Annotated in this window: 49 protein-coding genes and 1 tRNA gene (1 of these 50 cut by a window edge); 25 read left to right on the top strand and 25 right to left on the bottom strand. The window is 72.0% G+C overall.

The genetic code is table 11. The features are described 5' to 3' along the window. Positions 1-273 precede the first annotated feature (273 nt). Positions 274-1,404 (bottom strand): alpha/beta hydrolase, encoded by a 1,131-nt coding sequence (locus ACIRPP_RS22785; protein ID WP_403645783.1) that lies wholly within the window; start codon positions 1,402-1,404, stop codon positions 274-276. Between the two features lie 237 nt (positions 1,405-1,641). Here ACIRPP_RS22785 and ACIRPP_RS22780 point away from each other — a divergent pair, with 237 nt between their 5' ends. The 6 genes from ACIRPP_RS22780 to ACIRPP_RS22755 all read left to right on the top strand — a co-directional run bounded on the left by ACIRPP_RS22780 (position 1,642) and on the right by ACIRPP_RS22755 (position 6,863). Further along, on the top strand, positions 1,642-3,528 hold the full coding sequence (locus ACIRPP_RS22780; RefSeq protein ID WP_403645780.1) for a phosphatidylglycerol lysyltransferase domain-containing protein: 1,887 nt from the start codon (positions 1,642-1,644) through the stop codon (positions 3,526-3,528). A gap of 154 nt (positions 3,529-3,682) precedes the next feature. Further along, on the top strand, positions 3,683-4,591 hold the full coding sequence (gene folP, locus ACIRPP_RS22775; protein WP_403645777.1) for a dihydropteroate synthase: 909 nt from the start codon (positions 3,683-3,685) through the stop codon (positions 4,589-4,591). After that, a complete protein-coding gene (locus ACIRPP_RS22770; protein ID WP_403645774.1) occupies positions 4,588-5,091 on the top strand; it encodes a nuclear transport factor 2 family protein in 504 nt (167 codons plus the stop codon). The genes folP and ACIRPP_RS22770 overlap by 4 nt, the downstream gene beginning before the upstream one ends. Positions 5,092-5,349: 258 nt before the next feature. After that, positions 5,350-5,709 carry a dihydroneopterin aldolase gene (gene folB / locus ACIRPP_RS22765; RefSeq protein WP_403645771.1) on the top strand — a complete coding sequence of 120 codons (360 nt, stop codon included), beginning with the start codon at positions 5,350-5,352 and terminating at the stop codon, positions 5,707-5,709. After that, positions 5,706-6,317: a 2-amino-4-hydroxy-6-hydroxymethyldihydropteridine diphosphokinase gene (gene folK, locus ACIRPP_RS22760; RefSeq protein ID WP_403645768.1), complete on the top strand. Its 612-nt coding sequence runs from the start codon at positions 5,706-5,708 to the stop codon at positions 6,315-6,317. Before folB ends, folK begins: the two co-directional genes overlap by 4 nt. A gap of 54 nt (positions 6,318-6,371) precedes the next feature. Next, positions 6,372-6,863: a DUF3180 domain-containing protein gene (locus ACIRPP_RS22755; protein ID WP_164332549.1), complete on the top strand. Its 492-nt coding sequence runs from the start codon at positions 6,372-6,374 to the stop codon at positions 6,861-6,863. 87 nt (positions 6,864-6,950) lie between these two features. Here ACIRPP_RS22755 and folE read toward each other — a convergent pair whose 3' ends face one another. The 6 genes from folE to dacB form a co-directional block, all read right to left on the bottom strand. Continuing rightward, positions 6,951-7,556, bottom strand: a complete 606-nt coding sequence (gene folE, locus ACIRPP_RS22750; protein ID WP_164332550.1) for a GTP cyclohydrolase I FolE — start codon at positions 7,554-7,556, stop codon at positions 6,951-6,953. 150 nt (positions 7,557-7,706) lie between these two features. After that, positions 7,707-9,746: an ATP-dependent zinc metalloprotease FtsH gene (ftsH, locus tag ACIRPP_RS22745; RefSeq protein WP_403645764.1), complete on the bottom strand. Its 2,040-nt coding sequence runs from the start codon at positions 9,744-9,746 to the stop codon at positions 7,707-7,709. 188 nt (positions 9,747-9,934) lie between these two features. Next, positions 9,935-10,495, bottom strand: coding sequence for a hypoxanthine phosphoribosyltransferase (gene hpt / locus ACIRPP_RS22740; protein WP_403645917.1), 561 nt, complete (start codon positions 10,493-10,495; stop codon positions 9,935-9,937). A 60-nt stretch (positions 10,496-10,555) separates the two neighbouring features. Continuing rightward, on the bottom strand, positions 10,556-11,581 hold the full coding sequence (gene tilS, locus ACIRPP_RS22735; protein ID WP_403645761.1) for a tRNA lysidine(34) synthetase TilS: 1,026 nt from the start codon (positions 11,579-11,581) through the stop codon (positions 10,556-10,558). A gap of 184 nt (positions 11,582-11,765) precedes the next feature. Further along, positions 11,766-12,899: a zinc-dependent metalloprotease gene (locus tag ACIRPP_RS22730; RefSeq protein ID WP_403645758.1), complete on the bottom strand. Its 1,134-nt coding sequence runs from the start codon at positions 12,897-12,899 to the stop codon at positions 11,766-11,768. A gap of 89 nt (positions 12,900-12,988) precedes the next feature. Continuing rightward, on the bottom strand, positions 12,989-14,536 hold the full coding sequence (dacB, locus tag ACIRPP_RS22725) for a D-alanyl-D-alanine carboxypeptidase/D-alanyl-D-alanine-endopeptidase (protein WP_403645755.1): 1,548 nt from the start codon (positions 14,534-14,536) through the stop codon (positions 12,989-12,991). 157 nt (positions 14,537-14,693) lie between these two features. On the opposite strand from dacB, the gene ACIRPP_RS22720 reads away from it, so the two are divergent. Together ACIRPP_RS22720 and ACIRPP_RS22715 are read left to right on the top strand one after the other, a co-directional pair. Next, entirely contained in the window at positions 14,694-15,185 is a 492-nt protein-coding gene (locus ACIRPP_RS22720; protein ID WP_145871991.1) for an inorganic diphosphatase, read from the top strand. Between the two features lie 125 nt (positions 15,186-15,310). Continuing rightward, positions 15,311-17,017, top strand: a complete 1,707-nt coding sequence (locus tag ACIRPP_RS22715) for a threonine/serine exporter ThrE family protein (RefSeq protein WP_403645752.1) — start codon at positions 15,311-15,313, stop codon at positions 17,015-17,017. 24 nt (positions 17,018-17,041) lie between these two features. On the opposite strand, the gene ACIRPP_RS22710 is transcribed toward ACIRPP_RS22715, so the two are convergent. Both ACIRPP_RS22710 and ACIRPP_RS22705 read right to left on the bottom strand, forming a co-directional pair. Then, on the bottom strand, positions 17,042-18,031 hold the full coding sequence (locus ACIRPP_RS22710) for a VTT domain-containing protein (protein WP_403645749.1): 990 nt from the start codon (positions 18,029-18,031) through the stop codon (positions 17,042-17,044). A 156-nt stretch (positions 18,032-18,187) separates the two neighbouring features. Further along, a complete protein-coding gene (locus tag ACIRPP_RS22705; protein WP_403645746.1) occupies positions 18,188-18,949 on the bottom strand; it encodes a MerR family transcriptional regulator in 762 nt (253 codons plus the stop codon). A 132-nt stretch (positions 18,950-19,081) separates the two neighbouring features. On the opposite strand from ACIRPP_RS22705, the gene ACIRPP_RS22700 reads away from it, so the two are divergent. Beyond that, positions 19,082-20,368 (top strand): ion channel protein, encoded by a 1,287-nt coding sequence (locus ACIRPP_RS22700; protein ID WP_403645743.1) that lies wholly within the window; start codon positions 19,082-19,084, stop codon positions 20,366-20,368. 122 nt (positions 20,369-20,490) lie between these two features. After that, positions 20,491-21,903 (top strand): glutamate decarboxylase, encoded by a 1,413-nt coding sequence (locus ACIRPP_RS22695; RefSeq protein WP_403645740.1) that lies wholly within the window; start codon positions 20,491-20,493, stop codon positions 21,901-21,903. Positions 21,904-22,149: 246 nt separating this feature from the next. On the opposite strand, the gene ACIRPP_RS22690 is transcribed toward ACIRPP_RS22695, so the two are convergent. The 6 genes from ACIRPP_RS22690 to ACIRPP_RS22665 form a co-directional block, all read right to left on the bottom strand. Beyond that, positions 22,150-22,908 (bottom strand): ABC transporter permease, encoded by a 759-nt coding sequence (locus tag ACIRPP_RS22690; RefSeq protein WP_403645737.1) that lies wholly within the window; start codon positions 22,906-22,908, stop codon positions 22,150-22,152. Continuing rightward, a complete protein-coding gene (locus ACIRPP_RS22685) occupies positions 22,905-23,879 on the bottom strand; it encodes an ATP-binding cassette domain-containing protein (protein ID WP_403645914.1) in 975 nt (324 codons plus the stop codon). The genes ACIRPP_RS22690 and ACIRPP_RS22685 overlap by 4 nt, the downstream gene beginning before the upstream one ends. Positions 23,880-24,017: 138 nt before the next feature. Then, positions 24,018-24,659, bottom strand: a complete 642-nt coding sequence (locus tag ACIRPP_RS22680; RefSeq protein WP_403645734.1) for a PadR family transcriptional regulator — start codon at positions 24,657-24,659, stop codon at positions 24,018-24,020. A gap of 24 nt (positions 24,660-24,683) precedes the next feature. Beyond that, entirely contained in the window at positions 24,684-25,232 is a 549-nt protein-coding gene (locus ACIRPP_RS22675; protein WP_192230732.1) for a DinB family protein, read from the bottom strand. Between the two features lie 148 nt (positions 25,233-25,380). Then, a complete protein-coding gene (locus ACIRPP_RS22670; protein WP_403645731.1) occupies positions 25,381-26,841 on the bottom strand; it encodes an aldehyde dehydrogenase family protein in 1,461 nt (486 codons plus the stop codon). Between the two features lie 79 nt (positions 26,842-26,920). Further along, positions 26,921-27,745: a helix-turn-helix transcriptional regulator gene (locus tag ACIRPP_RS22665; protein ID WP_164338664.1), complete on the bottom strand. Its 825-nt coding sequence runs from the start codon at positions 27,743-27,745 to the stop codon at positions 26,921-26,923. 343 nt (positions 27,746-28,088) lie between these two features. On the opposite strand from ACIRPP_RS22665, the gene ACIRPP_RS22660 reads away from it, so the two are divergent. Continuing rightward, the gene (locus tag ACIRPP_RS22660; RefSeq protein ID WP_403645728.1) at positions 28,089-28,610 is read left to right on the top strand and encodes an ATP-binding protein; all 522 of its coding nucleotides are present in this window, start codon (positions 28,089-28,091) and stop codon (positions 28,608-28,610) included. 250 nt (positions 28,611-28,860) lie between these two features. On the opposite strand, the gene ACIRPP_RS22655 is transcribed toward ACIRPP_RS22660, so the two are convergent. Continuing rightward, entirely contained in the window at positions 28,861-29,145 is a 285-nt protein-coding gene (locus ACIRPP_RS22655) for a DUF397 domain-containing protein (protein ID WP_164338660.1), read from the bottom strand. Between the two features lie 527 nt (positions 29,146-29,672). Between ACIRPP_RS22655 and ACIRPP_RS22650 the strand changes: the two genes are divergently transcribed. Continuing rightward, positions 29,673-30,170 carry a hypothetical protein gene (locus tag ACIRPP_RS22650; RefSeq protein ID WP_403645911.1) on the top strand — a complete coding sequence of 166 codons (498 nt, stop codon included), beginning with the start codon at positions 29,673-29,675 and terminating at the stop codon, positions 30,168-30,170. Positions 30,171-30,296: 126 nt separating this feature from the next. Then, positions 30,297-30,818 carry a DUF4232 domain-containing protein gene (locus ACIRPP_RS22645; protein ID WP_403645725.1) on the top strand — a complete coding sequence of 174 codons (522 nt, stop codon included), beginning with the start codon at positions 30,297-30,299 and terminating at the stop codon, positions 30,816-30,818. A 76-nt stretch (positions 30,819-30,894) separates the two neighbouring features. On the opposite strand, the gene ACIRPP_RS22640 is transcribed toward ACIRPP_RS22645, so the two are convergent. Continuing rightward, positions 30,895-32,106, bottom strand: coding sequence for a DUF2786 domain-containing protein (locus ACIRPP_RS22640; protein ID WP_403645722.1), 1,212 nt, complete (start codon positions 32,104-32,106; stop codon positions 30,895-30,897). A gap of 84 nt (positions 32,107-32,190) precedes the next feature. On the opposite strand from ACIRPP_RS22640, the gene ACIRPP_RS22635 reads away from it, so the two are divergent. Further along, positions 32,191-33,015, top strand: a complete 825-nt coding sequence (locus ACIRPP_RS22635) for a Clp protease N-terminal domain-containing protein (protein ID WP_403645719.1) — start codon at positions 32,191-32,193, stop codon at positions 33,013-33,015. Positions 33,016-33,103: 88 nt separating this feature from the next. After that, entirely contained in the window at positions 33,104-34,795 is a 1,692-nt protein-coding gene (locus tag ACIRPP_RS22630) for a bifunctional 3'-5' exonuclease/DNA polymerase (RefSeq protein ID WP_403645716.1), read from the top strand. On the opposite strand, the gene ACIRPP_RS22625 is transcribed toward ACIRPP_RS22630, so the two are convergent. From ACIRPP_RS22625 to ACIRPP_RS22615, 3 genes are all read right to left on the bottom strand, one after another. Further along, positions 34,777-38,238 carry a BTAD domain-containing putative transcriptional regulator gene (locus ACIRPP_RS22625; protein ID WP_403645713.1) on the bottom strand — a complete coding sequence of 1,154 codons (3,462 nt, stop codon included), beginning with the start codon at positions 38,236-38,238 and terminating at the stop codon, positions 34,777-34,779. The genes ACIRPP_RS22630 and ACIRPP_RS22625 overlap by 19 nt on opposite strands. Before the next feature lie 366 nt (positions 38,239-38,604). Continuing rightward, entirely contained in the window at positions 38,605-39,498 is an 894-nt protein-coding gene (locus ACIRPP_RS22620; protein ID WP_403645908.1) for a glycosyltransferase family 2 protein, read from the bottom strand. A 239-nt stretch (positions 39,499-39,737) separates the two neighbouring features. After that, the gene (locus ACIRPP_RS22615; protein ID WP_384667411.1) at positions 39,738-39,965 is read right to left on the bottom strand and encodes a hypothetical protein; all 228 of its coding nucleotides are present in this window, start codon (positions 39,963-39,965) and stop codon (positions 39,738-39,740) included. 96 nt (positions 39,966-40,061) lie between these two features. On the opposite strand from ACIRPP_RS22615, the gene ACIRPP_RS22610 reads away from it, so the two are divergent. The 5 genes from ACIRPP_RS22610 to ACIRPP_RS22590 all read left to right on the top strand — a co-directional run bounded on the left by ACIRPP_RS22610 (position 40,062) and on the right by ACIRPP_RS22590 (position 44,575). Then, positions 40,062-40,646, top strand: coding sequence for a GNAT family N-acetyltransferase (locus ACIRPP_RS22610; protein WP_403645710.1), 585 nt, complete (start codon positions 40,062-40,064; stop codon positions 40,644-40,646). A gap of 211 nt (positions 40,647-40,857) precedes the next feature. Beyond that, the gene (locus ACIRPP_RS22605) at positions 40,858-41,334 is read left to right on the top strand and encodes a hypothetical protein (protein WP_403645708.1); all 477 of its coding nucleotides are present in this window, start codon (positions 40,858-40,860) and stop codon (positions 41,332-41,334) included. A 5-nt stretch (positions 41,335-41,339) separates the two neighbouring features. Beyond that, a complete protein-coding gene (locus ACIRPP_RS22600) occupies positions 41,340-43,460 on the top strand; it encodes a hypothetical protein (RefSeq protein ID WP_403645705.1) in 2,121 nt (706 codons plus the stop codon). Then, positions 43,457-43,966: a hypothetical protein gene (locus ACIRPP_RS22595; RefSeq protein ID WP_164337634.1), complete on the top strand. Its 510-nt coding sequence runs from the start codon at positions 43,457-43,459 to the stop codon at positions 43,964-43,966. The genes ACIRPP_RS22600 and ACIRPP_RS22595 overlap by 4 nt, the downstream gene beginning before the upstream one ends. Positions 43,967-44,080: 114 nt before the next feature. After that, positions 44,081-44,575, top strand: coding sequence for a hypothetical protein (locus ACIRPP_RS22590; RefSeq protein ID WP_403645702.1), 495 nt, complete (start codon positions 44,081-44,083; stop codon positions 44,573-44,575). Positions 44,576-45,234: 659 nt separating this feature from the next. Here ACIRPP_RS22590 and ACIRPP_RS22585 read toward each other — a convergent pair. Beyond that, positions 45,235-45,948, bottom strand: a complete 714-nt coding sequence (locus ACIRPP_RS22585; RefSeq protein ID WP_403645699.1) for a UPF0158 family protein — start codon at positions 45,946-45,948, stop codon at positions 45,235-45,237. 458 nt (positions 45,949-46,406) lie between these two features. Between ACIRPP_RS22585 and ACIRPP_RS22580 the strand changes: the two genes are divergently transcribed. From ACIRPP_RS22580 to ACIRPP_RS22560, 5 genes are all read left to right on the top strand, one after another. Next, positions 46,407-47,546, top strand: coding sequence for a hypothetical protein (locus ACIRPP_RS22580; protein WP_403645696.1), 1,140 nt, complete (start codon positions 46,407-46,409; stop codon positions 47,544-47,546). Positions 47,547-47,678: 132 nt separating this feature from the next. Continuing rightward, a complete protein-coding gene (locus tag ACIRPP_RS22575; RefSeq protein WP_403645693.1) occupies positions 47,679-48,230 on the top strand; it encodes a hypothetical protein in 552 nt (183 codons plus the stop codon). After that, the gene (locus tag ACIRPP_RS22570; RefSeq protein WP_403645690.1) at positions 48,227-48,601 is read left to right on the top strand and encodes a DUF6907 domain-containing protein; all 375 of its coding nucleotides are present in this window, start codon (positions 48,227-48,229) and stop codon (positions 48,599-48,601) included. The genes ACIRPP_RS22575 and ACIRPP_RS22570 overlap by 4 nt, the downstream gene beginning before the upstream one ends. Positions 48,602-48,992: 391 nt before the next feature. Continuing rightward, entirely contained in the window at positions 48,993-49,355 is a 363-nt protein-coding gene (locus ACIRPP_RS22565; protein ID WP_403645687.1) for a hypothetical protein, read from the top strand. Beyond that, complete coding sequence (locus ACIRPP_RS22560) at positions 49,352-50,011, top strand: nucleotidyl transferase AbiEii/AbiGii toxin family protein (protein WP_403645684.1); 660 nt, start codon at positions 49,352-49,354, stop codon at positions 50,009-50,011. The genes ACIRPP_RS22565 and ACIRPP_RS22560 overlap by 4 nt, the downstream gene beginning before the upstream one ends. A gap of 617 nt (positions 50,012-50,628) precedes the next feature. Here the strand turns inward: ACIRPP_RS22560 and ACIRPP_RS22555 are convergent. The 4 genes from ACIRPP_RS22555 to tmk all read right to left on the bottom strand — a co-directional run. Next, positions 50,629-50,705: transfer RNA gene (locus tag ACIRPP_RS22555), tRNA-Thr, on the bottom strand. A 117-nt stretch (positions 50,706-50,822) separates the two neighbouring features. Beyond that, positions 50,823-52,469: an alpha/beta hydrolase gene (locus ACIRPP_RS22550; protein WP_403645681.1), complete on the bottom strand. Its 1,647-nt coding sequence runs from the start codon at positions 52,467-52,469 to the stop codon at positions 50,823-50,825. Between the two features lie 138 nt (positions 52,470-52,607). Further along, a complete protein-coding gene (locus ACIRPP_RS22545; protein WP_403645678.1) occupies positions 52,608-53,813 on the bottom strand; it encodes a DNA polymerase III subunit delta' in 1,206 nt (401 codons plus the stop codon). A gap of 240 nt (positions 53,814-54,053) precedes the next feature. Then, a protein-coding gene (tmk, locus tag ACIRPP_RS22540; protein ID WP_403645675.1) for a dTMP kinase crosses the window boundary here: on the bottom strand, positions 54,054-57,069 show its 3' portion. Its footprint extends 254 nt past the window's final position; only the last 3,016 of its 3,270 coding nucleotides appear in the window; its start codon lies beyond the right edge, outside the window; its stop codon occupies positions 54,054-54,056.

Raw genomic sequence — 57,069 nt, 5'->3', positions numbered from 1 at the left:
AAGGGTTTCACAGGGCATCAGGGAACTCGGGCCGCCCGTGAATGGCGCCAACCCCCGGAATTCGCCCCCGGTCGTTTCCGCGCGGGCCCTCCGCAGGCGCCGCGTCCCGGTCGTGCCGGGCCCGGCCCGGCACGCCGCGGGCCGTCGCGCGGACTTCCGCGGCCGTCGCGCGGACTTCCCGGGGCCCGTCGCGCTGACTTCCGCGCCCCATTCCCGAGGGGCCCGGACCCCGATTCCGCGCGGCGCAACCGCGCCGTCCGGGGCAGTCCCCGCTCATCCCCTCGTCAAGCGCCTGCTCATCCACTCAAGCGTCGCGGGAATCTCCCGCCGCCAGGTGTTGAAGTTGTGTCCGCCGCTTTCCAGGATGATCGAGGAGATCCGCGTCCGTCCGTTGCCCTTCACCCGCTCGATGAACCGCAGCGTGTCCCGGTAGTTGGACTCGCCCTTCCGGCTGCTGGTGACGAGCAGCGAGGTGTCGGGAGCGGGCCGGTGCCGGAGGTACCACCACAGGTCCGCCCGGTTCTCGCGCGCCTTGTCCCCGTGGAACAGATCGCCCGTCGTGGCGTCGAGGGGCGCCTTGTAGTACGCCGACAGTCCGGCCCCGGCGCCGAACACGTCGGGGTGGTGGAGGGCCAGCTTGAGCGCGCAGTAGCCGCCCGTCGAGTTGCCGACCACGCCCCAGGCGCCCCGGCCCCCGGCCACCCGGTAGTGCGCGCCGACGGCCTCCGGCAGGTCCCGGGCGAAGAACGTCTCGGTCTGCGGCCCGTCCGGGACGTCCACGCACTCGGTGTCCCGCGGCGGCGCCACCGTGGGCCGCAGCATCACCAGGACCGTCGGCTCCATCCGGCCCGCGGCGGCCAGGTCCCGGGCCGTGCGCGGGTAGTGCAGCTTGTCCACCAGCGCCCGCGCGGTGCCCGGGTAGCCGGTGAGCACCACGGCCGCGGGGAACCGGTGGGTGCGGTACTCGGGCCGGTGGTACTCCGGGGGCAGGTACACGTACGCGGGAGAGGCGATGCGGCTGGTCCGGCCCACCAGTTCGACCTGCTCGACCGTGCCGCCGCCCGCCGTCCGCGCCCCGGGCGTACCGGTCATCCGCTCCCGCCCGACGACCCTCAGCGGGGCGCCGCCCGCCCCGGTGCCCGCGGCGTGGTCGACCACCACGCCCCGGTCCTTCTCCCGTCCGAGCAGGTCGTCCCAGCTCGCGTAGAAGCCGAAGGACTGGTTCGCCGCGAGGCCCACCGCGGCGAACAGGGCCAGCTGGGTGGCCAGCAGCAGGCCCACCCTGCCGCACACCGCCCGCACCCCGCGCCCGGCCAGCCGCGGCCACAGCCACACCGTGCCGGCGAACAGCAGGACGGCGGCCGACACCGCCGCCCACAGCACCTTGTCGCTCGTCAGACCCATCAGCGGTACCTGCCTGCACTCTCCGCCCGGAGCCGCACGGCAGCCACCCCCCACTGTGTCAGGAGGGGCGCGCCGGCCGGTCCTTGGCCGTTGAAACGGTTTTGGCGGGCGGAGTGAACCTCTCCCCCCGAGACACCGTCCTAGAGGTCGCAATGTCGCCGGATGCCCGAATCGGCACCGGATCCAAGGTCTCTCGCAGAACTACGGGATGCGATGTCTGTCAGGACAGATGAGGAAATGTCGGGTGCGGTTCCGCGGCCCGCGGACCGTGCGGAGCACACGGGCCGGGAGCGGCCCGCGCGTGGCACGCGCCTCGTGGGCACCGCGCGCCGGCTGCTGCGCGGACCACGTCCCGAGTCCGTCCCCCTGCTGGTGGGGCGGGCGTGCGCCCTGGTCGGCCTCCTGGACATCGCGGCGGGCGTCTTCCCCCGCTTCCGGCACAGCCGCATGCACGCCCTCGCGGAGGTGCTGCCCGGCGCGCTCGGCCCGTTCGCGGCCGCGCTCGCGCTCAGCGCCGGGGTGCTGTTGCTGCTGCTCGCCCACGGGCTCAAGCGCGGCAAGCGGCGCGCCTGGCGGGCGGCCGTCGCCCTGCTCCCGGCCGGTGCCGTCGCGCAGTTCGCCTACCGGCACTCCGTCGCGGGGGTGGTGCTCTCGCTGCTGCTGCTCGCGGTCCTGCTGCGCCACCGCGGCCAGTTCGCGGCGCTGCCAGACCCCCGCAGCAGATGGCGGGCGCTGGCCAACTTCGTCCTGATGGGCGCCGGTTCCCTGCTGCTCGGCCTGGTCGTCGTCAACGCCCATCCGCGCCTGCTGGTCGGCGACCCCAGCCTCGCCGACCGCCTCACCCACGTCCTGTACGGCTTGTTCGGCTTCGAGGGACCGCTCGACTACCGGGGCGACACCTCCTGGACGGTCGCGTTCTCCTTGGGCGCCCTCGGCCTGCTCACCGCCGTCACCACGCTCTACCTGGCCTTCCGGCCCGAACACCCGGCCGCCCGGCTCACCGAGGACGACGAACGGCGGCTGCGCGCCCTGCTCGCCCGGCACGGCGGGCGGGACTCCCTCGGCCACTTCGCGCTGCGCCGCGACAAGGCCGTCGTGTTCTCCCCCAGCGGCAAGGCGGCCGTGACCTACCGCGTGGTCTGCGGCGTGATGCTCGCCAGCGGCGACCCGATCGGCGACGTCGAGGCCTGGCCCGGTGCCATCGAACGCTTCATGGACGAGGCCAGGGCCCACTCCTGGACACCTGCCGTCATGGGCTGCTCGGAGACCGGCGGTCACGTGTGGACCCGGGAGACCGGGCTCGACGCCCTCGAACTCGGTGACGAGGCGGTGGTGGACGTCAAGGATTTCTCTCTGGCCGGCCGCGCGATGCGCAATGTGCGCCAGATGGTCAAACGCATCGAGCGCGCCGGTTACGAGACCCGGGTGCGCCGTGTCCGTGACCTCGGGGAGGCCGAACTGGACCGCATCCGCCGCGCGGCCGACGACTGGCGCGGCACCGACACCGAGCGCGGCTTCTCCATGGCGCTCGGCCGGGTCGGCGACCCGGCCGACGGCGACTGCCTCGTCGCGACCGCGCACAAGGCGGACGCCGAGCCAGGTCGGCACGGCGACCTCAAGGCGGTCCTGCACTTCGTGCCGTGGGGCGCGGACGGCGTCTCCCTCGACCTGATGCGCCGGGACCGCTCGGCCGATCCCGGCATGAACGAGATGCTGATCGTGGCCGCCCTCCAGGCCGCCGGGGAACTCGGCATCTCGCGCGTGTCCCTCAACTTCGCGATGTTCCGTGCGGCGCTGGCCCGGGGCGAGAAGATCGGCGCCGGACCGGTCCTGCGCGCCTGGCGGGGGCTGCTGATCTTCCTGTCGCGCTGGTTCCAGATCGAGTCGCTCTACAAGTTCAACGCCAAGTTCCGCCCGCGCTGGGAACCCCGCTTCGTGGTGTACCGGGCCTCCGCCGACCTGCCCCGCATCGGCATCGCCGCCCTCCAGGCGGAAGGATTCGTCAACCTGGCGCTGCCCCTGCCGCCCTTCCTGCGCCGCCGCCGGCCCGCCCCGCTGCCCTGCGTCCACCGGACGCCCGAGCACACCCCTGCCGGGCCGGACACCGCCGTCCGTGCCGCCTGACCGGCCACCGCACTCCCCGCCCGGGCGCGCACCGCTGCCGTACCGCGCGCCCGGAGGCGTCCCGGGCGGAGGCCGCCCCCGCCGCACGGCCTCCGCCCGGGCCACGCCCTCCCCGCGCACTCCCGGCCCCCGGCCCGGGGCCTACGCTGAACATATGAGCAATCGCAGCGGACGCCCTCACGTCGCGGGACTTCCACACTGGGACCGCTGTGCGGTCATGGGAGTCGTCAACGTGACGCCCGACTCCTTCTCCGACGGCGGCCGCTGGTTCGACACGAGCACCGCCGTCAAGCACGGCCTCGACCTGGTCGCCCAGGGTGCCGACCTCATCGACGTCGGCGGCGAGTCCACCCGCCCCGGCGCCTCCCGCGTCGACGAGGCCGAGGAACTCAGGCGGGTCATCCCCGTGGTCCAAGGCCTCGCCGCGGAGGGCGTCACCATCTCCGTCGACACCATGCGGGCCTCCGTCGCGGAACAGTCCCTCGCCGCCGGAGCCGCCCTCGTCAACGACGTCAGCGGCGGACTCGCCGACCCCGCCATGATCCCCGTGGTGGCCGCCTCCGGCGCGCCCTTCGTGGTCATGCACTGGCGCGGCCTGCTGGAGGGCACCAACGTCCGGGGCACCTACGACGACGTGGTCACCGAGGTCGTCGACGAACTGCACGCGCGCGTGCAGGCCGTCCTGGAGGGCGGCATCGCCGCCGACCGCGTGATCGTCGACCCGGGCCTCGGTTTCTCCAAGGGCGCCGACCACGACCTCGCCCTCCTGGCCCGCCTCGACCGCGTCCTCGCCCTCGGGCACCCGCTGCTCGTCGCCGCGTCCCGCAAGCGGTTCCTCGGCCACGTCCTGGCCGGCCCGGACGGCACGCCCCCGCCCGCCCGGGAACGGGACGCGGCCACCGCCGCCGTCTCGGCCCTCTCCGCGCAGGCCGGCGCCTGGGCGGTCCGGGTCCACGAGGTGCGGGCCACCGCCGACGCCGTCCGCGTCGTGCAGGCCGTCGCCCGGGCGCACGCCCCCGACGCCGCCCCCTCCGGCGCGCACGGCGCAGAAGGCACCCGGTGAGCGCACCCCACACCGACGTCGAGCAGGTGGAGGCCGCCAACACCGCCTTCTACGAGGCGCTGGAACGCGGCGACTTCGAGGAGGTCGCGTCACTCTGGCTGACCCCCTCCGACCTCGGCGTCGACGAGAGCTACCACGACCCGGCCGACAGCGGCGTCGTGTCCTGCGTGCACCCCGGCTGGCCCGTCCTCACCGGACGCGGCGAGGTCCTGCGGTCCTACGCCCTGATCATGGCGAACACCGACTACATCCAGTTCTTCCTCACCGACGTGCACGTCTCCGTCACCGGCGACACCGCGCTGGTGACCTGTACCGAGAACATCCTCAGCGGCGGCCCCGCCCCGGCCGCCGGCGAGGAGCTCGGCCCGCTCGTCGGCCAGCTCGTCGTCGCCTCCAACGTCTTCCGGCGCACCCCGGCCGGCTGGAAGCTGTGGTCGCACCACGCCTCCCCGGTGCTCGCCGAGAGCGAGGACGAGGACGACGAGGACTCCCCCGCCTGACCGGGCCGCGGACGGGCAGGAGCCCCTCGCGGGCCCGGGACGTGGCGGGAATCACGACGGCGCGGCCGATGCGGCCACCGGCCCGTGAGCCCCCGCTCTCCCCAGGGAAAACGCCCGGTGAAACCTCCCGGCACCGGGCCGGCACCGCCCCGCGGCGGACCGGACGCGCCGGTGTCCGCGGGTAGATTCGACCGGGGCCGGTGTGCCGTCCGCATGCGGCACCGACCGGCCGGACCGACGACAGCAGGAGTGATTCGCGTGGATCGTGTCGCGCTGCGCGGCCTGAGGGCCCGTGGGCACCACGGTGTGTTCCCCGAGGAACGCGAGGAGGGCCAGACCTTCGTCGTGGACCTCGTCCTCGGGCTGGACACCCGGCCGGCCGCGGCCGACGACGACCTGACGAAGACCGTGCACTACGGCGTCGTGGCGGAGGAGGTCGTGGCCGTCGTCGAGGGCAAGCCCGTCGACCTCGTCGAGACCCTCGCCGAGCGCATCGCACAGGTCTGCCTCAAGCACGAGGTGGTACAGGAGGTCGAGGTCTGCGTCCACAAGCCGGAGGCACCGATCACCGTGCCGTTCGACGACGTGACCGTCACCATCAACCGGAGCCGCGTATGACCAGGCCGTCCAGCACGGGCCACACCGACCCGACCGTTCAGCCCGTCCCGGCCTCCGTGGTCCAGCAGGTCGACGCCGCCGACACCACCCTGCAGAACCCGAAGCAGGCCGTGCTGTCGCTCGGGGCGAACCTCGGCAACCGTCTGGAGACCCTCCAGGGCGCCGTCGACGCCCTGGAGGACACGCCGGGCATCCGCGTCAAGGCCGTCTCCCCGGTGTACGAGACGCAGCCCTGGGGCGTGGAGCCGGGCAGCCAGCCCGCCTACTTCAACGCCGTCGTGGTCCTGCGGACCACGCTGCCGCCGTCCTCCCTGCTGGAACGGGCGCACGCGGTCGAAGAGGCCTTCCACCGGGTCCGCGACGAGCGCTGGGGCCCGCGCACCCTGGACGTCGACATCGTCGCCTACGCCGACCGGCTCTCCGACGACCCGGGGCTCACGCTCCCCCACCCGCGCGCCCACGAGCGCGCGTTCGTCCTCGCCCCCTGGCACGACGTCGACCCCGACGCGGAGCTGCCCGGGCGGGGCCCGGTCGCCGGCCTCCTCGACGCGGTCACCCGCGAGGGCGTGACACCGCGCACGGACCTGGAACTCCGGCTGCCCGAGTAGCCGTTAAGGTCGACAGGCCCCGTGGTGGGGCACCGGGCACTGCGAAGGGACACCGTGACAGAGCTGCGCATCAGGGTGCTGGCCGGCGTGTTCGTCGTGGCGGGCATCCTGTCCTGGGCGGGCGCCCGCCTGTGGAACTCCTTCGGGACCCTGCCGAGCGTGCCCGTGGCCGCCCCCATCGTCCTGGCCCTGATCGCCGTGGTCCTCGCGGCCACGGCGCTTTCCATCCGGGCCCGCCTCAAGGCGCAGCGCGAGCGCCGGCCCGAGGCCAAGGGCGTCGACCCGCTGATGGCGGCCCGCGCGGTGGTGTTCGGCCACGCGAGCGCCCTGGTCGCGGCCCTGGTCGCGGGGATGTACGGCGGGACGGGCGTCTTCCTGCTGGAGTACCTCGACATCCCCGCCCGCCGGGACCAGGCCATCTACGCCGGCGCCTCGGTCGTGGCGGCCATCGGCGTGATAGCGGCGGCCGTCTTCCTGGAGCGCGTCTGCAAGCTGCCGGAGGACGACGAGAACGACGGGGGCCCGGGGGCCGCCCCGGCCGCCTGACGCGCCGCCCGGCCCGCCCGGAGCGCCCGGCCCGCCGCGCTCGGCCCGCCCGGGGCGCCCGCCGCCGCTACGGGGCCGTGGGCGCCGTCAGTGCGCCATGATCAGGCTCATGGCCTCGTTGCGGGTCGCGGGGTCGCGCAGCTGCCCCCGCACGGCCGACGTGATGGTCTTCGCGCCGGGCTTGCGCACACCCCGCATCGACATGCACATGTGCTCGCACTCCACGACGACGATCACGCCGCGCGGCTCCAGGATCTCCATCAGGGAGTCGGCGACCTGGGTGGTGAGCCGTTCCTGCACCTGCGGGCGCCGGGCGTAGACGTCCACCAGCCGGGCCAGCTTGGACAGCCCCGTGATCTTGCCGTCGACCGAGGGGATGTACCCGACGTGGGCGACCCCGACGAACGGCACCAGGTGGTGTTCGCAGTGGCTCAGGACCTCGATGTCCTTCACCAGCACCATCTCGTCGTGACCGAGGTCGAACGTCGTCGTCAGGACGTCCTCGGGCTTCTGCCACAGCCCCGCGAAGATCTCCCGGTAGGCCCGGGCCACGCGGGCCGGGGTCTCCCGCAGGCCCTCCCGGTCCGGGTCCTCGCCGACCGCGATCAGCAGTTCGCGCACGGCGTTCTGGGCCCTCTTCTCATCGAACTCGCCGATGGGGGCTATGCCGTCCAGCGTCACGGGGTCGGTCATGGAGTGCCTCGTTCCTCTGCCTTCACGCGCGCCGGGCACGCGTCTCAACTGCGGGTACGCAAAACGCCGCGCCCCCCAGGCTAGAACCTGGGGGGCGCGGCATCCATTCCGGGACCGGTGGGGGCACAACCGAAAGACCCTGGGAGCCGGTCAGCTCTCGGGGCGCTCCTCCGGGGTCCGCTCCTGCGCCGGGGCGGGCTCCGCCACGGTGCTCTTGGCGGTGGAGATGGCCGGCGTCGCGCCGTTCGCCCCGTTCGTCAGGGCCAGCTCCTTGGGGGAGAGGACCGGCGGCCGGGTCGACGGCGTACGGCGGGACGAGCCGGTCCAGGCGGGCCGGGGCGGGCGCTTGACGATGGGGGCGAAGATCTCGGCGATCTCCTCCTTGCCCAGCGTCTCCCGCTCCAGGAGGGCGAGCACCAGGTTGTCCAGGACGTCCCGGTTCTCGACCAGGATCTCCCACGCCTCGTTGTGCGCGGTCTCGATGAGCTTCTTGACCTCTTCGTCGACCAGCGCGGCGACCTCTTCCGAGTAGTCGCGCTGGTGAGTCATCTCACGTCCGAGGAAGGGCTCGGAGTTGTCCCCGCCGAACTTGATCGCGCCGAGCCGCTCGGTCATGCCGTACTGCGTGACCATCGCACGGGCGAGACCGGTGGCCTTCTCGATGTCGTTGGCGGCACCCGTGGTCGGGTCGTGGAAGACGAGCTCCTCCGCCGCGCGGCCGCCCAGCATGTAGGCCAGCTGGTCCAGCATCTCGTTGCGCGTGGTGGAGTACTTGTCCTCGTCCGGCAGCACCATCGTGTAGCCCAGGGCGCGGCCTCTGGAGAGGATGGTGATCTTGTGGACCGGATCGGAGTTCGGTGAGGCCGCCGCGACCAGGGCGTGTCCGCCCTCGTGGTACGCGGTGATCTTCTTCTCCTTGTCCGACATGATCCGGGTCCGCTTCTGCGGGCCCGCGACCACCCGGTCGATCGCCTCGTCCAGCATGTGGTTGTCGATCAGCTTCTGATCGCTGCGCGCGGTCAGCAGCGCCGCCTCGTTCAGCACGTTGGCCAGGTCCGCGCCGGTCATGCCGGGGGTGCGGCGGGCGACGGCCGACAGGTCGACGTCCGGGGCGACCGGCTTGCCCTTCTGGTGGACCTTGAGGATCTCCAGACGGCCCTGCATGTCCGGGCGGTCGACCGCGATCTGACGGTCGAAGCGGCCGGGACGCAGCAGCGCGGGGTCGAGGATGTCCGGGCGGTTCGTGGCGGCGATGAGGATCACGCCGCCCTTGACGTCGAAGCCGTCCATCTCGACGAGCAGCTGGTTCAGGGTCTGCTCGCGCTCGTCGTGTCCACCGCCGAGACCGGCACCGCGGTGGCGGCCGACGGCGTCGATCTCGTCGACGAAGACGATCGCGGGCGCGTTGGCCTTGGCCTGCTCGAACAGGTCACGGACCCGGGAGGCACCCACACCGACGAACATCTCGACGAAGTCGGAACCGGAGATCGAGTAGAAGGGGACGCCCGCCTCCCCCGCGACGGCCCGCGCGAGCAGGGTCTTGCCCGTACCGGGCGGACCGTAGAGCAGCACGCCCTTGGGAATCTTGGCGCCGACGGCCTGGAACTTCGCCGGCTCCTGCAGGAACTCCTTGATCTCGTGGAGTTCCTCGACGGCCTCCTCGGAGCCCGCGACGTCGGCGAACGTCGTCTTCGGGGTGTCCTTGGTGATGAGCTTCGCCTTGGACTTGCCGAAGTTCATGACACGGGAGCCGCCACCCTGCATCTGATTCATCAGGAACAGGAAAACGACCACGATCAGGACGAAGGGCAGCAGCGACAGCAGAATGCTGACGAAGGGGTTCTGCTTCGACGGCGAGACCGTGTAGCCCTTCGGGATCTGCTTGTTCTGGAACTTGTCCTGCAGGGTGTTGGCGATGGTGACGCCCTGGTCACCGATGTAGCTCGCCTGGATCTTCGAGCTGTCCTTGATCTTGACGCCGTCCTTGAGCTCGACCTTGATGGTCTGCTCGTCGCCCGTCGTCAGCTTGGCCTGCTCGACCTTGTTCTCGTTGATCGCCTGGACGACCTGGCCCGTGTCCACCGTCTTGTAGCCGCCGGACGAACCGACGACCTGCATCAACACGACCACGGCAAGGACGGCCAGCACGATCCACATGACCGGCCCACGGAAGTATCGCTTCACGTCCATCCATACGGAGCGGTGCCGCCCCGTCCCTCCTGCCATAGTGAGTTTGATAAAGACTGTTCTTCGGACGGTACCCCAGCATTGTCCCCCGAAGCTGCGCGGGACGGCTGGCAATCGCGTCTACGCATGCTCCAACGGCGCGGACTCCGCCGGGGTTCCCGATCCGCGTACGGCGGCCCGTGCCGCGTGGCTCAGCCGCCGTAGACGTGGGGCGCGAGCGTACCGACGAACGGGAGGTTGCGGTACTTCTCGGCGTAGTCGAGGCCGTATCCGACGACGAATTCGTTGGGGATGTCGAATCCGACCCATTGCACGTCGATGGCGACCTTGGCGGCCTCGGGCTTGCGCAGCAGCGTGCACACCTTGAGGGAGGCGGGCTCGCGCGAGCCGAGGTTGGAGATCAGCCAGGACAGGGTCAGGCCGGAGTCGATGATGTCCTCGACGATCAGGACGTGCCGGCCCTTGATGTCGGTGTCGAGGTCCTTCAGGATCCGCACCACGCCGGAGGACTGGGTGCCCGCCCCGTACGAGGACACGGCCATCCAGTCCATGGTGACGGGGGTGGACAGCGCCCGCGCGAGGTCGGCCATGACCATCACCGCGCCCTTGAGGACACCGACGATCAGCAGGTCCTTCCCCGCGTACTCCGCGTCGATCTTCGCCGCCAGTTCGGTCAGCTTGGCGTCGATCTCTTCTTTGCTGAGGAGCACCTTCTCGAGGTCGGCACCCATGTCTTTCGCGTCCACCCGCATCACTTTCGGTCGTCCCACCGGCCGTCCCGCTCCGTCGGCGGCGCTGCCGGGGGAAGGGATTCAGCCTTGCCGAATCACCAGTCTGCCACCCTGCCGGGTGGCGACGACCCGGCCGGGGAGGTTGATGGCTCCCTGGCCCCGCCAGCCGGTGACGAGCCGGTCGACCTCCTCGATGTGCCGCGCGAACAGCGATCCGGCCGGCGCACCCGCCTCGATCGCGGCCCGGCGCAGCACGCGGCGGCGTACGGCGGGCGGCAGGGCGTGCAGCCCGGCACACTCCAGGCGGCCGTCGGAGTCCCGCACGCCGTCCTCGGCGCGGGAGGCCCAGGCGTCGAGGGCGTCGGCGTCGTCGCGGGAGAGCTGGGCCGTCCGGGCGAGGGCCTCGACCACACCCTTGCCGAGGGCCTTCTCCAGCGCGGGCAGGCCCTCGTGGCGCAGCCGGGAGCGGGTGAAGGCGGGGTCGGCGTTGTGCGGGTCGTCCCAGACGGGCAGGGACTGGACCATGCAGGCCCGGCGGGCGGTCTGCCGGTCGAGCTGGAGGAAGGGGCGGCGGTACCGGCCGTCGGCCCCCGAGACCGCGGCCATGCCGGACAGGGAGCGGATCCCGGACCCGCGGGCGAGGCCCAGCAGGACGGTCTCCGCCTGGTCGTCGCGCGTGTGCCCGAGCAGGACGGCGGCGGCGCCGTGCCGTTCCGCGGCGGCGTCCAGCGCGGCGTAGCGCGCGTCGCGGGCGGCCGCCTCGGGACCGCCGCCGCGGCCGACCCGCACGGCGGCCGACTCGGCCGGGTCGAGGCCGAGTTCGCGCATCCGGAGCACGACCTCGGCGGCCCGCCGGTCCGATCCCGGCTGGAGTCCGTGGTCGACGGTGATCCCGCCCGCGCGGACGCCGAGGCGGGGGGCTTCGAAGGTGAGGGCGGAGGCGAGCGCCATGGAGTCGGCGCCGCCGGAGCAGGCCACGAGGACGAGCGGGGAGGAGGAACGCTCGTGCCCGGACCGGCCGGGGGTGCGGCCGTGTTCGGCCAGGACGTCGTTCAGGACGCGGCGGACCGCCAGGCGTATCGCCGCGACCGCAGGATGGGGACCCATGTCCGGTTCCCTTCAGGAAGGTTCGGGGGGTGAACCCGAGATCGGTCACTCAGAGTGTGTAGATGGTGACAGAACCGGGGCGTTCCCCGAGCATTGCACGCCTACCCATGACACACGGTCCCTCGGACGGGTGATTGGCCCGGCGCCCCTCTGCCGTCACCCGGGCGTCACCTGCGAACGGAACTCACGCCTCCGGCTTGCGGTGCACCCGCGCGATCCAGTCCGCCGGGGCGGCGATCTCCGCTTTGGTGGGCAGGGTGTTGGGCGACGTCCACACGTGGTTGAAACCGTCCATGCCGACCTCCTCGACGACGGCGCGCACGAACCGCTCCCCGTCGCGGTACTGGCGCAGCTTGGCGTCCAGGCCGAGCAGCTTGCGCAGGGCCAGGTCCAGCCGCGAGGCGCCCTTGGCGCGGCGCTGCTGGAACTTCTCCCGGATCTCCGCGACGCTCGGCACCACTTCGGGCCCCACACCGTCCATCACGAAGTCGGCGTGGCCCTCCAGCAGGGACATCACCGCGGTGAGCCGGCCGAGGATCTCGCGCTGGGCCGGCGTCTGCACGATCTCCACCAGGGAGCGCCCGCCGTCGTCCTCCTCGCCCTCCGGACGGCCGCCGACGAGGGTCTGGGCCGCCTCCCGGAGACGTTCCAGCACGGTCATGGGGTCGACGTCGGTCTCCCCCAGGAACGACTGGATCTCGCCCTCCAGGTGGTCGCGCAGCCACGGCACGGCGGTGAACTGCGTCCGGTGGGTCTCCTCGTGCAGGCACACCCAGAGGCGGAAGTCGTGCGGGTCCACGTCGAGTTCGCGTTCGACGTGGACGACGTTGGGGGCGACGAGCAGCAGCCGGCCGCCGCCGTTCCCGCCCGCCGGAAGGTCGCGGGAGGCAGGGGCGAAGGTCTCGTACTGGCCGAGGACGCGGGAGGCGAGGAACGACAGCAGCACACCCAGCTCCACGCCGGTGACCTTGCCGCCGACGGCGCCGAGCACCGCGTTGCCCGGGTTGCTGCCGCGCCGCTCCTGCATCTTGTCCAGGAGGGGTTTGAGCAGTTCACGGAAGCCGGCGACGTTGGCCCGGACCCAGCCGGGGCGGTCGACGACGAGGACAGGGGTGTCGTGGGTCTCCTCGGTGCCGAGCCGGGTGAAGCCCCGGACGTGTTCCTCCGAGGACTTCGCGTGCCGGCGCAGCTCCGCGACGACGGCCCGGGCCTCGTCGCGGGTCACGTCGGGGCCCGGCCGCATGAGCCGGGTCGCGGTCGCGACCGCGAGATTCCAGTCGACCATCCCGGAAGAGGCAGCACCACCGATGCTCGTCATGCGTCAACGGTACGTGAGGGGCACGGCCGACGGCAGGGCGGCGAGTCGGCGGAACGGCCGTACCCGCGCGGGTGCCGGGCGCCCGGCGGTCACCGGCAGCCGCAGGAGGCGAGCGCCGTGGCCGCCTTGTCGAGGGTGCTCTCGGCGGCGCTCTGGCCCGTGGTGCCGCTCGCCAGGAAGGCGAAGGCCAGCAGCCGTCCGTCCCGGTCGACGACGGTGCCCGCCAGGGCGTTGACGCCGGTGAGGGTGCCCGTCTTGGCCCGGACGACGCCGGCCGCGCCGTCGGCGTAGCGGCCGCTGAGGGTGCCGGTGAAACCGGCCACCGGCAGCCCGGTGAGGGCGGGGCGCAGTTCGGGGTGGGCGGGGTCGCCGGCCTTCACCAGCAGGGCGGTGAGCAGGTCGGCGGAGAGCCGGTCGCGTCGGTCGAGGCCGCTGCCGTCCTTGAAGACGGCGCCCTTCACGGGCAGCCCGAGTTTCTTGAGCTGCGCGGTGATGGCCGCACCGGCTCCGGCGAAGTCGGCGGGCCGGCCGGCGGCGAGCGCGGTGTGGCGGGCGAGGGCCTCGGCGATGTCGTTGTCGCTGTTGGTCAGCATGCGTTCGGTGAGGACCGACAGCGGGGGCGAGGAGACGGTGGCGAGGGTGCTGGCGCGGGTCGTCGACTTCGACGGGCCGGGCGGTGACGCCTTGATGCCGTGGTCCGCGAGGAAGCCGCCGAACTTCCGGGCGGCGTCCGGGGCCGGGTCGGGGATGCGGCGGACGGGGCCGCTGCTGGAGTCGTCGGTGCGGGCCTCGTCGGCCATCAGGGGGCCGACCTCGGCGAGGTTGCCGTTGACCCCGATCGGGTGGAGCTCGGGCCCGCTGTACAGGGTGGTGTCGTAGGAGAGGGTCACCTCGCGCACGCCGCGCTTGGCCAGGGCGGCGGCGGTGCGGGCGGCGAGGTCGCGCAGGCCGGCCGAGCCCCGGGCGTCCTTGCGGGCGGTGAGGGTGGGGTCGCCGCCGCCGACCAGGACGACCTCTTTCGTGTCGGGTTCGTAGGCGGCGCGGGTGGTGAGGCGGTGGTCGGCGCCGAGCGCGGACAGCGCGGCGACCGCGGTGGCGATCTTGGTGGTGGAGGCGGGGGTCAGGGCGTCGCCGGAGCCGCTGCCGTAGAGGCGCTTGCCGGTGGCCACGTCGACGACGGCGGCCGAGGTCCGGCCCAGGGCCGGGTCCTTGAGGAGCGGGCCGAGGACGGTGGTGAGCGCCTTGCCGGTAGGTGCCGGGCGGCCGGTGGTGGCGGTGCCGCCGAGGCCGGCGAGCACGGAGGCGGCACCCGGCCGCGCGTCGGGCCCGCGGGGCGGCGTGCCGGCGTTGCCGCGCGGGGCCGGGTGATCTGTGCCACGCGCGGCTTGCAGGGCCACGGCGCGGTCCCGCTCCGCCGTACGCTGGCCGGTGGAGTCCCAGGGGCCCGCGGCGGTCACCACCCCGGCGGCCAGCGCCAGACCGGCGGTGGCGGCGGTGGCGGTGAACGGCCAGGTCCTCGGCCGTGTGACCCGCGTGACCTGCGGCGATCCCGGCCGGTTCGAGCGCGTCAGGCGCGGTGTGGCGGCGGCGACGACGCGCGTGAGACGCGGTCGTACGGCGGCCGCCGCCCGTGTCATCCGCGGTCGCACGGCACCCGCGATCCGCACGACGTGCGGTCTCGCGGCCCGCCAAGGCCTCAGCTCTGGCACGACCACCAGCCCCTTTCGCGATCACACACCTGCGTGAGGGACACTTAACCACCAGAACTATGTGTTGATCATGGAGGAGCCACCGGTGGAGTTCGACGTCACGATCGAGATCCCGAAGGGTTCGCGGAACAAGTACGAGGTGGACCACGAGACGGGTCGGATCCGCCTGGACCGTCGACTCTTCACCTCGACCGCCTACCCGACCGACTACGGCTTCGTCGAGAACACCCTCGGCGAGGACGGCGACCCGCTGGACGCGCTGGTCATCCTGGACGAGCCGACGTTCCCGGGCTGCCTGATCCGCTGCCGTGCGATCGGCATGTTCCGGATGACGGACGAGGCGGGTGGCGACGACAAGCTGCTGTGCGTGCCGTCGACGGACCCGCGCGTGGAGCACCTGCGCGACATCCACCACGTGTCCGAGTTCGACCGCCTGGAGATCCAGCACTTCTTCGAGGTCTACAAGGACCTGGAGCCGGGCAAGTCGGTCGAGGGGGCCAACTGGGTGGGCCGGGTGGACGCCGAGGCCGAGATCGAGCGGTCCTACAAGCGCTTCGAGGAGCAGGGCGGCCACTGAGCTCCCGCCTTTCGTCGTCCGACGGGCCGTACGCGCTCGCGTGCGGCCCGTTGGTGTGTCCGTGCGCATACTGAGGATCTACGGGGCAGGCTTACGGACGGTGTCGTACAGGGAGCGCTGCACACGTGAGGGACGCGGAGGACCGCAAGCCGCAGTCGGACGAGGCGAGGAGTGGTTTCCTCCCCCCTGCGGGGCGGGGGGTGCCGGCCGAGCCGGAGTCGTCGACGACCAGCGAGTTCGCCGTTCCCGAGGGGCTGGCCGTGCCGAAGGCGGGCCGGACGGGGACGGAGTCGGAGGCCACGTCCGAGTTCGCCCTGCCGACCGGCCTGGACGTGACGCCGCAGCCGCCGGCCGACACGGAGGGGTCGGCGTTCAATCCGCCGAGCACCTACCGCGCCCGGCAGGCGCCGCCGGTCTTCACCCCGCCCAGCGGGGTTCCGGTCGTCAGCCTCAAGGACGTTCCCTGGCAGGACCGGATGCGCACGATGCTGCGCATGCCGGTGACCGAGCGCCCGGCGCCCGAGTCCCTGCAGCGGCCGGACGACGAGACCGGCCCGGCCGTGCCGCGGGTGCTCGACCTGACGCTGCGTATCGGGGAGCTGCTGCTCGCGGGCGGTGAGGGGGCCGAGGACGTGGAGGCGGCGATGTTCGCCGTGTGCCGCTCCTACGGCCTGGACCGCTGCGAGCCGAACGTCACGTTCACCCTGCTGTCGATCTCCCACCAGCCGTCCCTCGTGGACGACCCCGTGACCGCCTCCCGCACGGTGCGCCGCCGGGGCACCGACTACACCCGTCTGGCGGCCGTCTACCAGCTGGTGGACGACCTCAGCGACGACGAGACGCACGTGTCCCTGGAGGAGGCCTACCGGCGGCTGGCGGAGATCCGCCGCAACCGGCACCCCTACCCCGGCTGGGCTCTGACCGCGGCGAGCGGGCTGCTCGCCGGATCGGCGTCGGTGCTCGTCGGCGGTGGCTTCCTGGTGTTCGTCGCCGCCGCGATCGGCGCCATGCTCGGCGACCGGCTGGCCTGGCTGTGCGCGGGGCGCGGGCTGCCGGAGTTCTACCAGTTCACGGTGGCGGCGATGCCCCCGGCGGCGATCGGGGTCGCGCTCACCCTCGCCCACGTGAACGTGAAGGCGTCCGCGGTGATCACCGGTGGGCTGTTCGCGCTGCTGCCCGGGCGGGCCCTGGTGGCGGGCGTGCAGGACGGTCTGACCGGCTTCTACATCACCGCCTCCGCCCGCCTGCTGGAGGTCCTGTACTTCTTCGTCGGCATCGTCGCCGGTGTGCTGGTGGTGCTGTACTTCGGCGTGCAGTTGGGCGCCGGGCTGAACCCGGACGCGAAGCTCGGCCTGGAGGAGCGGCCGCTGATCCAGATCGCCGCGTCGATGATGCTGTCCCTGGCCTTCGCCGTGCTGCTCCAGCAGGAACGCGCGACGGTGCTGATGGTGACCCTCAACGGCGGGGTGGCGTGGGTGGTGTACGGCGCGATGCACTACGCGGGCGACATCTCGCCGGTGGCGTCCACGGCCGTGGCGGCCGGGGTGGTGGGCCTGTTCGGGCAGCTGCTGTCCCGCTACCGGTTCGCGTCGGCACTGCCCTACACCACGGCGGCGATCGGCCCGCTGCTGCCCGGTTCCGCGACCTACTTCGGTCTGCTGGCCATCGCGCAGAACGAGGTCGACACCGGGCTGGCGTCCCTCACGAAGGCCGTCGCGCTCGCCATGGCCATCGCGATCGGGGTGAACCTCGGTGCGGAGATCTCGCGGCTCTTCCTGCGGATCGGCTCCGCGGAGAAGCGCAGGGCGGCGAAGCGGACGCGGGGCTTCTGATCCTGCCCCGCGTCCGGCCGGGGCTCAGTAGCCCTGGTTGTACGGCTGCTGGGGGCGCTGTCCGTGCCCCTGGCCGGGTGCCTGGCCCGGGTGGTTCTGCTGCGGGTACTGCCCGTTGCCGTACGGCTGCGGGGCCTGCTGGGTCTGCTGCTGCGGGCGCCCCTGGTTGCCGTGGGGCGGCTGGCTGCCGTGGGGCCCGCCTCCGTAGGGAGCGCTGCCGTGGGCCGGGCCGCCGTAGGGACCGGGCGCGGCCTGCTGGGTCCGGGGGGCCTGCGGGGCCGTCTGCTGGGGGCCGCGGTCGTCGGGGGCGATGCGGCGCAGCTGGGTCGTGGCGTCGTCCATGGGCGGCACCTGGGGGCGCTGTGCGGCGGCCGGGGTCTCCTCGGCCGCGGCGCGCTTCTTCTTGGCCCGCTCGCGCAGGTACTCGACGATGATCGGGACCACGGAGAGGAAGACGATCAGGACGAGGATCGGCTCCACGTTCTCCTTGATCACGTCGATCTGGCCGAGCCAGTAGCCCGCCATGGTGACGCCGCAGCCCCAGAGGACGCCGCCGACGACGTTGTACGTCACGAAGGTGCGGTACTTCATGCGGCCGGCACCGGCCACGATCGGGGCGAAGGTCCGCACGATCGGCACGAAGCGGGCCAGGACGATCGCCTTGGGGCCGTACTTCTCCATGAACTCGTGCGCCTTCTCCAGGTTCTCCTGTTTGAAGAGCCTGGAGTTGGGGCGGTTGAACAGTTTCGGCCCGAAGAACTTGCCGATCATGTAGCCGACCTGGTCACCGATGACCGCGGCCAGCACGATCAGGGTGCACACCAGCCACAGCGGCTGACTGATGTAGGTGCCCTCGGCTACGAAGAGGCCCGCCGTGAACAGCAGGGAGTCACCGGGCAGGAAGGCGAAGAGACCGGACTCTGCGAAGACGATCAGCAGGATGCCGGGCAGGCTGAACGTACTGATCAAATAGTCCGGGCTCAGCCACTCGGGGCCGAGCGCAAGGGTCGTCACGGGGCTGGGGCTCCTGGCTTCTGAGGTGAGGGGGCCGGGCGGCGCGCCCAAAGTACCAACGTTGTCTCAACGCGCCGCCCCTGCCCCGGGTTCCATCGTGCCCCCGGAACTGCCGCCGGTCCATTCAGGACGCCCGTGCCGGCCCCGAACCGGTGCTCAGACGGTGTGCCGGAGAGCGTTGGCGAGGATCGCGTCCCGCTCGTAGGCGGCGAGCCCGGGCCGGGCCCGGTCGATGGACTGCGTGAACCGCTCGTCCGAGACGTACATCTCGCCGATGCACGTGTGCATCTCGTGGTCGCAGTCGTAGTGGTTGCGCGACATCCACCGGCGGTGGTCCTCGGCGACGTCCATCGCCGCCTCGGAGTCGGCCGGCTCACCGGCCTCCATGAGGGCCACGAAGCGCCGGGTGAGCTCGTCGCCCTCGCGCTGGATGCGCAGCCAGTCCTCCTTGGTGTAGGAGGCGGCCCGCTCCTTGGACTGGCGGTAGGCGTCGGTGCCGCCCCAGCGTTCCCGCACCTCCTCCTCGTACTGCTCGGGGTCGTGGTCCCCGAAGACCTCGAACTTCTCCTCGGGCGTGAGGTTGATGCCCATGCGGTGTGCCTCCATGGCGTGCTCCACGGCCGCCGCCATCTTCTGCAGCTTCTCGATCCGGCCGGACAGCAGCTCGTGCTGGCGGCGCAGGTGCGCGCGCGGGTCCGCGTCCGGGTCGTCGAGCAGGGTGGCGACCTCGTCGAGCGGGAAGCCGAGCTCCCGGTAGAACAGGATCTGCTGCAGCCGGTCGAGGTCGGCGTCGCTGTAACGCCGGTGACCCGCGTGGCTGCGCCCGCCCGGGGCGAGCAGGCCGATCTCGTCGTAGTGGTGCAGCGTGCGCACGGTGACCCCGGCGAATCCGGCGACCTGTCCCACGGAGTAGCTCACTTCCGCTCCCTTCTCGGTACGCGCTCCACCCTGGGTCCTCACGTCGGGTGAGGTGCAAGCCGGTGCGCCCGCCCACACCTGCGACGCCCGTTTCGTCACGTTTTACGGCTTTCACGCGTCTATCGTGTGCGCGTGGCCCAGGACAGCGCCCCCGAGGCACCCCCCACCGCTCCGGCGACGCCGGCCCGTGCCCTGCTGCCCTCCATCCTCCCGGCGCTGCTCGTGGGCGTGACGGCGAGCCTGCTGCTGGTGGGGGTGAGCGCCGGGGCCGAGGAACTCCAGGACGTGCTGTGGCGGACGGTGCCCGACGCGCTCGGGGTCGGCCGGTACTCCGTGCTGTGGATGTCCGTGATGCTCGTCGCCACCGGCATCGCCGTGGGGCTGGTGGTGTGGAAGACCCCCGGGCACGCGGGTCCCGATCCCGCCACCACCGGACTCGACGCCCCCGTCCTGCCGCCGGCCGCCCTGCCGGGGCTGCTGCTGGCGACCGCCCTGATGCTGGCGGGCGGACCGAGCCTCGGCCCCGAGAACCCGATCATCGCCGTGAACGTCTCCCTGGCCGTCTGGGCCGGGCTGCGGGCCTTCCCGCAGGCACCGGAACGCAGCTGGGCAGCCCTCGCGGAGGCGGCGACGATCGGCGCGCTGTTCGGGACGCCGGTGGCCGCCGCGCTGATCATCTCCGAGGCGCTGGCCGGGCAGCCCCTGAAGGGGAAGCTCTGGGACGGCGTCTTCGCCCCGCTGACCGCGGCGGCCGCGGGCGCGCTCACCGTCACCCTGGTGTCCCGGCCCAACTTCGACCTGCACCTGCCCTCCTTCGGCCATCCCGGCTGGACCGATCTGCTCGCCGCGCTCACCATCGCCTCCGTCGGCGCGCTGCTCGGCATGGCCGCGGTGCGTGCCTTCCCGTACGTCCACCGGGGCTTCGCGAGGCTGCGGCACCCGATGCTGATGCTGCCGGCGGGCGGGGTCGTGCTGGCCGCCCTGGCGGCCGTGGGCGGCCATCTGACGCTGTTCAAGGGCCTGGACGAGATCGCGGAGCTGGCGGGCGACCCCGACGGCTGGACGGCGGGCGAGTTCGCCGTCATGACGGTGGTGAAGCTGGCGGCCCTGCTCGTGGCCGCGTCCTGCGGCTTCCGGGGCGGGCGGATCTTCCCTGCGGTGTTCGTCGGGACCTCGCTCGGACTGTGCGCGCACGCCCTGGTGCCCGAGGTGCACCCGGCGGTGGGGGTGTCCGCGGCGGTGCTGGGGGTGCTGCTGGCCATCACCCGGCAGGGCTGGGTGAGCCTGTTCGTCGCCGCCGTCCTGGTCTCCTCGCCGGGGATCATCGCGCTGCTCTGCTTCGCCTCGCTGCCCGCCTGGCTGCTGGTGACGGGCCGTCCGCAGATGCAGCTGCGGCCGGACGGGACGGCCCTGCGGTGACCCCCGGCGCCACCCGCCCCTCCCCCGGCCGCCGCCCGGCACCGGCCGGCGTCCCCCGCGGCCCCCTTGCCCGCCCCGCCCGGCCCCCGTCTTCCCGTTGGCCCCACGATCCGGAGGTATCCATGCCGCTGCACGACGGCCACCCGTACGACGAAGAGCGCCCCCTGTCCGTCAATCCCTTCCTGGGCCCGGCGAACCCGGTCGGCGACATGACGCAGGCGCCGCCCAAGCACCGGATGCCCGGCCCGCCCATGGCCCCCGCCACGGCGTACCAACTGGTGCACGACGAGCTGATGCTGGACGGCAACGCCCGGCTGAACCTCGCCACCTTCGTCACCACCTGGATGGAGCCGGAGGCCGGCCGCCTGATGGGCGAGTGCCGCGACAAGAACATGATCGACAAGGACGAGTACCCGCGCACCGCGGAGCTGGAGCGGCGCTGTGTGGCGATGCTCGCCGACCTGTGGAACGCGCCCGACCCCTCGGCGGCCGTGGGCTGTTCGACGACCGGTTCGAGCGAGGCGTGCATGCTCGCCGGGATGGCGATGAAGCGGCGCTGGGCCAAGCGCAACGCCGACCGGTACCCGTCCCGGGACGCCCGGCCGAACCTCGTCATGGGCGTCAACGTCCAGGTCTGCTGGGAGAAGTTCTGCACGTTCTGGGAGGTGGAGGCCCGTCAGGTGCCCATGGAGGGCGACCGGTACCACCTGGACCCGCGGGCCGCGGCCGAGCAGTGCGACGAGAACACCATCGGGGTCGTCGGCATCCTGGGGTCCACCTTCGACGGGTCCTACGAGCCGATCGCGGACCTGTGCGCCGCGCTGGACGAGCTCCAGGAGCGCACCGGCCTCGACATCCCGGTGCACGTCGACGGGGCGTCGGGCGGCATGGTCGCGCCCTTCGTCGACGAGGACCTGGTGTGGGACTTCCGCCTCCCGCGCGTGTCGTCCATCAACACCTCCGGGCACAAGTACGGGCTGGTCTACCCGGGTGTCGGCTGGGCCCTGTGGCGCAACGCGGAGACGCTGCCGGAGGAGCTGGTGTTCCGGGTCAACTACCTCGGGGGCGACATGCCGACCTTCGCGCTGAACTTCTCCCGGCCCGGCGCGCAGGTGGTGGCGCAGTACTACACGTTCCTGCGGCTGGGCCGGGAGGGCTACCGCGCCGTGCAGCAGACGGCGCGGGACGTGGCCACGGGGCTGGCCGCACGCATCGAGGCGCTCGGCGACTTCCGGCTGCTCACGCGGGGCGACGAGTTGCCCGTCTTCGCCTTCACCACCGCGCCGGAGGTGACGGCCTACGACGTCTTCGACGTGTCGCGGCGGATGCGGGAGAACGGCTGGCTGGTGCCCGCCTACACCTTCCCGGCGAACCGCGAGGACCTGTCGGTGCTGCGGGTGGTGTGCCGCAACGGCTTCTCCGAGGACCTCGCCGACCTGTTCGCCCAGGACCTGGCCCGGCTGCTGCCGGAACTGCGCCGGCAGCAGCACCCGCTGGTCCAGGACAGGAACGCCGCCACCGGCTTCCACCACTAAGGTCTTTCGTTCGGATCAGGCCGGAACAGGCCGGAACAGGCCGGACCGGGGAGCGGGGTCCGGTGATGGGGGTACCGCCCACGCCGTTCGAGCAGTTGGGGGAGCGTCGCAAGGCGGAGGAGGGCGGCAGGGCGGAGCCCTGACAGCCGCCGACAACGCGGCGAGGCGCGGTGCCGGGCCGGCGAGCCCGGCACCGCGCCTGAACGCGAGGCCCTGGGTGGCCCCGAGGTCCCGGCCGGCCTCCGCCTAGCGGCTGAGCCGCGTGAACCTCCGTACCGCGAGCGGGAAGAACACCGCGAGCAGGACCAGCGGCCAGACGGCGGCGGCCCACACGTGTCCGGACTCCCCGGCCGGGCCGAACAGGCCGCGCGCGGCCTCGGCGGTGTGGGAGATCGGGTTCCACTGCACCAGGGTGCCGAGCCAGCCGGGCATGGACCCGGGCGAGGCGAACGCGGTGGAGAGGAACCCGGCCGGCCAGACCAGGATCTGCACCGCCTGCACCATCTCGGGCCGGCCGGCCACCAGGGCCAGGTGGATGCCGATCCACAGCATGGCGAAGCGGAGCAGCAGGAGCAGTCCCACGGCGGTCAGGAAGGCCGCCGGACCGCCGTGGGGGCGCCAGCCGAGCGCCGCGGCGACGGTCAGGAGCACCGCCAGGCCGAGCACGGACTGGAGCATGTCGGCGGCGGAACGGCCCACCAGGACGGCGCCGTTGGTCATCGGCAGGGAGCGGAAGCGGTCGACGACGCCCTTGTCGAGGTCCTGGGTGACGGCGACCATCGTGCCCTCCAGGCCGAAGGCCATGGTGAGGGCGAGCATGCCGGGCAGGAGGAAGTCCAGGTAGCTGCCGTCGACGCCCCGGCCGCCGCCGACCAGGTAGCCGAACATCAGCAGCAGCATCACCGGGAAGATCAGGTTCACCACGACCGTGACCGGCCGGCGTCCCCAGCGGGCGAGTTCGCGGCGGGTCATGGTCCAGGAGTCGGTCAGTGCGTAGGTGATCACGCGGGCTCCTCCACTCGGTCGTCGGGCCCGGTGAGGTGCAGGAACACCTCGTCCAGCGTGGGCCTGCGCAGGGCGATGTCCTCGGCCTCGATGCCCGCCTCCGCCAGGGCGCGGACCACGCGCGTCAGCGCCGCCATGCGGTCGGTGACGGGGGCGCTGAGCAGGCGGCGGTCGGCGTCCACCGTGACCGACCCGGTCGCCGCGGGGAGCAGGGCGGAGGCGGCGCCGAGCTGTCCGGCGTCGCGCAGGACGACGTCGATGCGGTCGCCGCCGACGGCCGCCTTCAGCTCGTCGGCCGTGCCGTCGGCGATGACCCGGCCGGCGTCGACGACCGAGATGCGGTCCGCGAGCTGGTCGGCCTCCTCCAGGTACTGGGTGGTGAGCAGCACCGTGGTGCCCCCGCCCACCAGGGAGCGGACCGACTGCCACACCTCGGCCCGCCCGCGGGGGTCCAGCCCGGTCGTCGGCTCGTCCAGGAACAGCACCTCCGGCTCGGTGATGAGGGACGCAGCGAGGTCCAGGCGGCGCCGCATGCCGCCGCTGTACTGGCTCACCGCCTTGCGGCCGGTGCGGGTGAGGTCGAACCGTTCGAGCAGTTCACCGGCCCGCGCGCGGGCCCGCCGTGCGCCCAGGTGGTGCAGCCGGCCGAACAGTTCCAGGTTCTGCCGCCCGCCCAGTTCCTCGTCGAGCGCCGCGTGCTGGCCGAGCAGTCCGATGCGCAGTCGCACGGCGTACGCCTCGCGCACCACGTCGTGCCCTGCCACCTCGATGCGGCCCGCGTCGGGGCGCAGCAGGGTGGCCAGGATGCGGACCAGGGTTGTCTTGCCCGCGCCGTTCGGTCCCAGCACGCCGTGCACGGTGCCCCGCGCCACCGTGAGGTCGAGGCCGTCCAGGGCGGGGGCGGCACCCCGTGTGCCCTTCCCGCCGTACGTCTTGCGTGCCTGTTCCACGGTGATCACCGTGTCGGCCACTGACACTGAGACTCCCTCCTTCGCTAGTCAAAGTTGACTACGAGCCCGCGACGGTAGTGCCCGTCCGCGCAACTCGTCAAACTTGATTACTCGGCTCGGTGCTCCGGCGGTCTCACCGGGCACCGGGCCGGGGAGCCGTCAGCGCGCGTCCCCCGGATGAGGCTCGCCCGGCCCGTACGGGTTCTCCTGGCCGTCGGCCAGGACCGCGACGAACGGCTCGCCCTCGCCGCTGAAGGTGTAGGCACCGCCCTCGATCTTCTCGATCAGCTCGCGGGCCCACACCGCCTCGGCCTCGGCCGAGCTGTCCCAGAGCCGCATGATCTGGCCGATGTGCCCGAGCTCGTCGGGGCCTCCCGCCGGCAGGTACTCCCCGCTGACCGTGGCCCGCCACTCCTCGATCTTCCGGATCCGCTCCCGGAGCAGCGCCACCACCTCCTGGCGCGGCAGGTCGACGATGAAGCCGACGGCCGCCGACTTCACGTCCATCCGCAGATCGAAGTCGACCAGGGCCGCACGCAGCAGCGCGTAGAACTCCTCGTTGCCCGCCTCGGTGATCTCGTACTCGGTGCGCGGCGGACCGCCCGCCGTGGAGGGCGCGGTCTCGTGCGCGTGCAGCAGTCCCTGCTTCGCCATCTGCTTCAGGGCGTGGTAGATCGAGCCGGGCTTGGCGTTGGACCACTCGTGCGCGCCCCAGTACTCGAGGTCGTTGCGGACCTGGTAGCCGTGGGCCCGCCCGTGCTGGCGCACCGCGCCGAGCACGAGGAGACGGATCGCTGACATGCGCCCAGCGTAGGGCGCCGGGGCTCACCCCAGGTCGCCGCCCTGCTCCCGCGCCACCAGCGCGAAGGCGGTCGCGCCGTCCAGCGACTCGCGGATGATGTCGGCGTGGCCCGCGTGCCGGGCGGTCTCGCGGATCAGGTGCAAGCACAGCCAGCGCATCGACAGCCACTCGTCCTTCGGGTTCCAGGACGTCCTCGGCAGCAGGAAGGTGTCGTCGAGGCTGGGGACGGACCGGATGAACGCCTCCGTCTCCGCGGCCACCTTCTCGTAGTACGCGAGCTGGTCCTGTACGGTCTCGTCGCCGACCAGCCGGAAGCACTCGTGCCAGTTCGACTCGTCCCGGTGGACCGCCGGCGGTTCGCCCTTCGCCCGGGCGATCCAGCCCTGCTCGACCTCGGCGACATGCTTGAGCAGCCCGGCGAGGGACAGCTCGCTGGCGCTGGGGCGGGACGACGCCTGCTCGTCGCTCAGGCCCAGCAGAGCCCGCCGGATGCCGCCGCGCTGCTCGGCGACGAAGGCCAGCAGGGCCCCCCGCTCGTCGCCGCGCTCCTCGGGTCCCACGTGGGTGACCATGTCCGTCCGCCTTCCGTCGTTCCGGTGCAGGTGTTCCTGCCGCCTGACATGAAGGACGCTACGGGCCATCGAGGTCAGATTCTGTCCTCGATGGCCCGGGACGGTGAGACCGTTCGGGTGGCATTCCAGAACGGCCCCTCAGAACCCGTCAGAACGGGAAGCCGCTCCGGCCGTGCTGCACCGAGATCCACTTCATGGTGGTGAAGGCGTCCAGCATGGTGTCGCCGTTCAGCCGGCCGAGGCCCGAGTGCTTCTCGCCGCCGAACGGGACGATCGGCTCGTCGTGCACGGTGCCGTCGTTGACGTGGAACATGCCGGTGTCGATCTGCTGGGAGAACCGCACGCCCCGCTCCACGTCCCCCGTGTGCACGGCCCCGCTGAGCCCGTACGGGCTGTCGTTGACCAGGCGGACGGCCTCCTCCTCGCCGTCGAACGGGACGAGGAAGACGACCGGGCCGAAGACCTCCTGCCGCAGCAGCGCCGAGTCCGCCGGGAGGCCGGTGAGCACGGACGGCTCGACCAGGTTGTCGGTCCGCTCGCCCCGCACCAGGGCGGTCGCGCCCTCGGCGATCGCCTGCTCGACGACTCCCGTCAGGGAGTCCGCCTGCTGCGAGTTGATCACCGGGCCGATGACGGTCGAGGGGTCGCGCGGGTCCCCGACCTTCAGCGACCGGACCTTGGCGACGAACTTCTCGGTGAACGCGTCGGCCACCGAGCGGTCCACCAGCACCCGGTTGGCCGCCATGCAGACCTGGCCCTGGTGCACGTAGCGGCTGAACACGGCCGCGTCCACGGCGTAGTCCACGTCGGCGTCGTCGAGCACCACGAGCGCGCTGTTCCCGCCCAGTTCGAGCACCGAGCGCTTGAAGAGGGAGGCGCACACCGTGGCGACGTGCCGGCCGACCTTGTCCGAGCCGGTGAAGGAGATGACCTTGGGGACCGGGTGCTCCAGGAAGGCGTCACCTATCTCCGCGATGTCGGTGATGACGACGTTCAGCAGACCGCCGGGCAGACCCGCGTCCTCGAAGATCTTCGCGATCAGGGAGCCACCCACGATCGGCGTGTTCTGGTGCGGCTTGAGCACCACGGCGTTGCCGAGCGCGAGGGCCGGGGCGACCGACTTCAGCGACAGCAGGAAGGGGAAGTTGAAGGGGCTGATCACGCCGACCACGCCGACCGGCACGCGGTAGACGCGGTTCTCCTTTCCGTCCACCGGCGAGGGGATGATCCGGCCCTCGGGCCGCAGCGCCAGGTGCACGGCCTCGCGCAGGAACTCCTTGGCGAGGTGCAGCTCGAACGCGGCCTTCAGCCGCGTGCCTCCGAGCTCGGCGACGATCGCCTCGGAGATCTCCTCCTCGCGTTCCTCGACCAGTCTCAGCGCCTTCTCGAACACCGCCCGGCGGGCGTACGGGTTGGTCGCCGCCCACTGCTTCTGGGCCCGCTCCGCCGCGCGGTACGCCTCGTCGACCTCGCCGACCGTGGCTATGGTGATCGAGGCCAGCTTCTCGTCGTCGTACGGGTTGAAGTCGATGATGTCCCAGGAGCCGGTGCCCGGGCGCCACTCACCGTCGATGTACTGCTGTGCCAGGTCGGTGAAGTACGACGACATGTGATCCCTCAATCCCTCGCTGCCGGAGCCGGCCCCGAATCGACCCGATGGTCTGATCACACGTCATCGTACTTATATTTCAGGAGAGTTGGAGGAGTCCACGGAGAAGGTCCCGGCTCTCCGAGGGGCCCGGACTGTCGTGCTGGAGCTCCTTGAGCGCGTTCTCGTACTGGGCCACGTCCTCGGGCTTGTCCAGGTACAGCGCGCTGGTCAGCTGCTCCAGGTAGACCACGTCCGACAGGTCGGACTCGGGGAAGCTGAGGATGGTGAAGGCGCCGGACTCCCCGGAGTGCCCGCCCAGGCCGAACGGCACCACCTGCAACCGCACATTGGGGTGCTCGGAGACGTCGATCAGGTGCTGGAGCTGACCGCGCATCACGTCCCGGTCGCCGTACGGGCGCCGCAGCGCGGCCTCGTCGAGGACCACGTGGAACTCCGGGGCGTTCTCGGAGACCAGGTACTTCTGCCGTTCCAGACGGAGCGCCACCCGCCGCTCGACGTCCTCCTCGCTCGCCCCCTTCATGCCGCGCCGGACGACCGCACGCGCGTACTGCTCGGTCTGCAGCAGACCGTGCACGAACTGCACCTCGTACGCCCGCAGCAGCGAGGCCGCACCTTCCAGACCCACGTAGGTCGGGAACCAGCTCGGCAGCACGTCCGAGTAACTGTGCCACCAGCCCGCGACGTTGGCCTCCTTGGCGAGGGAGAGCAACGAGGCGCGCTCCTGCTCGTCCGTGATGCCGTACAGCGTCAGCAGGTCCTCGACATCCCTGGTCTTGAAGCTCACCCGGCCCAGCTCCATCCGGCTGATCTTCGATTCGGAGGCGCGGATCGAGTAGCCCGCCGCCTCACGCGTGATCCCCCGCGCCTCACGCAGTCGCCTGAGTTGTGATCCGAGCAGCATGCGCCGCACCACCGATCCCGGCTCTCCCGCGCTCACGTTCGCCAGCCTCCCCAACGTCTTCAGACGCCGCAGTCTGCCACTAAAACACTCCGAGCTGTACTCGCCCGGTTACGGAAATGGATTCAAGCCAAGGAATCCGTTCAGGAAGGATCACAGCGGGGACAAGAGGACAGCCGTAAGTGGACAACGAGATGACGGAAAAATTGCCCAACAACCGGTACGGGCAGGTCTAATTCGGTCAGCTGCACGTGCATCTGCCCTTGCATCTGCTGTACGCATCCGAAACCATGGTCCCGCACCACCGCCGCCTCGCTTGGACCGCGAATTTCCGGGAGTGCCTCGCATGGGGACGAATGGATCGACCATGCTCGAGCCGTTACGGCAGGGCCTTCCACCACTGGACCCCGCGGCCGTGTCCGACGCCGCCTCCTGCGCCCTTCCCGCCCGCTACGAAGCGGTGCGCGACGCCCGGAGGTTCACTCGCGCCACCCTGGACCAGTGGGAACTCGGCGACCGGTTCGACGACGTGTGCCTGGTGGTGTCCGAGCTGGTCACCAACGCCCTGCGGCACGCCCTGCCGGCCGACGCGCCCCGCCTGTCCGACCAGGAGCCGCCCGTCCGGCTCCACCTGATGCGGTGGACCGGGCGACTGGTGTGCGCGGTGCGCGACCCCAGCCACGACAGCCCCGTCGCCCGCGACTCGGACGACTGCGCCGCCGAATCGGGGCGCGGCCTGTTCCTCGTCGACTCCTTCAGCGACAGCTGGGGCTGGCACCCCATGGCGGGCGCGCTGAACGGCAAGGTCGTGTGGGCCCTGTTCCGGCTGTCCTGTCCCGGCGACGGCCCGCGCGGCCTCCCCGGGTGACGTAGGGCAGGGCATCGTCGCGTCGCCGTTCTACGCGCGTCACCGCCTCTTGGGCATCGGGCGCCTCAGGCGTCACGGGCGGGGGTGCGGGGCGGAGGCGTTGAGGGCTGACGGCGCGCCGGGCATTGGTCCGAGGGCGCGTGGAGGCATGGAGGCGTGGCGCCGGCACTGGCGCGTGGCCGGACGGTCGCATGGAGCGGTCGACCGGGCCGGCCCGCGACCGTCGCCCTCAGCCCTCAGCCCTCAGCCCTCAGCCGGCGACCAGGTGGTCGAACTCGCCGTCCTTCACGCCCAGCAGCATCGCCTCGATCTCCGCACGCGTGTAGACGAGCGCGGGACCGTCGGGGAAGCGGGAGTTGCGCACCGCCACGTCCCCGCCGGGCAGCCGGGCGAACTCCACGCAGGATCCCTGCGAGTTGCTGTGCCGGCTCTTCTGCCAGGCCACGCCGTTCAGCGTGGTGGCCGCCATGCCGTTGTACACGCCGGACGCGTCGGCACCGTCGTACACGTCACCGTCGTACACGTCGTGGTCCACAGGTCGCTCCCCGGTGGTGCACTGGCTGAAGTGGCCATTGATGCATTGGTCAACTGACCCGGATCATAGCTGTGTTTCCCGTGCAGGTGCATGGGCAGATGCACGTGCACGGCGGGTGTTCCTGCGGTTACAGCGTTGCCGAACCCGGTGCGCACGTTTCGACGCACCCCGTGGAGCCCCCGCTCTCTATGAGACGCAGTCAGGGGCCCACATGTTCCCTCGTGTTTCCTTATGTGCCCTCCTCATGCCTGTGAACGTGCCCACCTTTCTTTTCGGCGCGTTCCACGACTCATGAGGATCCCGGGATCGGGCCATGGGACCCCGGGGGCCTCACGCGCGATGCGAGCTGTGTCACTGACTCTGGTCGCGCGCGGGGCGGGTCCTGTTAGCTGTCTGCGGTCGTTCCGGCCGGGAAGGCCGCTACAGCTAGGGGGCTCGCAGTGACTTCGGTGGCATCGGTGGTGTCGGACACCGTCTCCCGCACGGCACGGACCCGGACGGGCACCGGCCGCACCTCCCGGCGGCGCCTGCGGCTCGCCGCGGCCACGGGCGGCCTGGCCGCCGCGCTCCTCCTCACGGCGTGCAGTTCCGACGGCGACCCGGACGAGGACTCCGGGTCCGACGCCACCCCGTCCGTGACCGCGACCGCCGGCTCCGGCGGCGGCACGGGAGGTTCGGGCGGATCGGGTGACGCGAGCGGCGCTCCGGCCGGTGCGCTGGAAGGCAGCTGGCTCGCCACCACCGACGGCAAGGCCGTCATCCTGGTCGTCACCGGAGAACAGGCCGGACTCTTCGTCACCGGCGGCACCGTGTGCAGCGGCACCGCGCGCGAGGAGGACGGCACCCACACCATCGCCCTGGACTGCGGGAACGGCAACGACGACCGTGCCAAGGGCAGCGTCGAGCCGGTGGACAAGTCCACCCTGCAGGTCACGTGGGAGGGCACCCTCGGCACGGAGACCTACACCAAGGCCGAGGGCGGCAGCCTGCCGACGGGACTGCCGACGACGGGGCTGGGCTCGTAGGGCCTCTCGTCCGGATCACGCCGGGCTCGCGGGGACCGTGGGGCGACTTCGCCGGGTCGGCGGGCGCGTCGCGTTCCGTATGCGTGATGATCGGTGCGCACCGCCACTGAACCCGGGGGACTCCTCATGCGCGCCTTGCCCGTCACCGTCACCGCCGCCTTCGCCGCTCTCCTCCTGCTGACCGCCTGCGACGACGGCACTCCGGCCGGCGGCGAGGGCAAGGGCGAGGACCGGAAACCGGCCGCCTGCGAGACCGGCCAGGTGCGCCTGGAGGCCGGCCCCGCGAGTACCGCTCCGGCCGACGGCGACACCGGCGAGGTCCCCGTCACCGTCCTGAACGAGGGCGGCACCTGCGTCCTGGACGGCAACCCCGAGGTGTTCCTCGCGGGCGCGAGCGACTCCGAGACGGTCGAGGTGCCGTTGGTCGAGGGCGCCCGGCCCCAGGAGATCACCCTGGCCGAGGGCGACACCACGTCGTTCGTCGTCACCTATGTGCGCGGCACCTCCTTCAACCCCGCCGACCTGCACTTCGCGGTGACGCCCGGGCCGGAGACGAAGAAGATCCCCTGGACCTACGGCGGGATCGCCCCCACCGAGGACGGCGGGTACGAGATGTCGGTGAGCCCGTACCAGCAGACGGGCGACTGAGCGAGCGACGCCCGCAGCCCGTCGGTGCGGCCCGAACCGCCGCCTCGCGGGAGCCGCGGGCGCGGCCTGCGCTGCTTCAGGGAAGCCGCGGACGGCGTCCGACCCGGGCCTCGTCCGCGGCCCGGACGCCCTCCTCCCAGCCCGCCAGGTCGCTCACCCCGCGCAGACGGGTGGTCGTGGTCTCGGGGAACAGCCGGTCCAGCCGCTCGGTGACCGCCGCCTCCCGGGAGGCGAGCACGGGCAGCAGGTCGCCGGTCACCTGGGTCTCGGCCACCTCGGCGAGGCGCGTGCCCACGCGGTGGGCGTAGGCCGCGAGGAAGGACTGCCGGAAGGTCTTGGTCCGCTTGCGTCCGCCGGCGCGCTGCGCGGCCTCGGCCTTCGTCATGGCGGTGGTGGCCTGCACCAGCAGGGAGGTGTAGAGGAGTTCCACGGCCTCCAGGTCGGAGGCGAAACCGACCACGGTGCTGAAGCCGAGGGCCTCGTTCCACACCGCCCGGCAGTGGTTCGCGGAGGCCACCGCGTCCAGCAGCACCGCCTTGGTCTGCTCGTACGGCGCCTCCACCCCGATGCGGCAGCCCACCGGCGCCTCCGCCGACGGCGCCCCGGCGGCGAGCAGCGCCTCGTCGACACTGTGCCGCGCCATCAGCTCCTGCGCCTTGGCGCTGAGGGCCTCCGCCTCCTCCGGGAAGCCGGTCGCCTCCGCCTTGGCCAGCAGCGCACGGATACGCGTGAGCATGCGGGGCTCCGGTGGTGAGTCCTCACCTGGCCGGCCACCCGGCCGCGCCGCATCGTCCCGCCCCTCGCGCCCCTCCCGCCCCTCGGGTCCCCGGCGGGCGTCGCGCCGACCGTGCCCGTCCCGTCCGCCGCCCATGGCTCCCTCGTCGAGCGCCTCCAGGGCGGGAAGGCGCAGCAGCAGGCGGTAGAGCTCCAGGACGGCGGTGGCGTGCGAGAAGCGGTCCGTGCGCGGCGCCGGCTCATCGGTCAGCTCGGCGAGCTGGGCCTTCCAGCGCGGCCCGCGGGCGCGGTCGTGCGGCGCCTGCGCACGGATCAGGGCCGACACCAGCCGCACACGCGTGTCGTCCAGTTCGCGTCGCACGATCCGTACGACGTCCGCGGGCTGCCAGCCCCGGCGCCAGGCCGCCGCCACGAACTCCTCGCCGCACCGGGCGAGTTCGGCGTCCGCTTCCGGGTCGGCGGCGAGCAGGGACGCGCCGGCGTCGAGGGCTGCGTCGGACGGGTCGTAGAGGGCTGCCCGGAAGGCGCGCTCGACGGTGCTGGACGTACTCACGGGCCCGATCGTGCCACGGCCCGAACCCCTTTCCGATGTCAACCGAAGGTTGACACCCCTGAACTGTCAACTTACGGTTGACACATGACGACGAACCCCACCATCAAGTCATCCGTGCGGCTCGACGACCTCATCGCGGCCATCAAGAAGGTCCACGAGGAACCCCTCCAGCAGCTCCAGGACGCGGTCCTCGCCGGAGAGCACCTCGGCGAGGTGGCCGACCACCTCATCGGCCACTTCGTGGACCAGGCACGACGGTCGGGTGCCTCCTGGACCGACATCGGCCGGAGCATGGGCGTCACACGGCAGGCCGCGCAGAAGCGCTTCGTCCCGAAGGAGGGCATCGACCTCGACCCGAGCCAGGGCTTCAACCGCTTCACCCCGCGCGCCCGCCAGGCCGTCATGGCCGCCCACGAGGAGGCCAAGGCCGCCCACCACGCCGAGGGCCTGCCCGAACACCTGGTCCTCGGGCTGCTCGCCGACCCCGGGGGCCTGGCGGCCAAGGCGATCACCGAGCAGGGCGTCACCCTGAAGGCGGTCGGCGAGGCCGCCCGAGCGGCGCTCCCCCCGGCCGCCGACGAGGGCCCCGAGCTGGTGCCGTACGGTCCGGCGGCCAAGAAGGTCCTGGAGCTCACCTTCCGCGAGGCCCTCCGCCTCGGCCACAACTTCGTCGGCACCGAGCATCTGCTGCTCGCCCTGCTGGAGCACGAGAACGGAACGGGCGTGCTCAGCACGGCCGGCGTCGACAAGGCGGCGAGCGAACGGTACGTCGTCGAGCTGCTGGCGCAGTTCGTCGAGACGCGCGCGGAGGAGGAGGAAGAGGAGGACGAGGGAGAAGGGGACGACGGAGAAGAGGCGGAGGGAGAAGAGGCGGAGGGGAACCGGACGGCCGGCACGCAGGACGGCTGATCCCGCTCCCGGCCCGGACACGCGATCGGGCCGCTGGTCGGGGCCGCTGTTCGGGGCCGTTGTCAGACCCCCCTGCCACACTCGCAGCATGACCGGCCACTGGGCGCTCGCTCCGGCCGAGGAGGGCGGCGTGGACGTCGTCCGCCTCGGTCCGGACGGGCTGCCCGACGGGCCGGTGCGGCGGGAGGCCGATCCCGCCGAGGCCGTGCGGAGCCGTCCCGGTGTCACGCGGTGGGTGTGGCGGTCCACCGCCGAGGTCTACCCGCTCCTGCTCGCCACGGGGGTGCGAGTCGAGCGGTGCCACGACATCGAGGTCGCCGAGACGCTCCTGCTCGGCCACGAGGGGCGGTACGGCGAGCCCCGTTCGGCCGCGGCCGCCCTGGCCCGGCTGCGCGGCGGCCCCGTACCGCCCGACCCGCCCCAGCGCTCGGCCGAACGGGGCGCCCAGTCCTCACTGTTCGAGCCGCACGGAGTGCACGTCCCGCTGTCCGACCTGCTCGCGGTGCACGCCGGACAGCTGCGCCGCGCCGGAGCCACCGCCCACCCCGACCGGATGCGCCTGCTGGTGGCCGCCGAGTCGGCGGGGACCCTGATCGCCGCCGAGATGAACCACGCCGGCCTGCCCTGGCGGGCCGAGGTCCACCGCGCCGTCCTGCACGACCTGCTCGGCGAGCGGTACGCGGGCGGCGGCGAGCCCCGCCGCCTCGCCGAACTGGCGCGGGAGGTGTCCGACGCCTTCGGCCACCGGGTCCGACCCGACCTGCCCGCCGACGTGATCAAGGCGTTCGCCCGGGCCGGGATCAAGGTCACCTCGACCCGCCGCTGGGAGCTGGAGACCGTCGACCACCCCGCGGTGAAACCGCTGATCGAGTACAAGAAGCTGTACCGGATCTGGGTCGCGCACGGCTGGTCCTGGCTCACGGACTGGGTGCGGGACGGCCGGTTCCGCCCGGAGTTCCTCGCCGGCGGCACCGTCACCGGCCGCTGGGTGACCAACGGGGGCGGGGCCCTGCAGATCCCCAAGGTCATCCGCCGCGCCGTCGTCGCCGACCCCGGCTGGCGGCTGGTCGTCGCCGACGCCGCGCAGATGGAGCCGCGCGTGCTCGCCGCCATCTCACGCGACCCCGGGCTGATGGACGTGGCCGGCCGTGCGGACGACCTGTACCAAGCGGTGTCCGACCGCGCCTTCTCCGGTGACCGGAACCAGGCCAAGCTGGCCGTCCTCGGCGCGGTGTACGGCCAGACCTCCGGTGACGGCCTGAAAAACCTCGCCGCACTCCGGCGCCGCTTCCCGAAGGCCGTCGCCTACGTCGACGAGGCCGCCCGCGCCGGCGAGGAGGGCAGACTCGTACGGACCTGGCTGGGCCGCACCTGCCCGCCGGCGGTGCGTACGTCGGACGACGCGGCCGAGGAGGCCGGCATCCCGGTCGCGGAGGACGAGCCGGCGTCCGAGACCCGCGCCTGGGCGCCGGGCTACGCCTCGACCGACTCCCGCGCCCGGGGCCGCTTCACCCGCAACTTCGTCGTCCAGGGCAGCGCCGCCGACTGGGCCCTGCTGCTGCTCGCCGCACTGCGGCAGGCCCTCGCGGACAAGGCGGCCGAGCTCGTCTTCTTCCAGCACGACGAGGTGATCGTGCACTGCCCGGCGGAGGAGGCGGAGGCCGTGGTGGCCGCCGTCCAGGAGGCGGCCGACCTGGCCGGCCGGCTGACCTTCGGCGAGACACCGGTGCGGTTCCCCTTCACCACGGCCGTGGTGGAGTGCTACGCCGACGCGAAGTGATCAGGAGGAGCAGCAGGGGAGGGTGGGGGGAGCTGGGGCGCGGGGCCCTCGGGGCCGATGGGGCCGATGGGGCCGGCGGAACCGATGGGGCCGGTGGGGCTCTCCGGGCTGGGGACGCGGGCGTTCTTGGTCGCGGCCAGGAGTTCGCGCAGCTCCGCCGCCACCGCGTGGGCGTCCGTCCCCTCCAGGCATGCGAGAGCCGACCGCCACTGCCGGTACGCCTCCGCCGTCCGCCCGCGCTCGCGCAGCAGGAGGCCGTACTGGTGGCGGGCCAGGGCGCCGGTGTAGTGATCGGCGCGGACGCTCGCGCGCGCCAGCAGGTCGTCGCACTCCCGCGCGGCGCGGTCGGTACGGCCCAGCTCCCGCAGGGCCCGTACCAGGCCGAGCCGGGTCCGGGACTCGCCGGGCCAGTCACCGTGACCGCCGAGGATCCGCAGGCTCTTCTCGAAGTGCGGGAGGGCCTCCCCCGCCTCCCCGAGGGCGAGGCGGGCCCAGCCGATGTTGCTGTGGGCCGAGTGCCGCAGGATGACCGCGCCGATGGCGTCCCCGAGGGCCAGGGAACGCCGGTGCTGCTCGATGGCGGCACGCGGGTCGGTGTTCGCGTACAGGTTGCCGAGGTGGCTGTGGGTGACGGCCTCGCCAAAGGGGTCGTTCAGCTGCCGCGAGTGGGCGAGGCTCTGCCGCAGTGCGGCACCGGACTCCGCGTACCGGCCGAGCGCCTCCAGCAGCAGCCCCCGGTTGTTGAGGCACCGCCGGATCCCGGACACGGTGCCGAGCCGCCGCCAGATGTCCAGGGCGCTGTCGGTGAGCCGGAGGGCGTCGTTGTGCCGGCCGGTCAGGAAGCGCACTCCCGCGAGGTCCCCCAGAGCGTGGGCGAGGGCCGCTTCGTCCCCGAGCCGGCGGGCGATGCGCAGGGCGGCGCGCCCGAGGGTCTCCGCCTCGGCGACCCGGCCGCGGCGCAGGAGACAGGGATGGAGGTGCCGGAGGAGGACGGCGAGGTGGGCCAGCCGGTCGCCGGGCTCCTCGTCGTCGGCGTACCGCTCGACCAGGGCGACGATGTTCTCCAGTTCCCCGTCGGCCCAGGCGAAGGCGTCCGCGGCACCGGTGAACGGCGGGACCGTGCCGATGTCGCCCGCGTGCCCGGGCGGCTGGGAGCGGGTGGCCCGGCGGCGGTCGTCCCGGTCGAGTCCGGGCTCGACGATCGCGGTGAGGGCCCGGTCGGCGACGGCGGCGTACCAGCGCAGGGCGGTGTCGACGACATACCGGTTGCCCTCGTGGACGTCGGTGCCCGCCGACCGGTCGCTGAGGGATCGGGAGGGGGCCTTGCGGCCGGCGGCGAGGCGCGGGTGGGTACGGGGGCCGGGGCCCGGGAGGGCTCCGTCGGCCGCCGCCTCGCGGCTGCGTTCCCCGGCGCCTCCGCAGGGGGCCTCGCGGGCCAGTTCCCGGGCGAAGTCGCGGACCAGGTCGTGCGGCACGTAGCGGCCGTACGCGGTCTCCTCCAGCAGTGCCACGTCGACGAGCCGTGCCAGCGCGTCCTCGGCACGGAGGTCGTCGGTGCCGAGGAGCCGGGCCAGCAGGGGCGCGCCGTATCCGGGCAGGTCGAGGGCTCCGACACGGCACAGGGCGAGCGCGGCGTCCCGGTCGGCCTCCCGCTCGGAGGCGGCGAGCGCGTCGTGGGCGACGGCCAGGGAGCGGCGGACGCTGAGGTCGTCGTACTCCAGGTGCGGCAACCGGCTCTCGGTGGCCGCGAGCTGACCCGCCAGCACCTCCGGGGTGAGCGCCCGTCGGGCTCCCAGCCTGGCCGCGACAATCCGCAGCGCCAGCGGCAGCCGGCCCGTCAGCGCCACGAGCGGATGAGCGGCGTCGAGCCGGTCCCGGCCGGATACCGCGCTCAGCAGGACCGCGCTGTCCTCGGCCGACAGGGGCCCGAGCGGGAAGCGGGCCGCGCCGTCGAGTGCCGTGAGCGGCGACCGGCTTGTGACGATCACCGCGCACCCGGGCCCGGCCGGCAGCAACGGCCGCACCTGCGCGGCGTTCGCGGCGTCGTCCAGTACGAGGAGGGTGCGGGTCGGCGCGAGCAGCGAGCGCAGCAACGCGGCGGCGGCATCGGGGTGTCCGGGGATGTCGCAGGGCGAGGCGCCGAGGTCGCGGAGCAGGGCGGTGAGCGCCTGGAGGGGACTGAGCGGGGTCACCCCGGGAGTGGCGCCGTGCAGGTTGATGTGCAGCTGACCATCACAGAAACGTTTTGCCAGATCCTGTGCGACCCGCAGCGCGAGCGCGCTCTTGCCCACCCCGGCCGTCCCGCTGACGACAGCCACGGGAGAGCCGGCAGCGGGTGCGGGCGGTGAGGCGGCGACGTGGGAGGCAGCCGCGGAGGCCGCCGGGCTCGCCGGCGGGACAAGGACCCGGAACAGCTCCTCCCGCACCTCCTCGCGCCCGACGAAGTACGCGGGCGGCGGCGGAAGCTGAGCGGGCCGTGGCACGGCCGACACCGCCCCGCTGCGGACGCCGGCACCGGAGACACCGTCCACCGCAGCCGCCAGGGAGCGGGCCAGGGTCGAGGACGTGGCCAACGCCGGGGACGACGGAGGGAGGGCGGGGACGGCGACGGTGAGCGCAGGGGGGTCCCCGGGCCGCCCCCCGACCGCCCCCCGCAGCACCTCGACGTGGGCCTGCCGCACGCCCGCCCCCGGCTCGATGCCCAGCTCGTCCACCAGCCGGGCCCGCAGGTCCCGGTGCACGGCCAGCGCCTCCGCCCGGCGGCCGGTGCGGTGCAGGGCGAGCATGAGCTGACGGTGGTACGCCTCCCGCAGCGGGTGCTCGGCGGCCAGCGCGGCCAGCTCCGGCACGAGTTCGGACAACCCGTCGCGGTCGCCCCCGAGGCCCAATTCGGCATCGTAGCGCCACTCCAGGAGCAGCAGCCGCGCCTCCCCCAGGCGCCGTACCAGTGCGTAGCCGCCCACCTCGGGCGGCAGCCCGGCCAGGGGTGCGCCCCGCCACAGCGCGAGCGCGTCCGTACACGCGCGGACGACCCGCTCCCCGTCCCCGGCGGTGCGCGCGGCACGGGCCGCGTCCGTGAGGGCGTCGAAGACATGGACGTCCAGTTCGCCCTCCTCGACCCGCAGCCGGTAACCGGTCGGGTCGGTCATGAGCCGGTCCGGCGCGTCCAGCAGCCGTCGCAGCCGGGCGACGTGGTTGTGCAGGGAGGGTTGTGCGGAAGGGGGCGGCGTCCCGCCCCAGAGGACGTCCTTCAGCGCGCCGACGGAGACGACCCGGCCGGTGTCCAGCAGGAGCGCGGCGAGCAGGGCCCGCAGCTTGGGGCTGCCGACCGCCTGCACGGTGGGCGCGGCGGCACCGGGGGGCTGCTGGTACAGCACCGGCGTCCCCAGGAGTCCGAACCGGAGTTCACGCCGTACCACGCCGTCGTCCCACTGCCTTCCCACCCCAGCACAGGGGCCCGTTCCGGATGCCGTCGGCCGTCTGTGCCGGCCGGTACCGGACGGCTGAACGGAGAACTGTCGGCCACATGTTAGCGATCCGTTGGCAAGATCTGATGTGATCACAACATCGGATCCGGCCCAGGGGTGCGCGCGTAGAACGCGCAACTCGGGGGAGTGTCGCCGCTGCGCCCGGTCCGTCGCGAGGGTTCCCGGTCGGCAGAGGTGAACGGCCGGGCCCCTCGTCCCCAGACCGGGCCGGACGGAGAGAACAGACCGGGCCGGACCGAGAGCACAGGCCGGGCCGGGCAGAGAGCACAGGCCAAGCGGGGCTGAGCGCCCACGCCCGATGAAGGCGCCCCCGCAACCGGATCAGATGATCGGCGGCCGTCCCAGCCTGGTGAGCCGCCACGCCGTCCGCCAGCGCATGGCCCGCCGCTCCCCCGCCGGTTCCCGCAGACCCTCCAGGAAGCCGCCGAACCAGGCCCGCAGCCCGCGCGCCGACCGGCTCCGCACCAGCGTGAGCAGCACCCACACGCCGAGATGGACCGGCACGAGGACGAGCGGCAGCCGGCGCCGGACCAGCCAGACCCGGTTCCGGGCGGTCACCCGGAAGTAGATGGCGTGCCGGGCCGGCGAGGTCTTCGGGTGCTGCAGCAGCAGCTCGGGCGCGTAGAGGATGCGCCAGCCGGCGTCGACGGCGCGCCAGGCGAGGTCGGTCTCCTCGTGCGCGAAGAAGAACTGGGCGGGCCAGTCGCCGATCTCGTCGAGCATCCTCATCCGCAGCGCGTGGCCGCCGCCGAGGAACCCGGTCACGTAGCCGCCCCGCATCGGGTCGGACTGCCCGAGCCGCGGCACATGGCGCCGCTGCGTCTCCCCGGTCTCGTCGGCGATACGGAACCCGACGATGCCGAGCCGCGGATCCGCCGCGTACAGCTCACCCACCCGGCGCAGCACATCGGCGTCGACGAGCAGCCCGTCGTCGTCGAGGTCGACGACGACGTCCACGTCCCCGAACTCCCGCAGCCGCTCGAGCGCCACGTTCCGCCCGCCGGGGCAGCCGAGGTTCTCGTCCAGCTCGACGGTGGTGACCTCGCCGGGCAGCGACAGCCGCTGCTCGAACTCGGGCAGCGGGCAGCCGTTGCCCACGATGACGATGCGGGTCGGCGGCAGATCCTGCTTGGCCACGGACTCCAGCAGCGCGTCGACCTCGGCGGGCCGGTTGCCCATGGTCACCACCGCGACGGCGATCCTCGGCGTGTCGATGCCTCTCACCTCACTGCGGTACGGGAACTTCACTGGCCACGACGAGTGCGCACCTCGCACCACGCGCACCACTCGCATGACACGCATGACACGCATGACGCGCCTGCATGACGTGCATGACGGAGGGCGATGCTAGCCGTTCACGGTAAGGACCCCTTAAATGCGCCCGTCGGCCGTGCGCCGGCCACGGCAGTCCGGCGACGCCTCCTCACCGTCACCCCCTGGGAACGCGCCACGGATCACACCCCTGGGGACGCTCCCCAGCTCTCCGCGTCCCCGCCCCGCCATTCGATCAGCGCACTCTGCCGCACCCAGTCGTCGTCGACGTTCTCCAGCCCCGCCAGCCGCAGGAACTCGACGATGTCCAGCAGCCCGTACGCCATGCCGAGGAACCGCCCGCCCGCGCGGACCCGCCGCCCGCCGTCGGAGGCGGGCGGATAGATCACGATCGCCCGTGCGTCCGCCATGGGACCAGAGTGCGACGTGATCAGCGCGGGCGCACGTGGGACGCGTGCGACGGAGAGGGCCTGCGGCTCCCGCCCGGGCCGTGCCAAGCTGGTTCCATGACCACCGAGACGATCGAGGTGCGCCCGGCATCGGTTTTCGACGACGTACGTGCCGTCCTCGGCCCGAAATCGCCGACGGCCAACGTCTGCTGGTGCCTGAGCTACCGCATCCCGTCCCGGCTCAACAACGAGCTGCGCGGACCGGCCCGCGGCGATTACGTCGCCGACCTGTGCAGCGCCGACCCCCCGCCCGGAGTACTCGCCTACGCCGGTGACGACCCCGTCGGCTGGGCCGCCGTCGCCCCGCGCGCCGACACCTCCTTCGCCCGCAACCGCAAGATCCCCCACGTCGACGACCTGCCCGTCTGGTCCCTGTGGTGCATCCGCGTCCGGCCCGGCCACCGCAAGCAGGGCATCTCCCACGCCTTGATCGACGGCGCCGTCGAATTCGCCCGCGCCCACGGCGCCCCCGTCGTCGAGGCCTACCCGCTCGACAACGGCGACGCCCGCGTCGACCTGACCATGGCCTACGCCGGCCTCCGCAAGAACTTCCAACGCGCCGGCTTCGTCCACACCGCCGACACCACCTCGGTCCTCGCCGGCCACCCCCGCATCCTCATGCGCCGGGACCTGCGGGCCTGAGGGCACCGGCCGCCTGCCCGAGCCGATGCGGCGCCCGCACCTCCCAGTGGGCCCCGGTGCAGACCGATTTGCCCTCTTCGACTGTGAAGTTGCCGTGCACTCCAGGACCGTCCACGTCACATCGTCCGACCACATGACAGAGTGTTCGACGCCGGTGGGCAGCACACCGGGGTTTCGAGTGCAGTCGCATACGGGGAGGGGGTTCGTCCGCATGGCGTGGGACGAATGGGAGCAGATCAAGGCCGAGGTCGACCAGAAGCAGGCGACGTCGATGCAGTTGAATGGGGTCGCTCCCGATCCGGGCCATGGCGGCGGAGGCGCGGCACCCGATCTCGTCGTGCACGACGACCAGTTGGGCAAGCTGGGCAACATGGCCTACGACCTGCGCGAACGGCTGAGGGTCGACGGCGACCTCGCCCGGCCGAGCACGTTCAAGGCCTCCATCGATCTCTTCAACGACGGCCTGGACATGGGCTCCGCGCTCACCGCACTGCACGACGCGTGGAACACCAAGGCGGGCACCCTCAAGGAGGCGTGCGCCCACATCTCCAACCACCTTGACTTCACACGGGCCCAGCACGCCAAGGACGAGGAACACGTCGTGACCGGCATGCGGAACGCCACGGGGGACCTGATGACGGTGTCGCGGATCAACGAGTACTACGCCCCCAAGTCCGCGGAGGCCTGAGACGCGTGGCAACCGACATGCTGACGGTGGAAGAACTCAACAGCCTGCGCCTGGGCACGCTGAAGACCGCCGTGGACGACTGGCGGACCATGCTCGACCGGCTGGAGAAGCTCGCCACGGGCGGAGACGGCCAGGTCAGCGCCAAGGATCTGCAGAAGAAGGCCGCTGCGGCGGACTGGGCGGGCGTCAACGCCACCGTCTCCCGGCAGTTCGTGACCAGGACGGCAGCGCAGTTCAGCGACGCGGCCGCAGAGGCGAAGAGCGTACTGGGCATCCTGAGTGATGCCCACGCCGCGTTGACGCAGCACAAGCTGGACCTGCAGACCGCGCTCGACGACCTGGGGAAGCGTTACATCTACGTCGACGGCAAGGGCCGGGCCATAGCCTCGGTACCTCCTCCCATGGTCTCGGGGAAGAGCGACATCCCCAGGCCGTCGGATCAGGATCTGGAGATCGCGCAGCGCCGGGTCAGGAAGATCCTGTGGGAGGCGACGGAAACCGACCGGATCGCAGCCCGTGCCCTGCGTCGGCTCGCCAAGCACAAGTACGACTTCACCGACCAGGGGTCGACCGGCCTGAAGGACGCCGACCTCGACCAGGGCAGGGCGGACGCCGAGTACTGGCGCAGGGAGATCGCCAAGGGCAACGTCCAGGACTGGAGCGAGGCCAAGCTGGCCCGCTTCAACGAGACCCTGAAGAACCACCGGGACAATCCCGCCTTCACCGACAACCTCGTCCTCGACCTGGGCCCCGACGGCACGCTCCAGTTCTGGCGCGACCTGGCCGACCCCAAGGACACACCCGAGGGCGACCGCGCCAAGCTCCTCGGCGACGTCCAGAAGAACCTCAGCATGTCCCTCGCCACCGCCTCCCACAGCACCTCACCGGAGATGGAGGCGTGGAAGAAGGACCTCATCGCCGCAGGTGGCAAGGCGTACGGGCACGAAGGCATCATGACCAAGGCCTACGGCTTCCAGATCATGAGCAATCTCATGGTCAAGGGGAAGTTCGACGGGGACTTCCTGGACGACTACTACAAGGGCCTGCGCGCCTTCGAGGAGAAGAAGGGGTTCAACCCCGCGTCGCTCTGGGGCAACCCCAATATGGCAGGGACCCACCTCGACTACACGACCAAGGGCCCCGACGGCGAGTACGGAACGACCAGCAGCGACCCGATGGCCGGCTTCCTCCGCGCCGTATCGCACAACCCCGACTACGCCACCGAGCTGTTCGGCCGCGAGGACGCGGCCGACTACCTCCTCAATGAACGCGAGTACTACGACGAGGACAGCCCCTACCGCGAGGGCGACGGCACGATCCAGTCCCGCAACGCCCTCGGCAAGGCCCTGCTGGCAGCAGGCACCGGCCTGAACCCGGACCAGCCGCACGTCATCACGTCGTACGACCACACCGACGCACAGCGACAGGTCTTCGACGGCGCCCTCAGCCACCTGGCCGCCAAGGGCGACGACTTCCCGCCGGAACTGCGGGACGACATGGCGGTCCTCCTGGGCAACTGGGGGGCAGACGTGCACCAGACCGCAAGCTCGATCGGTCCCGGTGAAGGACCGCTCGATTACCACGACCTGCTGGAGGTTTCCAAACAGGTCTCGCGTGACCAGAGCGCCTACGGCATGCTGATGGAAAACGTGAATCAAGCCATTATCGCTGACATTCACGCTGAGCATAAGGGCGACCCGATCGAAGAGCTCATCCGGGCCGGACACACAGTTGGCTTCATGGAGTCCGCTCGCTATCAGGCGCTGACCACGGACACGGAAGACCCCTCTTGGCCTGCAAAGTGGGCATATCACGGGTTCGGAGGCGTAGCCAACTTCATCCCAGTGGTCGGCGATGCGGTGCAACGCGGGGTGGATTCCGCGGCCTACGCATGGCAACTGGAAGAGCAAAAACGTATCGACGATGACCTTGCCATCGACACCAGACGCACTTTTGAATCCCGAAATGATTACCTTGAGGCGCTGGGGTCGGAGTGGACGCGGGTAAATCCTGAGCATGAACTGTCCCAGGAAGGAAACACACGGGTATGGCAGAAGGAAATCGGAAGTAGCGCGTTCGACGGGAACGACACAGCAAACAGGGAGGCGGGGGTCAAACCGGAATGAAAAGCAACGCGCTTCGGCCGACCTTTCTGCTGGTTTCGGGCCTCACCCTGCTTCTCCTTGCCGTGGCAGGATGCAGCAACCCCGCCTCATATAAAATCCCCGACACGATCTGCGGCAGAGACATCGATCCGTCCGCACTGGAGCCACTTCTGCCCTCAGGGCAGCACTTTGAAGCTGTTCATGAGACCGACGACTACGAATCGGAGTGCGCAATCTCGGTGGACAAGTCCGAGGTGCTTCTGATTCAAGAATTTCGCGACCAGAATAAATCTGACATACGCAGCACCAGGATGGACAACCCCAAGCCGTCGGACGTCGGAGAAGAGGCTATGACTTCTGACAACTGGCTGATCTCGATGAACTCCTGCCCCCGACGAGGGAAGTACTACTTCCTCGACGTGATCATCACCGCGAACGGAGTGACCGAAGCAAAACCCAAGGAGCTCGAAGAGTTCGCGCGGACGTACCTGCCGGAAGGGCTGAAAAAGATGGGCTGCACCTCATAATCTCGCCCCCTCCCATCCAGCGGCGACCTCAAGGCGCTTGGATGCGTCCCGCAACCGGGCCTCGAAAGAAACCACTCCACGATGAAATGTGACGCACTGCGACCGTCACTTCTGTTGACGTCGGCCTTTGGCCTGCTCCTGACCGCCACCGTCGGGTGCAGCTCTTCCCAGAGGTACGAAATTCCCACAACCATCTGCGGACGGGAAATCGATCGGTCCGCGCTGCAGCCCCTGCTACCCTCCGGGAAGAACTTCGAAGCCCGGCCGCAGATTTCCGACGACGACCAGTCGTCGTGCCTCGTACTCGTTGACAAGTCCCGCAGGTTCCTCATAAGCGAGATTCGAGACCAGAACAGATTCGATGCCATGAAATTCGCGAGAGAGAACCGCTCCTCGCAAAATCCGAAAAGATCTGAGGTCGGCGACGACACCGTGACATCAGACCGCTGGCTCATGTCGATCAACGCCTGCACAGGACACGGCAGAGGGGACTACTACATTCTGGATCTGGACATCCTTGACGAAGGACAGTCGAAACCCAAGGAACTCGAGCGATTTGCCCAGTCCTATTTGCCGGATGCGATGAAGGCGATGGGTTGCACAGAATGACAGGCAGGTTGGCCGGCGGGTCACACGTCCGTGCTGATGGGGAGCGTGATCCGGGATCGGCCTCTCTCTGCCTTGCGGATCGGTCCTCCTCTCGCGCAGGTCCATGACGCATCGCCCCTTCGAGCGGCTCGCGACCGCCTCCGGGCTCCCGCCGATCCGGAGCAACGCAAGAGGCCAGGTCACGGATGAGTGACCTGGCCTCTGTCTGAGCCGCCTTCGGGATTCGAACCCGAGACCTACGCATTACGAGATCACCAGCGATCGTGACGCGGGGTGCCGCCCCGTGCCGCCGGTTCCGATTTTGGCTGATCAGAACACACGCGGCGTTCTGGCCCGTGCTATCGCGTCCATCTGGTCCAAAGGCGTCCGGCCTCCCCCTGGCCTCCCGTCCATGTCACATTCGCAGGTCCAGGGGCCGTCCGGTGGAGCCTTTGCGCGATTCCTGACCAGCAAGGTCGGACTGCAGGAAGCCAACAAGGCAGACCCGACTCGGAACTGCAGCTCCGGCCGGAGCGGAAGGCGCAGGCGACGGCCAGCTGCAACCATCCCGACTCCCTGGCCGACGCCCCACCCTCGGCCTCGCGCTGGAGAAGCTCGGCGGCCCTTTCCATCTGCGGTACAGCGGTACAAGTGCCCGGTTCGTCCGGCCCTTGCGCGGATCAGGTTCGCATCGTCTGCCGCAGTACCGGGAGCCTCGGGCAATAGCCCTCCTCGGCCAGCCAGGCGCGAGCCCGGCCGCGCTGTCGCTCATCACAGAACCGGTGGTACCGGCGCCAGGAACGCTCGTCACGGGCGAGGACGTCCTTGAAGCGCCGGAAGGCGCCCCGCCCGCCGATGGCCTTCCGCAGGCGGTCGGCGAGGACGACGTCGCCAAGCCCGTCGATGAACAGCTCCATGTCCCGGTAGCCGGCCCGGGAACCCAGAGCCGGCACGTACAGCCACCGCTCAGGATCGTCCGCCTCTTCGGGCTCCGGCTCGTCGGTGAACGCCGGCCAGCACTCCCCGGTGGACAGATCGATCCGGCCACCCGACTCAGCCGGGTCGCCCTCCAGCAGCATGGCGAGCATCTCCAGATCGACGGCGAGCGGGCGCAGGAAGGGGATCGCCGCGTCTCCCGTGGCCGCGCGCAACCGGTCAGCCAGTTCCGCGTCGCCCCGGAATCCGCGCTCCCGAAGCGCGCCGAGAAACAAGCCCGCCATCTCCGCAGCCTCCGGCAGGCCCTGCGCCGCGGCCACGGCCACACCATCGCCGGCCAACTGCAGCACCTCACGCACGGGACCGCGACGCAACGCGGCAAGCAGCGCCACCCCGTCCTGAGCATGGAGCGCGCCGCGCACGGCTCGCAGCCCGTCCTCGTCCCATCCTTCGACCACGACTCCGACGGTAGCGCGCGCCATCCAGAACGTACGACGCCGGGACTCACCGGTTTCCCGCCGCCCGACTCCGCGCCGGTACCGGTCTCACCTCTCGCTTTCGCAACCAGGCGGTGTTGCCTTGGCCAGCGGTGCCACTTACGGCCACTCTTGCCGGCGCGGCGCCCATGCTTCCTGGCGCGGCCGATGCGTGCGGCGGGCGCTTTGATCGGTGCCACGCCGGTCGACGCCGACACCGTCGCCCTCGCCGCCGCGTAGACCGCTGCCCGGGGCAGGCAGGGACACCTCCCCGGATGGCCCGAAGCAAAGCAAAGTGCGCATTCTACGCGCCGCCCGTCCGGCGACAGTCGGCAGCCGAGGCCGAACCGCCCGAACGTGGACTGCCCGCCTCGACCGCGCCCGCCAGCGCGACTATGCCGACACGACACACACCAGAACTCCTCGAAGGAGCGCACCACATGACCATCACGACAACGAACTACAGCGGCGGCGAAACCCTCATCCCCCTCGTCACCAGGCTCGTCGACGGCAGCCGTGCCCGTGCCGAGCAGCCCGAGCCCCCCACCGCCGAGCCGGGGGCCCCGGCTACGGACACCGTCATCGTTGCCATTGGCCGCTGCCCCTCGCTCACCGCCGAGGCGGGCGTCGAGTACTGGTCCACCCCCGACATGACCAACTACTCGTACGAGTGCGTCTACGACCCAAAGCGGGTCCGCCTCGACCAGGCCGAGGCGTGGCTGCGCACCCAGCTCGCCGAGCGCGGCATCACCGTGGCCGAGTTCCTCAACGAGGACGACAAGCCGGAGCCAAACAGCTTCGACCTCGCCAAGGTCATCGCCGCCATGCCCGCTGCCGTCGACGAGGCCATGAGGAAGACCCTCCCCGGCTACTACTCGCCGGACAAGGCCGCGGAGATCGCGCAGGTTGCGATCGAGATGCTCCGCTCCGGACAGGCGCCCGCCGAGCAGCCCCTCACCGCCGCCGACCGCGGCCGCGCCTGGCAGATCAAGTACCTGTGCGCGATGCCCGACTGCGGCCTCGACCACGCCGGCGCGGACGGCGAACCCGGATGGCACGCCACCACCCCGATCGAGACCACCGTCCGGGACATCGACACCGACAACCTCGGCAACGAGAACGAGCCGTTCCTCGCCGCGCAGATCGTCGTCCACGACTACCGGGCACAGGCCTACGGCCGCACGACCGAGATGTGGCTGCACTACGGCGTCCACACAGGTGCGCTCGCCCCGAGCGCGGCGCGTGACGTCGCGGTCGAAGGCATCGCGTTCTTCGAGCGGCTGCTCGCCCTCTGCGACCGCGCGGACGTGATCGCCCGCGGTGACTTCGAGGGTGACCCGGAGGTCGCACGCTGCGACCGGGAGGCCGAGGACGCCCGGATCAGGGAGATCACGGCCCGGCGGGAGCAGCGCACCGCCGATGCGGTCGCGGTGGTCCGTGAGCGGCAGGCCACCGCTGAGGGGCCGCTGGCGGAGGTCATGGGTGCGATGACGGACCTGATCGCGAAGACCGGTGACCCTGACGGGGTAGCGGGGTTTGTCCGTGACCATCTCGCTGCCCTGAAGCGCGCTGAGGCGTAGCCGCCCCTCGATCGGCCGTCCGGGGCGTGGCGGGGAGGCCCGCCTCGGACGGCACCAGACAGGCCCGGGCTCAGCGACTTCACCGCTGGCCCGGGCCTGGATCCGCACCCTGACCAAACCAGGAGCCAGACCTTGTCCAGCCCCGTAACCAGTTACGGAAGCCCGCCCACCCCGACCACGCCCGAGCCCAGCAACCTCGACGTGGCGATCCGCGTCGCCCAACGCATCCTCGCCGCCTACGGTGACAGCAGCCGCGTCGGCTCCTCCTGCCCGGAGGCATGCGGCGCCCAGCGCGAAGCCCTCCGAATCGCCCTGCGTGCCCTCGGCGCCGACAACAAGAAAGGGCCCGGTCTGGTCCGGACTCCTGGTGAGCAGCACGAAAACCGGCGTTGCCCTGCCGCCCACCCCGACGACCCCACCCCCTGCACCGGCCGGCCTACCGTCACCGTCCTCGACTGGCGCAACGCCGGTGCCGACGGATGCAGGCACCACTCCGCCCGGCTCCTCGCCCCCCTCGACGGCGGACGCGTCTGCGGCCTGCCGCACGCCACACACGGCACCGCCATCGCCGTGTGCAAGGCCGCCGCCGACCTCCGCCCGTTCCCCTGGAACACCGACGCCCCTCGCGCCCGGCCGGAGCAGCTCAGCCGCATGGAGAACCGCGTCTGGGGTGAGGCCCGATGACCGAGCCCCGCATGGTCACCGTCACCATCCACGAGACCCGCGACATCGAGATCCCCGAACCCGACTGGTGCATCGACCCCCACGGCGGCGCCAACTACTTCACCGACCTCACCCACAACGGCCGCGAGATCGCGGCACGCTTCGACGGCCGCCGCGGCACCGTCCACTACCTCACCGCATGGATCTCCCACGCCCCCTACATGGAGAGGCAGTCCGAGCCGCTGCCCGTGATCGCGGTGGAGGTCGACGGCGACGCCGTGTCGATGACCCCGGACCAGGTCCGAGAGTTCACCGCCACGACCCGCGAACACCTGGACGCCCTCGACCGGTTGGCCGCCGAGGCTGAGCGGATCCGCGGAGAAGCCCCGTGAGCCGCCTCCTTCGTGCCCCGCCCGACCGGAGGCTGCTGCGCTCCGCGCGATGGCCCGGTCCGGCTAGAGCGCCTACCGCCCGTCCCGCCCACGGGAGGCCGTCACACAACCGGACCACCGCCCGTGCCGCCGCCGGCCCGGCGGCCTGGGCCCATCCCCTGACCAAACCAGGGGCCAGACCTTGCCCATTACCGTCCCCACGCCCAGGCACCTACTCAGGGCAGCACTCACAATCCCAGCGACCTCGCCGTCGCGATGCGTGTCGCCCTGATGATGCGGTGAGTATCCGCCAGGGAGATGTCGACGGAGGTGAACGGCGCCTGACCCACACATATGGCGGGAGAGATCCGTATCCGTCATACCGCCGCCTCCCACCAGGGATACTGGACGCATGGATGCGACGACTACCGCCCCCCGCGCCGAGGTGCTGCGGGACCGCTACCGCAGTCGGCTGCCCGAGCGCCTGCAGGAGCTTGTCGGCCCTGTGGAGGGCATCGTCGACCTGCCGCTGCACATCGCCTGGTCCGGGCGGACGAGCTACAGTCTGGACCGCCCGAAGTCCCGTATGACGCTCTACCGGACTGTCCTTGCCGAGGGCCTGCGCGAGGATGTGGCGGCCTTCCTGCACCACCGGCTGCTGGACGAGCAGTGGCCCGTTCTGCGCCGCCTGGTCAGCCCCTACATCCGCGAGGTCTGGGAGGACGCCTTCCCTGAACTCCCGCGCACCGCTCCGGCCGACGCGACCGCCGCGTGAAGCTCACCCCGCTCCACGAGCGTCTCCTTGCCGACATCCTCGACCTCGGCTCCCCCTACCCTCTGGTCCTCACCGGCGGATACGCCGTGCAGGCCCACGGCCTGGTCGAACGCTTCAGCCGCGACCTCGACGTCGCCACCGAGAATCCCGCCCCGATGGACGAGATCGTCGCCTCCCTCACAACTGGCCTCGCCGCGCGCGGCTGGCGGACCACGCACGTCCAGACCGACCCGCTCAGCGGCCGGTTCCTCGTCACCGACCCGGACACCGGCGAGGAATGTGAGGTCGACGTCCTCAAGGAGGCATTCTGGGCCCCGCCTACCCAGACCCCCTACGGCCCCGTCCTCTCCCTCGACGACGTGATCGGCACCAAGGTCCGCGCCCTCGCCGACCGCGGCACCGTCCGCGACCTCATCGACGTCCAGGCGGCCTCCCGCCACCGCTCCACCGCCGACCTCGAATCCCTCGGCCGCCGCCGCGCCCACGACGAGTTCAGTCTCGAGGACCTCCGCGACCGGCTCACCGGCGCGGACTGGTACGAGGATGAGGACTACGCCGCGTACGGGCTCACCTCCCGGCAGATCGCAGAGCTCAAGGCATGGGCGCTGGAGTGGGCGGAGGACCTGGGGGCGCGCATCCACGATGAGAACGCCTGACGAAGGGCCGTACCCCTCTCCGCTCGGCGTGATCACTCGCCGCACGGTGGTGTCGAGAGCTCGGCCCGGACAGTCTTACCGCTGGACGAGTAGAGGATGCTGTCCCGACCGCAGCGGTCGGCAGCGCGATAGCGCCATCGACAACCCAAGTGTCGCGGGACGGGTACGAGTGGATCTCGGCGTAACGCCTGCGGGTATCCATCAGCCCAGCGCGCCCATCAACGCCCTGCCCCTATGACGGCGGAATGACGCAGTGGCACAGGTTGGCAGTTCTCGACAAGGAACGGCCACCGTCACCAGCGTGTTCGCGACCGCAGCGGTCGCGTTTTTCCGTTTCCCCCACCCTCTTCGGCCGCTCCACGGCCGCCCGTGCTGCACCCTCGCTGCATCGATGGCCTCCCCTCGGCCTCCCCTGCCTACTGAGTCCTGGTCCGAAACAGGCGCCCATCCGCATAAATATGCAGGTCAACGACCTACCTGTCGTCAGATTCACCGAGCGTGGAGACCTCACAACCTACGCACGGGAATGCGTAGGTCAACAGGTGCTCCAAATCGACGCTTCCATGGTCAAGGAAAAGAAAAAACCGCAGGTCATAGGCTTGACCTGCGGTTCACAATGGAGCCGCCTTCGGGATTCGAACCCGAGACCTACGCATTACGAGTGCGTTGCTCTGGCCATCTGAGCTAAGGCGGCGTGCTGTCGGCACCATGGTGCGATCGACAACGACGGTAAGTCTACACAGTTCCGAGGGGTGCTTCGCACACGCCCTGGGGACGGGGATCAGGCCCGTCCCCAGGGGGTCAAGGGCGGCTACCGGCAGCGCTTGCCGTCGGCAGGCGGGGTGCCCTCGACGAGGTGGGCGTTGATCGCGGCGTCGATGCAGGCGCTGCCGCGGCCGTAGGCGGTGTGGCCGTCGCCGTCGTAGGTGAGGAGGCGGGCGGTGTCGAGCTGGGCGGCCAGTGCCTCGGACCAGCGGTAGGGGGTGGCCGGGTCGCGGGTGGTGCCGACGACGACGATCGGGGCGGCGCCCTGGGCCTCGATGCGCTGGGGCTGTCCGGTGGGCGCCACGGGCCAGTGCGCGCAGTTCAGGGCGGCCCAGGCGAGGCCCTCGCCGAAGACGGGGGACGCCTTCTCGAAGTCGGGCAGGGCCTTGCGCACCTGCTCGGGGGTCTCGAAGGCGGGCGGCAGGTCGAGGCAGTTGACGGCCGCGTTGGCGAACATCAGGTTGGAGTAGCGGCCGCCGGCGTCGCGCTCGTAGTAGCTGTCGGACAGGAAGAGGAGTCCGGCGCCGTCGTTCTCCTTCATGGCCGAGGTCAGCGACTCGCGCAGTTGCTGCCAGGCGCCCTCGTCGTACATGGCGGCGATCACACCGGTGGTGGCCAGCGACTCGGTGAGCTTGCGGTCGTCGGCGTCGCCTGCGGGGAGAGGGGTCGCGTCCAGCTGGTCGAAGAACGCCTTGAGGTTCTTGCCGACCTGCTGGGGGCTGGTGCCCTTGTCGCCGAGGGGGCAGTCGCTCTGCCGTACGCAGTCCTCGGCGAAGGCGGTGAAGGCCGTGTCGAAGCCCGCCGTCTGCTCCATGTTCAGCTGCCGCGCCGGCAGGGAGGGGTCCATCGCGCCGTCCAGGACCAGCCGGCCCGTCCGGTGCGGGTAGAGCCCGGCGTAGGCGGCGCCGAGGAACGTCCCGTACGAGGCGCCGACGTAGTTGAGCTTCTGGTCGCCCAGCGCGGCCCGCACGATGTCCATGTCCCGGGCCGCTTCCAGCGTGGACACGTGACGCAGCAGCTTCGGCGCGTCCGCCCCGCAGCCCTCGGCGAACTTCTTGTACGCCGTGACGAGCGCCCGGGTTTCCTTCTCGTCGTCGGGGGTCAGGTCCGTCTGCGTGTACGCGTCCATGCCGGGCCCGTCCAGGCATTCGACGGGTTCGCTGCGGGCGACGCCACGGGGGTCGACGGCGACCATGTCGTAGCGGGCGCGGACCTCGGCCGGGTAGCCGATGCCCGCGTACGCCTGGAGGTAGCCGATCGCCGAGCCGCCCGGTCCGCCGGGGTTCACCAGCAGGGAGCCGAGCCGCTTCCCCGGCCCGGTGGCCTTCTTGCGGGCGACGGCGAGTCGGACGTCACCGGCCGATGGTTCGGCGTAGTCGAGGGGGGCCTTGAGAGTGGCGCACTGGAAGCCGGGGACACCGCAGTCGCGCCAGGCCGGCTTCTGCGCGTAGTACGAGGTGAGCGCGGCGGGGATGCTGCGCGGCAGGGGAGCCAGCTTCGCCACTTCCTCCGCGGCGCTGCTGCCGGCGCTCGTCATGCTCCCGGACGAGCAGCCGGCCATCAGCAGCGCGACGGCGGCGAGCAGGATCGCTCCGGTGCGGGTTCTGCCGGCCTTGCCGGCCGTGCCGGTCCTGCGGGTGCTGTCGGAGCTGCGGGTCCTGCCGGTCGTGCGGGGGGTGCGCCGTGGGTCCATGTCGCGAGCGTAACCGTGCGCGACCACTTGAGTGCCGTGTGTGGACGTCGTGCCTCGTACGAGTTACCGGCCGGCCGCTCCGGCGGCGGAGACCGCGGGAGGCCGGGCCGCGGAGTGACAACGGCGGTGGCGGTTGCGTCAGCCGGCTCTGAGGGCCATGGTCATCGCCTCCACCGCCAGGAGCGGGGCCACGTTGCGGTCGAGGGCCTCTCCGCAGGCGGCGATCGCCTCGATGCGGCGGAGTGTGGACTCGGGCGTGCTGGAGCGGGCCAGGCGGTGCAGCGCGTCCTCGCTGTCGGCGTTGGCGATGGCGACGCGCGAGCCGAGCTGCAGGGCGAGGACGTCGCGGTAGAAGCTGGTCAGGTCGGCGAGGGCCAGGTCGAGGCTGTCGCGCTGCGTCCGCGTCCTGCGGCGCTTCTGCATGTCCTCCAGTTCCTTGACCACGCCGGCCGTGCCGCGCGGGAGACGGCCGCCCTGGGCCGCGCCGAGCGCCGCCTTCAGCTCGTCCGTCTCCTTGGTGTCCGTCTCCTCGGCGAGCTGCTTGGCGTCCTCCGCGGCGGCGTCGACGAGTTCCTGGGCGGCCTTGAGCGCGCCGCCGACGTCCTCCACACGCAGCGGCAGCTTCAGTACGGCGGCGCGGCGGGCGCGGGCCGCCGGGTCGGTGGCCAGGCGCCGGGCCCGGTCGACGTGGCCCTGGGTGGCGCGGGCCGCCGCGGCGGCGACCTCCGGTTCGACGCCCTCGCGACGGACGAGCATGTCGGCGACGGCGTCCACGGACGGGGTCGTCAGGTTGAGGTGGCGGCAGCGGGATCGGATCGTCGGCAGGACGTCCTCGACCGAGGGGGCGCACAGCAGCCAGACGGTGCGGGGGGCGGGTTCCTCGACCGCCTTCAGCACCGCGTTGGCGGACTTCTCGTTCAGCCGCTCGGCGTCCTCGACGAGGATGATCTGCCAGCGGCCGTTCGCCGGGGCGGTGAAGGACTTCCGCACGGTGTCGCGCATGTCCTTCACCAGGATCTCCGCACCGACGGCGGCGACCGTGCTCACGTCGGCGTGGGTGCCGATGAGGGCGGTGTGGCAGCCGTCGCAGAAGCCGCAGCCCGGGGAGCCGCCGAGCGCGCGGTCGGGGCTGACGCACTGCAGGGCGGCGGCGAAGGCCCGGGCCGCCTGGTTGCGGCCAGCGCCGGGCGGGCCGGTGAACAGCCACGCATGCGTCATCTTCGACGCGTCCGGTGGAGGTGCGTCGGCCGTGGCGGCGGTGACGAGCGCGTCGGCGTCCCGGGCGGCTGCGTCGAGCTGCTCGCTCACCCGCTGCTGCCCGACGAGGTCGTCCCACACGGTCATGGGGTCACGCCGTCCTTCCGTCCCGCCACGTCATCCGCCCGCATCCGCCCGCATCCGCCCGCCCTCGGGGCGCGCACACCGGTGCCTGCGCTGTCCCGCTGTCCCGCTGTCCCGCAGTCCCGCAGTCCCGCAGTCCCGCAGTCCCGCAGTCCCGCAGTCCATTGTGGGGGGCGGCACTGACAGGGCCGTCCCCCACCGCCCGTGTCCGGGCTGGGCGCAAGGGCCGCGGCCCTTGCGCCCTCAGCGGCGTCGTCCGCGTCCCCGGCCGCCCTCGTCCTCACCGGGGCCGTCCTCCTCGCGCGGGCCGAGCAGTTCGTCGGCCAGCGTCGGGAGGTCGTCCAGCGGGGTCTCCTCGGCCCAGTCCGACCGCTTCCGGCGCCGCCGGGACGCCGCTCCCTCGGCGGCCTCCACCTGCGGCAGCTCACGTGTGCTGTCGACGGCGCCCGCTGACGCCTCGGGGCCGCCCTGCGTGCGCTCGTCGCGGAAGTAGCCCGGAGGCACCCCGGCGTTCCCGGCGTCCGGGCCGTCGCCGCGCACCGGGGGCAGCACAGCGGTCTCGTCCGCGGCACCCGGCGGTACGGCGGGCAGGACGGCCGTCTCGTCGACGGCGCCCGGCGGGACCGGAGGCTTCGGCAGTTCGGTCGTCACCTCGGCCTCGGAGGGGCCGGACCGCTCCGGCCGTCGCGCCGCACCCTCGCGGGTCCCGGCTCCGGCACCGGAACCCGCAGCCGGGTCGGCTCCCGCCGCTTCGTCGCCCCGCACCCTGGGCAGCACCGCCGTCTCGTCCACCGGCCCGCCGGAGGCGTTGGTCGGCGTCACCACGGGCGTCGGCACGGTCATCGCGTCCGAGGACTGGGCGTGCGGAGCCGCGCCGGGGGCTTCACGCTTCGGGCCGGCCTCCGCCGCCGCGGCCGCCTGCTCGGCGAGCCGCCGGGCCTCCTCGGCGCGGCGCAGTGCCTCCTCGGCCTTGCGCTGCTTCTCCAGGCGGAGCGCCTCGGCCTCGGCCCGCAGCCGGGCCTCCTCCTCGGCCTGCTTGCGGCGGCGGTCCTCCTCCGCCTTGCGGCGGGCCTCCTCCTCGGCGCGTGCCTTCTCCTCCGCGAGGAGCCGCTGTCGCTCCTCCTCGGCGCGGCGGGCGGCTTCCTCGGCGCGCTGCCGGGCCTCCTCCGCCTGGCGTTCCGCCTCGCGCCGCTGGGCCTCCTCGAGTTCGCGCCGCTTGCGCTCCTCCTCCTCGGCACGCAGCCGCGCGAGCTGCTCCTGGCGCTCGCGCTCCAGGCGCTCCTCCTCGGCCTTGCGCGCCGCCTCTTCCTCCGCCTTGCGGCGGGCCTCCTCCTCGGCCTTGCGGCGGGCCTCCTCGCGGGCCTGGATCTCGGCCTCGGACAGCGGCAGCACCTGGTCCAGGCGGTGCCGGACCACGGTGGTGACGGCCTCCGGCTCCTGTCCGGCGTCGACCACCAGGTAGCGGCCGGGGTCGGCCGCGGCCAGGGTGAGGAAACCGGCCCGCACGCGGGCGTGGAACTCGGCGGGCTCCGACTCCAGCCGGTCCGGGGCCTCCGTGAACCGCTCACGCGCGGTCTCCGGCGCCACGTCCAGCAGCACCGTCAGGTGGGGTACCAGCCCGTCGGTCGCCCAGCGGTTGATGCGGGCGATCTCGGTCGGGGACAGGTCCCGTCCGGCGCCCTGGTAGGCGACCGACGAGTCGATGTAGCGGTCCGAGATGACGACCGCGCCGCGTTCCAGGGCTGGGCGTACGACGGTGTCGATGTGCTCCGCGCGGTCCGCCGCGTACAGCAGGGCCTCCGCGCGGTGGGAGAGTCCGGCGCTGGAGACGTCGAGCAGGATCGACCGCAGCCGCTTGCCGACCGGTGTCGCTCCGGGTTCCCGGGTGAGGACGACCTCGTGGCCCTTGCCCCTGATCCACTCGGCGAGCGCCTCGGCCTGCGTCGACTTGCCTGCCCCGTCGCCGCCTTCCAGGGCGATGAAGAAGCCGGTCGTGGCGGGCGTAGGTCCGGGGTCGTCGCCGCCGAGCAGGGCGTCGCGCAGGTCGTGGCGCAGCGGCACACCGGAGCGGTCGTCGACCTTGGCGAGGACCAGGGCGGCCACCGGCAGCAGCAGGGCACCGACCAGCATCAGGGTGAACGCGGCTCCGCCGTGGGCGAAGACGAACCGGCCGTTCTCCAGCCGGTGCGGGCCGATGAGCGCGGCGACCAGCGGTGCGATCAGCGCGCCGAGGGCCACGAAGACCCGGACGACCGCGTGCAGGTGCTCCGTGGTGCGGGCCCGGCGCTGCTCCTCGGTCTCCTGGTCGAGCAGGGTGTGCCCGACGTTGGCCGCGGTGCCCGCGCCGACACCGGCGAGGGCGAGGATCAGCAGCACGCTCGTGACGTCGGGCACCAGTCCGGCGGCCAGCAGCGCCACGCCGGTGAAGGCGAGCGCCAGGGCGAGCAGCCGGCGGCGGGACAGCGACGGCAGCAGGGACGGCGCCGTACGGATGCCGACGACGACACCGCCGGTCAGTGCGCCCACCATCAGCCCGTAGAGCACGGGGCCGCCGTCCAGGTCGGTGGCGTGGAGCACGGCCACGGAGACGGCGGCGGAGACCGCCGCGGCGACGGACGCGGACGCGAACACCAGCAGCGGCATCGCGCCCGTGCGGCCCTTCTCGGAGCCGGCGGCGCTCTTCGGGCGGCGCAGTCCCTCCAGCGGTGACCGCGCGCGCGGGGTGCGCGTCCCGGGCAGCTCCAGGAACGTGAGGACGGACAGCGAGGCGGCGAACAGCCCGGCCGCGACATAGGACGCGAGGGCCGCCTGGTGGGCGTCGAACCAGGCGATGCCGGTGCCCAGCAGGTTGTTGAACAGGCCCGCGACGACGAGCGCGACCGCCGCGAGCGGGATGGCGACGAAGCCGGTGCGCAGCGACAGGCGGCGCAGGGCGTCCAGGTGGTCGGGCAGCGGCCGTACGGTCGCGCCCTCCGGCGGCGGGGCGGGCAGCAGCGCGGGCGCCGCGCTCTCCCGGCACACGGTCCAGAACCGCTCGGCGACACCGGTCACGAAGACGGTGACGAGGAGGGCGGCGAGCGCTTCGTCGGGCGTCCAGTCGATCCACAGGGGCGCGACGATGAGCAGCAGGGCCCGCAGCCCGTCCGCGCCGACCATGGTCCACCGGCGGTCCAGCGGTCCGTCCGGCGAGGTTAGTGAGGTCAGGGGGCCGAGGAGGACGGCGCCGAACAGCAGGGTGGCGAGGATCCGCACACCGAAA

This window comes from Streptomyces sp. NPDC101219 (assembly GCF_044767675.1).
Classification (GTDB): domain Bacteria; phylum Actinomycetota; class Actinomycetes; order Streptomycetales; family Streptomycetaceae; genus Streptomyces.
Note: the sequence above shows the minus strand (reverse complement) of the source record. Positions and strands in the feature narration are given on the sequence as shown.

What these genes read in the sequence shown, in the direction of transcription:
- ACIRPP_RS22785 (WP_403645783.1), bottom strand. Translation starts at nt 1,404, where the DNA reads ATGGGTCTGACGAGCGACAAGGTGCTGTGGGCGGCGGTGTCGGCCGCC.
- ACIRPP_RS22780 (WP_403645780.1), top strand. Translation starts at nt 1,642, where the DNA reads ATGTCGGGTGCGGTTCCGCGGCCCGCGGACCGTGCGGAGCACACGGGC.
- folP (WP_403645777.1), top strand. Translation starts at nt 3,683, where the DNA reads ATGAGCAATCGCAGCGGACGCCCTCACGTCGCGGGACTTCCACACTGG.
- folK (WP_403645768.1), top strand. Translation starts at nt 5,706, where the DNA reads ATGACCAGGCCGTCCAGCACGGGCCACACCGACCCGACCGTTCAGCCC.
- folE (WP_164332550.1), bottom strand. Translation starts at nt 7,556, where the DNA reads ATGACCGACCCCGTGACGCTGGACGGCATAGCCCCCATCGGCGAGTTC.
- ftsH (WP_403645764.1), bottom strand. Translation starts at nt 9,746, where the DNA reads ATGGACGTGAAGCGATACTTCCGTGGGCCGGTCATGTGGATCGTGCTG.
- hpt (WP_403645917.1), bottom strand. Translation starts at nt 10,495, where the DNA reads ATGCGGGTGGACGCGAAAGACATGGGTGCCGACCTCGAGAAGGTGCTC.
- tilS (WP_403645761.1), bottom strand. Translation starts at nt 11,581, where the DNA reads ATGGGTCCCCATCCTGCGGTCGCGGCGATACGCCTGGCGGTCCGCCGC.
- ACIRPP_RS22730 (WP_403645758.1), bottom strand. Translation starts at nt 12,899, where the DNA reads ATGACGAGCATCGGTGGTGCTGCCTCTTCCGGGATGGTCGACTGGAAT.
- dacB (WP_403645755.1), bottom strand. Translation starts at nt 14,536, where the DNA reads ATGACACGGGCGGCGGCCGCCGTACGACCGCGTCTCACGCGCGTCGTC.
- ACIRPP_RS22695 (WP_403645740.1), top strand. Translation starts at nt 20,491, where the DNA reads ATGCCGCTGCACGACGGCCACCCGTACGACGAAGAGCGCCCCCTGTCC.
- ACIRPP_RS22680 (WP_403645734.1), bottom strand. Translation starts at nt 24,659, where the DNA reads ATGTCAGCGATCCGTCTCCTCGTGCTCGGCGCGGTGCGCCAGCACGGG.
- ACIRPP_RS22675 (WP_192230732.1), bottom strand. Translation starts at nt 25,232, where the DNA reads ATGGTCACCCACGTGGGACCCGAGGAGCGCGGCGACGAGCGGGGGGCC.
- ACIRPP_RS22670 (WP_403645731.1), bottom strand. Translation starts at nt 26,841, where the DNA reads ATGTCGTCGTACTTCACCGACCTGGCACAGCAGTACATCGACGGTGAG.
- ACIRPP_RS22665 (WP_164338664.1), bottom strand. Translation starts at nt 27,745, where the DNA reads ATGCTGCTCGGATCACAACTCAGGCGACTGCGTGAGGCGCGGGGGATC.
- ACIRPP_RS22660 (WP_403645728.1), top strand. Translation starts at nt 28,089, where the DNA reads ATGGGGACGAATGGATCGACCATGCTCGAGCCGTTACGGCAGGGCCTT.
- ACIRPP_RS22645 (WP_403645725.1), top strand. Translation starts at nt 30,297, where the DNA reads ATGCGCGCCTTGCCCGTCACCGTCACCGCCGCCTTCGCCGCTCTCCTC.
- ACIRPP_RS22635 (WP_403645719.1), top strand. Translation starts at nt 32,191, where the DNA reads ATGACGACGAACCCCACCATCAAGTCATCCGTGCGGCTCGACGACCTC.
- ACIRPP_RS22630 (WP_403645716.1), top strand. Translation starts at nt 33,104, where the DNA reads ATGACCGGCCACTGGGCGCTCGCTCCGGCCGAGGAGGGCGGCGTGGAC.
- ACIRPP_RS22615 (WP_384667411.1), bottom strand. Translation starts at nt 39,965, where the DNA reads ATGGCGGACGCACGGGCGATCGTGATCTATCCGCCCGCCTCCGACGGC.
- ACIRPP_RS22610 (WP_403645710.1), top strand. Translation starts at nt 40,062, where the DNA reads ATGACCACCGAGACGATCGAGGTGCGCCCGGCATCGGTTTTCGACGAC.
- ACIRPP_RS22605 (WP_403645708.1), top strand. Translation starts at nt 40,858, where the DNA reads ATGGCGTGGGACGAATGGGAGCAGATCAAGGCCGAGGTCGACCAGAAG.
- ACIRPP_RS22595 (WP_164337634.1), top strand. Translation starts at nt 43,457, where the DNA reads ATGAAAAGCAACGCGCTTCGGCCGACCTTTCTGCTGGTTTCGGGCCTC.
- ACIRPP_RS22580 (WP_403645696.1), top strand. Translation starts at nt 46,407, where the DNA reads ATGACCATCACGACAACGAACTACAGCGGCGGCGAAACCCTCATCCCC.
- ACIRPP_RS22570 (WP_403645690.1), top strand. Translation starts at nt 48,227, where the DNA reads ATGACCGAGCCCCGCATGGTCACCGTCACCATCCACGAGACCCGCGAC.
- ACIRPP_RS22565 (WP_403645687.1), top strand. Translation starts at nt 48,993, where the DNA reads ATGGATGCGACGACTACCGCCCCCCGCGCCGAGGTGCTGCGGGACCGC.
- ACIRPP_RS22550 (WP_403645681.1), bottom strand. Translation starts at nt 52,469, where the DNA reads ATGGACCCACGGCGCACCCCCCGCACGACCGGCAGGACCCGCAGCTCC.
- ACIRPP_RS22545 (WP_403645678.1), bottom strand. Translation starts at nt 53,813, where the DNA reads ATGACCGTGTGGGACGACCTCGTCGGGCAGCAGCGGGTGAGCGAGCAG.